The following is a 55,273-nucleotide window of genomic DNA, read 5'->3' as shown; positions in this document are numbered from 1 at the left end:
CGTCGGTCTCGCCCGCCTCGAAGACCGGCACGATGTGCGGATGCTCGATCGCTGCGGCCACGCGCGACTCGTGCGTGAAGCGCTGCCGGAACGTGTCGTTGCGGGCCAGCTCGGGGGCGAGCAGCTTCAGGGCGACGGTCCGGTCGAGCCGCAGGTCCTTGGCCCGATAGACGACGGCCATCCCGCCGCGCCCGATCTCGCTCTCGACCCGGTAGCCCGCGATCTGCTTCCCGACCAGGTCGGAGGGGCGCCCGGAGTGCGGACCGCGGCCCGTCTGCGCGTCGCGCGGCGCGGTCCCCATCAGGCGTCACCGGGCCGGTCGGGCGGGTCGGGATCAACCGTGACGGGCGGGATGCGCCGGGTGGGGTCTTCTCCGTACGGGTCGGGGGTGCCGCCTTCACCGTACGGAGCCTGCGCCGGACCCGCATCGGCGTCCGATACGGCCTCGACCACCTGCGTCGGCTCCGGGCCCCCGGCCTGCCCGCCGTCCGCCGGGGCCCCGCCCGCCCCGTCGCCGTGCGCGCTCGGCACCTGCCCCGCCGCGTACGTGCTGAGCCGTGTCCCGTCGCAGAAGACCCACCGCTCGTGCTCGGCGTCGTAGAGCCACATCGACTCGCCGTCCACGATCATGCCGACCCGCAGTCCACGGGTCCGGCGGTTGAAGGACTCGCCGTCCGCCGTGCCGCTCGCCAGTTCCTCCGCCGCCCGCCGGTAGCGGGCCATGGCGTCCTCGGCGCGGGCCAGGAGCGGGCGCGGGTCCGCCGTGCGGGTCAGGGGGTGGCCCGCGGCCGGTGGATCGTGGGGCACGGCGACCAGGAGGCGGCCGTCGACCCAGGCCGACCAGCCGTTGGCGCAGACGATCCGGCCCCAGTCGCCGAGCCGGTCGACGAGTTGCACGGGCAGCAGCGCGTCGAGCGGCGTCGTCGGCCGGTTCGCGTCCGGCGCCTCCCAGGCGGGCAGCCCGTCCTGGGGGACGACGTGTGTGGGCCGGAAGTCCGCAGTGGTCATCTCGTCCGCTCCCGCTCCTGTTCTCCGTGCCGCTCCCGCGCTGTCCTTGCTCGCCGTTCGCTACTTCCGCATGATCGCGGGTTCGTGCCGCCGCAGCAGCCGGGCGACCGCGTATCCGAAGACGACTGAGAGGGCCACCAGCGCGCCCATGTTCAGCAGCCAGACTCCCGCGGAGTGCCGGAACAGCGGATCGGCCGTCAGCTCCCCCGGGACGATCCTGCCGAGGCCGATGGTCCCGGCCATCGCGCCCAGCGCCCACCGCGAGGGCACGAGCCACGCCAGTTGCTCGACACCGGGCACGCCGTGGAGCTTCAGGAGCGCGCCGCAGAACACCACTTGGACGATGGCGAGGAGGACGAGCAACGGCATCGTCACCTCTTCCTTGCGCACCAGGGCCGAGACGAGAAGGCCGAGCATCATGGCCGTGAAGGCGAGGAGGGCCACCGCCAAGGTGATCTCGACCAGCGGAGGCATCAGGACCCCCTCGCCCGCGGGCGCGTTGAGGTCGACGCCGAGGAGGGCGACCAGGGTCAGGACGACGGCCTGCAGCACGGTGATGGTGCCGAGCACGACGACCTTGGACATCAGGTACGCCGATCTGGAGAGCCCCACGGCTCGTTCGCGCTGGTAGATCACGCGCTCCTTGACCAGCTCCCGCACGGCGTTCGCGGCGCCGGTCAGGACTCCGCCCACGCACAGGATGAGCAGCGCGTTCATCGCCGTCTCCTGCGTCAGCCTGCTCCCGGCGAGGGCGCGGGCCATGGCGCCCATCACGAACGGCAGCGCGATCATGATGGCGAGGAACGTCCGGTCCGCGCCGAGGGCGGCCGCGTACCGCCGCACCAGCGTGCGCAGTTGGGAGCCCCAGCTCTGCGCCTTCGGCGGCGGCGCGAAGGCGACGGCCGCACCCGCGCCGTCCCGGCCCGTGCCGCCCTGCGGCGGGAGATACGGCTGTGCGGAGGAGTTGACGATGTACTGCTGGTGGAGCGGCGACTGCCGGTAGTCCCCCGCCCAGTCCCGGTCGTGGTCCCCCTCGAAGGCCTCGAACGCCTCGGGCCACTGCTCGTAGCCGAAGAACGGGAGTGCGTCCTGGGGCGGCCCGTAGTAGGCGATCCTGCCGCCCGCCGCGAGCACGAGGAGCCGGTCGCACACGTCGAGGCTGAGCACGCTGTGCGTGACGACGATGACGGTCCGGCCGTCGTCGGCGAGGCCGCGCAGCATGTGCATCACCGAGCGGTCCATGCCGGGGTCGAGCCCGGACGTGGGCTCGTCGAGGAAGAGCAGCGACGGCTTGGTGAGCAGTTCGAGGGCGACGCTCACGCGCTTGCGCTGGCCGCCGGAGAGGCTGTGGATGGGCTGGTCGACGCGCTGTTCGAGGCCGAGTTCGCGGATGACCTCGTCGACCCTGGCCCGGCGTTCCGCCTTCTCGGTGTCCTGGGGGAAGCGCAGTTCGGCGGCGTATCCGAGGGCCCTGCGCACGGTGAGCTGGGTGTGCAGGATGTCGTCCTGCGGTACGAGACCGATGCGCTGGCGGAGTTCGGCGTAGTCGCGGTAGAGGTCGCGGCCGTCGTAGAGGACGGTGCCGCCGTCGGCGGGCCGCAGGCCCGTGAGGGCGTTGAGGAGGGTGGACTTCCCCGCGCCGCTGGGTCCGACGACGGCGAGCAGGCACTTCTCGCCGACGGGGAAGGAGATCCGGTCGAGGAGCGTCCTGCGGCCCCGGTCGACGGCGACGGTCAGCTCCTGCACGTCGAGCGACACCTCGCCGGTGTCGACGTACTCCTGCAGTTGGTCCCCGACGAGGCAGTACGCGCGGTGGCCGACGCCGACGACGTCCCCGGGCAGGACCGGGGCGCGGGCGACCGGCTGGCCGTTGAGGTAGGTGCCGTTGTGGCTGCCGAGGTCCACGATCTCGTACGTGCCGTCGGCGAGGTGGCGCAGCTCCGCGTGGCGGCGGGAGACGACGAGGTCGTCGATGACCACGTCGTTGTCGTCGGCGCGGCCGATGCGGACGGTGCGGGTGGGCAGCGGGCGCACGGTCGTCGGCTGCCGGAAGGTGCCGGTGGCCGAGGGCGTGCGGACGGCGGAGGGGCGCTCGGGGGTGGCGGGCGGGGGCGGCTCCCGGCCGACGAGCACCGCGCGCGGGCCGTCCGTGGCGTTGCCGAAGCGCAGGACGCTGCCGGGGCCGACGCTCCACTCCTGGACGCGGTGTCCGTCGGCGTACGTGCCGTTCGTGCTGTGCTCGTCGGCGATCGTCCAGTGGTCCAGCTCGGCGTGCAGGACCGCGTGGTGCCAGGAGACGCGGGCGTCGTCGATGACGACGTCGCTGAGGGGGTCACGGCCGACGTGATAGTCCCGGCTCGGACTCATCAGCGTGGAGCCGGTGTCGGTCTCGAGGACGAGTTCGGGCGCAGTCGGCGTCACAGGCCGCTTCCCCATGCCCGAATTCTACCTATTCACACATGTTCGCGCCCGGTCCCGGGCCCGAGGCCGGGCGCCCCTGGGATCAGACCTCGTCCCGGCCACGCCCCGGGGCGGCCCCGTCAGGCGTCCCCGTACGCCTCGCCCCCGAGCTCGAACGCCGCGCTGCCCGCCGTGGCGTCCGCGAGCCACGCCTTGAAGGCCTCGACGTCGGCGTCGGGAAGGCCGATCTCGATGGTCACCACGTCCCCGTACCGCACGTCGCGCACCTCGCGCCCCGCCGACCGCAGATCGTTCTGGATCTTGCCCGCGCGCTGGTGGTCGACCGTGACGGTGGCGAGCCGGAAGCGCCTGCGGGTCAGGGTGCCGAGCGCGTCGAGCGCCTCGCCGACGGCTCCGCCATAGGCGCGGATCAGGCCGCCCGCGCCGAGCTTGACGCCTCCGTAGTAGCGGGTCACGACGGCGACGACGTACCGCATGTCGCGGCGGAGCAGCATCTGGAGCATGGGGACGCCCGCGGTGCCGCCCGGTTCGCCGTCGTCGCTCGCCTTCTGTACGGAGGCGTCGGCGCCGATGACGTACGCGAAGCAGTTGTGCGTGGCCGTCGGGTGTTCCTTGCGGACGCGGGCGACGAAGTCCTGGGCCTCCTGTTCGGTGGCGGCGGGCGCGAGCGCGCACAGGAAGCGCGAGCGGTTGATCTCGGTCTCGTGCACGCCCTCGCGGGCCACGGTGCGGTACTCGTCCTGCATCAGGCCACCCTATGCGCTCGCCCCGCGGGCCCCCCGCGCACCGGTCGCCGGGCCCGACGCGGAAATCCCGGACCGCGCCGCGCGGGCCGCCGGTACAGTGATCGACTGTGACGTCACCCTCGAAGTCCACCGGCGAAGTAACCGACGAGACCGGCATATTGGGCGCCCTCCTCGCAGAGGAGCCCGTCGTCGTGGTCGAGACCCGCGAGGACCCGGCCGACGCCGTCCTGTTCCCCGAGGAGGTCGCGTACGTGGCGAAGGCGGTGCCGAAGCGGCAGCGCGAGTTCACCACCGCGCGGCACTGCGCCCGCACCGCGCTCGCCCGGATCGACGTGCCGCCCGGGCCCATCCTGCGCGGCGACAAGGGCGCCCCGGTGTGGCCCGACGGCGTCGTCGGCAGCATGACGCACTGCCTGGGCTACCGCGCCGCGGTCGTCGCCCGCGCCGGCGCCGTCACCTCGGTCGGCGTCGACGCCGAACCGGCCGAGCCGCTGTCCGACCCCGGCGTCCTGGAACTGGTCAGCGACGAGAAGGAGCGCGCCGCACTGGCCGCGCTCGCCGTCACGGAGCCCTCCGTCCCCTGGGACCGGCTGCTGTTCAGCGCCAAGGAGTCGGTCTACAAGGCGTGGTTCCCGCTCGCCGGGCGCTGGCTCGGCTTCGAGGACGCGCACCTGGACATCCGCGCGGACGGCACGTTCACCGCCGAGCTCCTGGTGGAGGGTCCTGTGGTCGCGGGCTCGCGCCTGACGGGGTTCTCCGGCACGTGGCTGGTGCGGGACGGGGTCGTCGTGACGGCCATCGTGATGCGGGCGGAGCAGGCGGGCTAGGACAGGCCCCGGGGCCCGTGGGCAGGGATCGGCGAGGTCGCCCCCGCGCTTGCGCGCACCCGGGCGCCCTCACGCGAGTTCTGCCAGCGTCCCCCAGAACATCTCCTCGTAGTCCTGGAGCAGCCGCCCCTGCCGCAGTGCCGTCGCGGGCGTGAGGCGCCCCAGGTCGATGCCCTCCTGGAGCGCGGCGAGGGTCGCGCGGTCGAGGTCGGGCGCGGGTCCGGCGAAGAAGTCGAAGAAGCCGCAGGCCTCGTCGGAGAAGCCGTAGTGCCCGCGCAGCGCGTCCGCGAGCGCGCCGCAATACCCGCCCCACGCCGCGAAGTTGGCGGTCAGGCCGAGCACGGCGTCGGCCGGTTCGGCGTTCAGGGCGAGCCAGGCCACGTACGCGGGATAGGCCTGGCAGCCCGCCGTCGGGACGTACGCCGCCGCCTGGTCCGCGTCCACCCCGCAGGCGGTGAGCAGCGGGCCGAGCCGGTCGAGGGCCACCGCCTCGCCCTCGGCGAGCCCCGCGAAGAAGGCCGCGCAGGCAGGCAGGCCCGCGTCGGCGGAGCGGGCCGCCAGGTGCAGGAAGGAGCGGCGGTCGGCCGGGATGACCCGGCACTGCTCCAGGGCGAGGGCGGCGAGCGCGCGCCGGTCGGCGCCGCCGTCCGCGACGAGGGGCACCAGCGGATTCGCGTGCGGCTTCGGGGCCAGTTCCGCCGTGGCGGCGTCCAGGAGTTCGCGTGCCGTGCCGTGCGGGAGCTCGCGGGGCGTCGGTGTCATCGGGCGGCCTTCCCATGCGTACGGAACTTACGGAACCCATGAAACACAAGGGACGTACATGACTCACACGACCAACCGCACTTTTCGGTACGGCTGCCGCGGATGCTAACTTCTACAGTGCTGTAGAAATTAGCTGGCCACAACCGCCGGCACCAACTGATGGAGTTTTTCCATGGCCCTGTGGGACCGCTTGAAGGAATCCGCGTCGACGATGCAGGCGCAGCTGACGGCGAAGAAGAACGACCTCACGAGCGGGGCCTTCCGCGACTCCAGCATGGCGATGTGCGCGCTGGTCGCCGCCGCCGACGGCACCGTGGACGCCGCCGAGCGCCAGCGCGTCGCGCAGCTGATCGCCACCAACGAGGTGCTGCAGAACTTCGCCGCGGACGACCTGCGGCGCCGCTTCGACGCGTACGTGGACAAGCTCACGGCCGACTTCGCGTTCGGCAAGGTGAGCGTGTTGCAGGAGGTCGCCAAGGCCAAGAAGAAGCCCGCCGAGGCGCGTGCCGTCATCCAGATCGGCATCGTCATCGGCGGCGCCGACGGCGACTTCGACAAGGACGAGCAGGCCGTGGTGCGCGAGGCCTGCTTCGCCCTCGACCTGCCGCCGCACGAGTTCGACCTCTGACGGGCCCTCAGGACCGCGCGTCCAGACCCGCGGGACCCACGCGTCACAGCGGCGTGGCGGCCCGCAGGACGAGCACCATCGTCACGGCCGCGTTCGCCGAGGACATCGCGGACACGGCGGTGCCGCACGCGGCGCCCCAGAGCGCGAGGCCCATCGCCGTGAACAGCGAGGGCCGGGTGCGGGCCGCGGGCGCCGGGCCGAGCAGGGCGGCGACGCGCCGCGGCACCGGGCCCGCCGCGGCAAGGCCCGCGAGTCCCGCGAGGGCGGGCCCGGCCGTGCGGGGGCGCGCGAGCGCGGCCTTGCCGATGGCGCGCGCCACCACACGCCGATCCCGTACGACCGCCGCGGCCTCCTCGTCGGCCCACCGCTCGGCGGTGTACGCGGTGGCCGTGCGCAGCGGCCGCAGGAACGGGTTGGCGCGCGCCGCCAACTGCGTCACCAGCAGGAACCGGTGGTGGCGCGCGGCGAGATGGGCTCGCTCGTGGGCGAACAGGGCGCGCCGTTCGGCGGGTTGGAGCCGGTCGAGCAGCGCGCGGCTGACGACGACGCGCCCGTACGGCGCGCTCCGCCCACGCGGCGCACGGCCCCCGGGCCGACGTCGACGCGGCCAATGCCCCCCGGCCCGCCGCCCCTTCCCGGGCAGCGCGTAGGCGTACGCCTCGGTCGCGTCCGGCAGCACGGCCACCGACGTTCCGGGCAGCCCCGCGAGCGCCCGCCGGCCCCGGCGTCGTACCGTCACATGCCGCCACAGCGTGCGCGCCAGCGCCGCGCAGACGATCGTCAGCGCCGGGATCGCGGCCCGGCCCGCGACCTCGTCGTAGGGCAGCGCGGCGCGGACCTCCGGGTCCGACCAGCCGTCGGGCAGCGGGTTGCCGGGGAGTTGGGCGGTGCCGACGACCATGAGCAGGGCCAGGCAGAGCGTGCTGCACAGGGCCATCACGGCGGCCAGCGCGGTCAGCAGGCGGGTGGCGGTGCGCGGGTGCAGATGCTGGGCGGCGAGCCGGGCGACCGGCCAGGCGCTCAGCGGCAGCACGAGCGGCAGGAAGACGAAGAGCCCCATGCGTCCGGTCAGTCCTCCGCGGTGGCGGCGCCGCCCGCCTCGCCGAGCAGATCGCGCAGCAGCCGCTCGTCGTCGGCGGACAGGGTGGTGACGAAGCTGGCGAGCACCGCCTCCCGGTCGCTCTCGCCGTCGAGGACCTTGCGCATGCGCAGCGCGGCGAGACCGGCCTCGTCGGCGGTGGACCGCCACACGAAGGAGCGGCCCGCGCGTTCACGTGTCACCACGTTCTTGGCGAGCAGGCGCGTGAGGATCGTCATGACCGTCGTGTACGCGAGGTCGCCGCCGATGCGCTCCTGCACCCAGGCCGCGCTCACCGGCCCGCGCGCGCCGTGCAGCGCCGCGAGCACCTGGGCCTCCAGCTCGCCCTGCCCGCGCCTGCGCGGACGCGGCTCCCGCGACCCGTCTGCGTGCTGCGTCATGCCGTGCCCTCGCCTCCCTTCGCGGTGTGCCGCGCCTGCCGCCGCCGCGCGTGCTTCCGTCGTCTCGCGCTCCCTTGCACCACATACATCACGTATGTCGCGTACGTCTCATAGGGAGCGCCACATCGTAACGGCCGGAAGGGGCTGTACCCCCTTCGAACGCTTCTACACTCATGTAGATTCTAAGTCCCGGTCCTGACCACGGCCGGGAGCGAATCTCGGTAGCGGACCACAGGAGGACACGTGGGAGTTTCCCTCTCCAAGGGCGGCAATGTCTCGCTGAGCAAGGAGGCGCCCGGCCTCACGGCCGTGCTGATCGGCCTGGGCTGGGACGTGCGGACCACCACCGGCACGGACTACGACCTCGACGCCAGCGCGCTGCTCTGCGACGACTCCGGCAAGGTCGTCTCCGACCAGCACTTCATCTTCTACAACAACCTCACGAGCCCCGACGGCTCCGTGGAGCACACGGGCGACAACCTCACCGGTGAGGGCGAGGGCGACGACGAGGCCGTGAAGGTCAACCTCGCCGGGGTGCCCCCGCAGATCACGAAGATCGTGTTCCCGGTGTCGATCCACGACGCGGAGAACCGCGGCCAGAGCTTCGGCCAGGTCCGCAACGCCTTCATCCGCGTGGTGAACCAGGCGGACAACCAGGAGATCGCCCGCTACGACCTCTCCGAGGACGCGTCGACGGAGACCGCGATGGTCTTCGGCGAGCTCTACCGCCACGGCGCCGAGTGGAAGTTCCGCGCCGTCGGCCAGGGCTACGCCAGCGGCCTGCGCGGCATCGCATCGGACTTCGGCGTCAACGTCTGACGCCCGCCCGGCGGCGCCGCGGACACGACGGCCGACTGCCCGGACCCGACGGCGGCGCGGCCCGGGAATCCCCCGGCCCGCGCCGCCGTTGGCGTAGTGAGACCGACGACACCCCTGGAGGCCCGACATGTACGGCGACCCCGCCACCGTCCGCAGGATCCTCACCGGACCCGGTGACACCTGGGCCGTCGTCGGCCTGTCGAACAACGAGCGGCGCGCCGCTCACGGCGTCGCCGAGGTGCTGCAGCGCTACGGCAAGCGCATCGTGCCGGTCCACCCGAAGGCGGAGACGGTGCACGGCGAGAAGGGGTACGCCTCGCTGGCCGAGATCCCCTTCGACGTCGACGTCGTGGACGTGTTCGTGAACAGCGACCTCGCGGGCGCCGTCGCCGACGAAGCCGTCGCCATCGGCGCGAAGGCCGTGTGGTTCCAGCTCGACGTCATCGACGAGGCGGCGTACGAACGCACGCGCGCCGCGGGCCTCGACATGGTCATGGACCGGTGCCCCGCCATCGAGATACCGCGGCTCGGACCGGCGGCGTAGGCAGAGTGCCGTAGGCGTAGCGCCGTCGGCGTAGGCGGAGTGCCGTCCGCGCGGCGTCAGAACGGTCGCTGCGGCCAGTCCAGCAGGCGCGCCCCGATCACGGCCGTCTGGAGTGTGTAGCGGTGCAGGGGGTCGGCCGGGTTGGTGCCGGTGAGGCGGTGGATGCGGTCCAGGCGGTACGTCAGGGCGCGCACGCTGAGGTTCAGGCGGCGGGCCGCCTGGGCCGCGACGCAGCCGGTGTCGAAGTAGGCCGACAGGGTCTCGATGAGGGGCTCGGCGCCGCCCCGGGTCCCCCGCAGCGGGCCGAGGGTGTTCAGGACCAGGTCGGCCATGGCCTGCCGGTCGCGGGTCAGGACCGGGTAGACGAGGAGGTCGGCGGCGCGCAGGACGGGCGCGGCCAGCCCCAGCCGCGCGGCGAGGTCCAGGGCGCCCAGCGCCTCCTCGTACGACTGGACGACGCCGCCCGGGCCGGGCTGCGGGCGGCCGATCGCGACGCGGCCGCCCTCGGTGGCGGCGTGCGCCTGCTCCGCGAAGAAGTCGAGGACGTCGTCCTGGTCGCCGGGGGCCACGCACACCAGGCGGCCGTCCTTGGTGGTGACCAGGACGCTGCGGTCGCCGAAGCGGGCCGCGAGCGCCTGCTCGACGGTGCGGGGCGCCCTGTCGCCCTCCTCGTAGGCGCCCTCGCCCTGCGCGACGGCCACGGCGTGGGCCAGGGACAGACGTAAACCGAAGCGTTCGGCGCGCTCGGCGAGCAGGCCGAGGTCACTGCGTCCGTGCAGCAGGTCGTCGATGAACTCGCGTCGCGCGGTCTCCTCCTGACGGATCGCCAGGCGCTGGGCGCGTTCGTACCCCTCCGCGAAGGCGTCCACCGCCTGCTCCACGGCGGCGAGCAGGGACTCGGCGGACACCGGCGCGGCGGGGCCCGTCCCGTACGCCCGCGTCGCCGCGAGGTGCGCGCCGACCAGGGCCCGCAGTCCGTACCCGGCGTCGGCCGCCCGCTCGCCGAGCGCGCGCCGCGACTCCAACTCCTCGCGGGTCAGTCCGCGACCGGCCGCGGACGCGTCGGCGAGTATCCGCGCATAGCCGTCCAGGTAGTCACCCGGTATGTCATGGCTCCCCACCAGCAACCCCCGCACCCCGATCAGTTCCTGACGCCTTTTTAACGCATGGCGGGTGGAGGGAATGGGCGGGGGTGGAGCGCTGATGGGCGTCGGGCCGTCAGGAGCGGCGAGCCTCGGCACCTCGCCGCCCGCGGTCACCGCCCGGCCGCCAAGGGGCGGGCGCGGGCGCGTCGTCATGCGCAGTCGGCGTGCGGCCAGGGCTCGTCCGCGGGGCCGGAGTCCACGGGGCCGGCGGGCGGGGCCTCGGCGGCGCGGGCGGGGCGGGGGCGGGCCCGGCCCGGGGTGAGCGCCACCGAGCAGGGCACCGCCCAGAAGAACCCGCCGGTGGCGTCGTACGCGTGCAGCAGGGCGCTGCTGCCCACCGCCAGCGGCTCCCCCGGCGCGGACGGGTCCTGCCGGACCTCGACGACGGCCACGGTCCCGTCCGGGGCCGCCACTTCCGCGCGGCCCGACTCCAGATCGACCCAGCCGGTGCGGACCGTGCACACGGAGCCGACGAAGTCCCGCGGCGACGGGTCGGCGCGGCCACTCGGGACCCGCGTCAGCGCGTGGACGAGCGCACGCGTCACCCCGTACGCGACGAGCGCGGCCACCACGAGCAGCCCCACGTCCCCCGTCGCGTGCGCGAGCCCCGTCCAACCGGTCCGCGCGAGCGCGACGGTGCCCGCGAGGCTCGCCACCCACCCCGTGCCCACCAGCAGCGACACGGCCACGGACACCGGCACGCCGCCGAGCCCGACGGCGCCCAGGTCGGCGTCCTCGTCGAAGCTGTCGGCCCGGCCCGGGCCCACCGCGACGAGCAGCCAGAAGCACACCACCACCGCCAGCGCGGAGGTGAAGGCCACTCCTGGAAACCCCACCGCCGCGTCGATCAACTCCCCCATGCCCCGCCCCCCTTGACCGGTCACGCACGGGAGCCGCACGCACCCGGGTGCCGGATCTCGTTTCCGTGATCCGGCACCCGGGCCCTCGCCCCCCGTCCCTGCACCCCCATCCTGACGCGACCATGCCCTTCGGCGCACTGCCATTTTCCGGCAATTTTTACGCGCTCTTGATGCCGCACGGGCGCGCGGCTGCCAGCCGTGAGGCAACGGGGCAGGCGGGACGGGCGCGGCAGCCAGCGGGCGGGAAGCGTGCGCAGGGGGTGGGGGCGCGCGAAGTGGGCGGCGGGCGCGGGTGGCACGGGATGCCCCGAGTGGGGGGTTGGCGCCCCTGACGTGCGGGGCGTCGAGCCGGGGCATCCCGTGCCGGTCTCGTATCGCGCGCCGCGCGCGGCCCTGCACGGCCCGCGGCGTCGCCGGAAGACGGAACGCGCCGTGGACGCGGAAATCGTTGTCAGGCAGACTGCCGCTTCCGGCACGCGACTTCGGCGTTCATGACAACCGCATCCATGACAGGCATGACCGTACCGGGGTCCGTGCCCGTGGGAGCGTCGGAGTTCCGCCACTGTCGGCATTCCGACGCCCAGGACAGGGAAGACGGTGGCATGGACGCGACACCGGAGCAGACCCCGCCACCCCCGCCACCCCCGCACGCCCCGGTGCTCACCGGGCTCGGCGTCGACCCCGGCGACGAGCGCGTGTACCGCGCGCTCCTCGCGGCCCCCGGCTCGACGCTCACCGCGCTCGCTGCGGCCACCGGCCTTTCCGAGGAGTCGGTGCGCGGGCATGTGCGTTCGCTGGCCGAGCTGGGGCTCCTGACGGGTGCCGCGGACGGTACGGAGCGGCTCACCCCGGCCCCGCCCGACGTGGCGCTCGAAGTCCTCGCGCTGCGCCGCCAGGAGGAGATCGCGCACGCGCGCCTCGCCGCGGCCGGGCTCGCCGAGGAGTTCCGGGCCGGGCGGCTGCGCGGCGAGGGCTCGCCGGTGCAGGTGCTGCGCGGGCGTGAGGCCATCGCCCAGCAGTTCTTCCAGACCCAGCAGATGGCCAAGAGCGAGATGCTGATCCTGGACAAACCGCCCTATGTGGTGGAGCCGTTGCGGCGTCAGGACACCGTGCAGCGCGAGCGCCTGGACAAGGGCCTGCGCTATCGCGCGATCTACGACCAGGCGGGCCTCGACGGCCCCGGCCGTGTGGAGGCCACCCGGGAGCTCGCCGAGCGCGGCGAGGAGAGCCGGGTCCTCGCGGACGTACCGCTGAAGCTGGTCGTCGCCGACCGCAAAGTGGCGCTGGTGCCGTTCGTGCTGCCCAGCGAGGAGGAGATCCTGGTCCTCCAGCAGTCCGCGCTGCTCGAAGGGCTGATCGCCCTCTTCGAACTCCTCTGGCAACGCGCCACACCCCTGTGGCCCCCGGCCCCGGCCGCCCACGCCGGGCTCTCCCCCGACGACGAACTGCTGCTCGCCCATCTGCGCGCCGGGCTCACCGACAGCGCCATCGCCCGCCGCCTCGGCGTGGCCCAGCGCACGGTGGAGCGCCGGATGAGCCGGATCATGGCGGTGCTCGGGGTGCGGACGCGGTTCCAGGCGGGGGTCCGCACGACCGCGCTGTACGGCCACGGCGACGACGGCCGCCCGGGGCAGGGTCTTACGGAACGGTGACGCGGGGCCCCGGCGCGGGCCCGGCGGGCCGTTCGCTGCCTAGCGTGGGCGGCATGCGGGTACTGGTCACCGGCGGAGCCGGGTTCATCGGAACACACATCGTCGACGCGCTGCTCGCGCGCGGCCACGACGTCGTCTCGTACGACGCGGTGCTCGCCTCCGCGCACAGCGGACCGCCGCGCGCGGCCCGGCCCGGGGAGCGGCTCGTCGTCGGGGACGTGCGCGACCCCGACGGCGTGGAGTCGGCGCTGGCCGGTGTCGACGCGGTGTGCCACCAGGCGGCGATGGTGGGGCTCGGCAAGGACTTCGCGGACGCGCCCGCGTACGTCGGCTGCAACGACCTGGGCACGGCGGTGCTGCTCGCCGCGATGGCGCGGGCCGGACTGCGGGACCTCGTGCTCGCCGGGTCGATGGTCGTCTACGGAGAGGGGCGGTACGTGTGCGCGCGGCACGGCGTGGTGCGGCCCGGGCCGCGCGCCGAGAAGGACCTGGTGGCCGGGCGGTTCGAGCCGCGCTGCCCGTCCTGCGGCGCGGAGTTGGCGCCCGGCCTGGTGACCGAGGACGCGCCCGTCGACCCGCGCAACGTGTACGCCACGACGAAGCTGGCGCAGGAGCACCTGAGCGCCGCGTGGGCCCGCTCGACCGACGGCCGCGCGGTGTCGCTGCGCTACCACAACGTGTACGGCCCCGGCATGCCGCGCGACACTCCCTACGCCGGGGTGGCCGCCCTGTTCCGCTCGGCACTCGCCCGCGGTGAGGCGCCGCGCGTCTTCGAGGACGGCGGCCAGCGGCGGGACTTCGTGCACGTACGGGACGTGGCGGCGGCCGCGGCGACGGCTCTGGAGTCCGTGCGGGACGCGGCGGCGGCCGGGACGTTCACCGCGTACAACACGGGCAGCGGCGACCCGCACACCGTCGGCGAGCTGGCCCGCGCCCTCGCCGCCGCCCACGGCGGCCCCGCGCCCGTGGTCACCGGGGAGTACCGGCTCGGCGACGTGCGCCATGTGACGGCGGACTCGGCGCGGCTGCGGGCGGCGCTCGGATGGCGGCCGGAGGTCGGCTTCGCGGCGGGGATGCGGGAGTTCGCGGGGGCGGGGGTGCGGTGAGGGGGCCTGCGCGGCGGGCGTCATGGCGCGGGGCGCCTGCGCGGCGGACGCTGCGGCGCCGGATGCCTGCGCGGCGGACGCTGCGGCGCCGGATGCCTGCGCGGCGGACGCTGCGGTGGGGCACCTGCGCGGGGCTCGCGGTGAGGGCGCGCCGGGCGGCGGTGCGCTCGGCGTGGCCCGGGGCCGGTCCGGCGGGTCGGCAGGAGCCCGCGCCGGTCTGGCGGCCCTACGCCGGTCCGGCCGGTGGCAGGACCACCTCGAAGCGGCAGCCTCCGGAGACGTTGCGTACCGCCGCGCGGCCCGCGTGGGCCTCGACGATGCCGCGGACGATGGCGAGGCCGAGGCCCGCGCCCGCCGGGGGCGTACGGGCGTGGGTGCCGCGCCAGCCCGTGTCGAAGACCCGGCCCAGGTCCTCCTCGGGGATGCCGCCGCAGCCGTCCGTCACCGACAGCACGACGCCGTCGTCCGAGGACTCCGCCGCGACGGCGACCGTACCGTCGGCCGGAGTTCGCCGGATCGCGTTGACCAGCAGGTTCCCCAGGACCCTGCTCATCTCCTTGCTGTCGACCTCGATCGGCACCGCGTCGATGCGCCGCCCCACGAGCCGCACGCCGTGCTCCCGCGCCAACGGGTCCGCCCCGGCGAGCGCGTCACCCACGAGGTCGTACACGGAGATCCGCGACGGCGACAGGGCGAGCGCGCCCGCGTGGATGCGGGAGAGTTCGAAGAGGTCGCCGACCATGCCGTTCAGGCGCTCCACCTCCGTGCGCATCTGTCGCAGATAACGGTCGGGTTCCGCCGCCACGCCGTCCTCCAAGGCCTCCGCCATGGCCCGCAGGCCCGCGAGCGGCGTCCGCAGGTCGTGCGAGATCCAGGCGACCAGCTCGCGGCGGGAGCTCTCCAGGGCCCGTTCGCGCTCCCGGGACTCGGCGAGCCGCGCGCTGGTCGACTCCAGTTCCCGGGTGAGGGCGGCGAGTTCGGCGGTCGCGGGCTCGTCCGGCGCGGCGAAGCTGCCGCCCGTGCCAAAGTGACGGGCCGCGAGCGTCAGCGCCTTGCTGCGGGCCACCACCCACCGGCCGAGCAGCAGCGCGGTGGCCAGCGACACCGCGGCGGCCATGGCGACGACCACGGTGACCACGGTCAGGTCGTGCCGGGACAGGAACATCTGCCAGGCCACGGCCAGCGTCCCGGCGAGCATCGCGGTCACGGCCACGGCGACGACGACGGTCAGCGACACGACGAGGGAGCGGTGCCGCAGCAGGCGCAGGGCGAGGGCGCCGAGCAGTCCGGCGGCGACGGCGCCGAGGAAGGCGTAGACGGCGATGAGGAGGATGTCGTTCATGGGCGGGGGTGGCTCCCGCCGGGCTGGGTGTGCGGGGCCGCGACCGCGTGGGCCGGGTCTGCGGCCGTCTGCGGGGCCGCGACCGCGCCTGCCCGGTCCGCAGCCGCCTTCGAATCCGTGGCCACGTCCGCCCGGTCCGCAGCCGCCTTCGAGTCCGCGCCCGCAACCGGCTGCGGAGCCGTGCCCGAGCCCCTCTCCGAGGCCGAATCCGCACCCGGCCCCGAGGCCGCATCCGCACCCGGATCCGCCTCCGCACCCCGCTCCGGATCCGCGCCGTCGAGGCGGTACCCGACCCCCCACACCGTCTGGATCAGCCGCGGCGCCGCCGGGTCGTCCTCCACCTTTCCGCGCAGCCTGCGCACATGGACCGTCACCGTGGACAGGTCGCCGAAGTCCCAGCCCCACACCTCGCGCATCAGCTCCTCCCGCCCGAAGGCCCGCCCGGGGTGGCGCAGGAAGAACGCGAGAAGGTCAAACTCCCTTACGGTCAGGGCGAGTTCGGAGCCACCCTTGGTGGCGCGGCGGCCCTCCGGGTCGAGGCTGAGGCCCGCCGCGCGAAGCAGCGAGCCGCCGGGGCGCGGGCGGGGCGCGGACGCCTGGCTGCGGCGCAGCACCGACTCCACCCGCAGCACCAGCTCGCGCGGGCTGAACGGCTTGGTGACGTAGTCGTCGGCGCCTATCTCGAGGCCCAGGATCCGGTCGTCCTCGTCGCCCCGCGCCGTCAGCATGATCACGGGCACGGGCCCCCGCGCCCGGAGCCTGCGGCAGACCTCAAGGCCGTCCATGCCGGGCAGCATCAGGTCGAGTACGACGAGGTCGGGCCAGCGGCCGGCGGCGCGCTCGAGGGCGGCCGGGCCGTCCTCCGCCTGTTCCACCTCGTACCCGGCGCGGACCAGATAGCCGGTGACGACCTCGGCGACGGTGCGGTCGTCGTCCACGACGAGGACATGGGCGCCGGGGCCGGTACCGGTGCCCACGCCAGAGCCGGGCCCGGCGCCAGGGCCGGGGATGGCTCCGGGTCCGCTGCCGGGGATCGCGGGCTCGCGGGCGCCGGGACCCGAGGGTGCTGTGTCCATGCGACAAGCCTCGCACCACACCCCCGCGCGCGAGGACCGGAAGCCGCCGCGGCCTGCGGCCGTCCTCGTTTCGTAAGGACTGGCGGCCGCTCGCGAGCAGGGGCGGACAGCGTCCGCGAGGGCCCGGCGCCGCCCCGGTTCCACGCGGATCCGACGTCCGTGTTTCGTAAGGAAGCGGCGCCCGTTTTGCCCCTTTTCGCTCCGTAGGGTGAATGCCGTGAACCACTCCTCCCCCGCCACCCGCGGCCCTCTCGGCACCTCCGTGTCCCCGGCCCCGACCGCCCCGCCTCCACCCACGCGGGCCGACATCGTCCTCCCCTGCCTCAATGAGGCCGCCGCGCTGCCGTGGGTGCTCGCGCACGTCCCCGTGGGCTGGCGCGCCATCGTCGTGGACAACGGTTCCACGGACGGCTCCGCGGAGTTGGCGCGCTCCCTCGGGGCGACCGTCGTGCGGGAGCCGCGGCGCGGATTCGGCGCCGCCTGCCACGCGGGGCTCGCCGCGGCGGAGGCGGACGTGGTCTGCTTCTGCGACTGCGACGCGTCCATGGATCCGCGTGAGCTCGAACCGTTCGTACGCGAGGTGGCCGCGGGCCGCGCCGATCTCGTCCTCGGCCGTCGGCGCCCCCAGGCACGCGGCGCCTGGCCACCTCACGCACGCGCGGGCAACCTCGCGCTGGCCCGGATGCTGCGCCGCCGCACCGGCCTGCGCCTGCACGACCTCGGCCCGCTGCGGGCGGCTCGTCGCGCGGACCTGCTGGCCCTGGACCTCACGGACCGGCGCAGCGGCTATCCGCTCCAGATGGTGGTGCGGGCCGCGGACGCGGGCTGGCGGGTCGAGGAGCGGGACGTGCCTTATCTGCCGCGCACCGGCACGTCGAAGGTCACCGGTACGTGGCGGGGCACCTGGCAGGCGGTAAGGGACATGCGCGCCGTGCTCGCCGAACCTCCGGGCACGGGGGCGCGACCGACGCGGGAGGACTCGACGCGATGACCTCCGACCTCACCCTCCTGATCATCGCCAAGGCCCCCGTCCCCGGCCGCGTGAAGACCCGGCTCACCCCGCCCTACACGCCCGAGGAAGCCGCTCGGCTCGCCGAGGCCGCGCTCGTCGACACCCTGTGCGCCATGCTCGCCGTGCCCGCGCGACGGCGTGTGCTGGTGCTCGACGGGGCGCCGGGACGCTGGCTCCCGGACGGCGTCGACGTGAGGCCGCAGTGTGCGGGCGGGTTGGACGAGCGGCTCGCCGGGGCGTTCGGTGCCTGCGCGGGGCCGACGCTGCTCGTCGGCATGGATACCCCGCAGGTCACCCCGGCACTGCTCGCGCCCGCGCTCGCCGCGGATGCCCGGCGCGGCGTCGACGCCTGGTTCGGCCCGGCGGCGGACGGCGGGTTCTGGGCGCTGGGCCTGGCCGCGCCCGATCCGGGGCTGCTGCGGGGCGTGCCGATGTCCACGCAGACGACGGGGGCCGTCCAACGCGCCCGCCTCACCGCCGCGGGGCTGCGCGTGCGGGACCTGCCGGTGTTGCGGGACGTCGACACGGCGGCCGACGCGGCGGCGGTCGCGGCGGCCGCGCCGGACACCCGGTTCGCGACGGAACTCGCCCGCCTGGCCGGGGCCGGGCGCCGATGAGCACGGTCGTGCCGCCCCCGGACGCGATCCCCTCGTGGTGCTCGGGGCCGTACGCGGACGCCCTGCGCGCCGGGCGCGGCCCGCTGTTCCTGCGCCGTACCGACGGCTGGCTGCTGCCGCTGGACGTGGAGCGCTGGTGCGCGGCGCCCGACCCGGCCGACCTGTCGGCGCTGCGCCGCTGCACGGGGCCCGTCCTCGACATCGGCTGCGGCCCGGGCCGCCTGGTGGCCGCGCTCGCCGCCCTCGGCCGGCGCGCACTCGGCGTCGACGTGAGCGAGGCGGCGGTCCGGCACACGCTGGGGCTCGGCGGGACGGCGCTGCGCCGGTCGGTGTTCGAGACGCTGCCGGGTAAGGGGCGTTGGGGCACCGCGCTGCTCATGGACGGCAACATCGGCATCGGGGGCGACCCCGCCGCCCTGCTCGCGCGGGTGGCCGAACTCCTGGCGCCGCGCGGTCTTTTGATCGCCGAGACCGCGCCCGTCGACATCGACGAGCGGGTGCGCGTACACCTCGACGACGGCCGGGGGCAGGCCGATCCCGGCGAGGTGTTCCCATGGGCCAGGATCGGCACGCCCGCGCTGCTCGGTCACGCCCGCGCGGCGGGCTGGCAGGTCGCCGATCAGTGGTCGGCGGACGGCCGCCGCTTCGTGGCGCTGCGCCGCCGGGACCCGCGCGAGGGAGCCGACGGGCGCGCGGCGCGGGGCGCACCGGACACGCGCCGCGCGAGCGCCGCACACACCCTCCGCACCGCGCACAGCCCCACCGCACGTCAGCCCCGCCCCGGGCCCGCCTCCCGCCCCGTGCCCGCCTCGCGCCCGGCCCCCGCCTCCCGCCCCGACCGCGACGCCGACCACACGCGCAGCGCGCACCACAGCGCGGACCCGGCGAACAGCGCCGCCGTCACGAGCAGCCAGCGCGTCAGGAACACGTCGGCGGGCAGGGTCGTCGACCTTTCGTAGCGCGGGACCTGACGGGTGATCAGCGGGTACCAGACCAGCAGGAGCAGCAGCGAGAGCGCCGCCGGGGCGCGGACGTACATCGTCCGCGCCCGGCGCCCGCCACCGCGCCCGCCGACCAGCGCCGTCACCGCGCGGTCGGCGGCCGCGTACACCGGCACCAGGACCAGGTCGTGCAGCAGCGCCGCGCCCACGAACCACACCGTGACCATGAGCCAGTCGTCGGCGAGCAGCCGCACGCCCGCGTAGAGCGCGAGCGCGAACGAGGCGAGGAGCAGCAGAAGGTGGAGCGGGCCCTCCCCGTACCAGCGCCGCAGCAGGGAGGGCACCTGCTTCATCACAGTTCTCCGAAGGTCAGCCGGGACACCCATTTGGTGTTCAGGACGCCGGGTGCGGCGGGCACGATGACGCGGGCCGGGTAGCCGTGGTCCGGCGTCAGGTCGGCGCCGTTGACGCGCAGCGCGAGCAGGGAGCGGGCGTCGCGCACCTGGTTGTCGCGCAGGGCGGCCTTGCGGAAGGAGCCCCGGAGTTGGAGGGACTCGACGAGGACGCCGGGTGCGTCGGCGGCGTTCCCGTCGTATCCGGCGAGCGCCGCGAGGTCCCGCAGCCGCACGCCGCTCCACGCCTGGTCGGACGTGGACCAGCCCTCGACGCAGGCGATGGGCAGGTCGGCGGTGTGCTGGGCGAGGTCGAGGAGGTCGGCGCGGGTCAGGCGCAGGGTGCGGCCGGGTCCCGTGACGACGAGCCGCCAGGACTCGCCGGTGCGGTCCGGTCCGACTCCCACGGACCGGGCGGTCTTGTTGATCTGGAAGGCGCCGGGCCCCCGGCCGGGGTCGCCGCCACCGTGCGGGGCGAACAGCGCCGTGGCGCGCGGCCATCCGTCGAAGCTCTGCCCCGCCGTCGTGGCGAACAGCAGCAGCGAGCCCCCGCCGACGAGGCCGAGCGCGCCGCGCCGGGACACGGTGGGCTCGGCGGGCCGGGGTGCGGCAAGCCCGTCCCCGCCCTCGGCACCGGGCCCGGAACCGCCGTCCGCCTCGCGCCCGGCACCCCCGTCCGCCCCACGTCCCTCCCGCGTACGCAGCCGCTCCCGCAGCCCGCCCGCGCGCAGCACCCGCACCGTCAGCGGCAGTTTGATCGCCGCGTGCGCGACGAAGGCGGCGAAGAACACCCACGCGCCGTAGAAGTGCAGCGGGTAGAAGGACCCCGGGAAGACGTACTCCAGTTGGACGTTGAGGACGCCGGTGGCGAACACGAAGAGGGCGCCGCCCACGAGCAGCAGCAGCGAGAGCCGTTCCAGGGCGTGGCCGAGGGACCGCGCGGGCGGCAGCGCGAAGAGCTTGGGCAGCACCGACCACAGCTTGGCGAGGAGCACCGGGATCAGCGTGATCCCGACGGTGACGTGGAGGCCCTGGGTGAGCCGGTACAGCCAGTGCGGGTCGGTGGGCCAGGCGAAGAGGTAGAAGCCGAGCAGGCCCTTGTCGGGTGTCTTGTCGTTGACCGGCGCGAGGCCGGGGTTGTACGCGGCGTACGACAGCAGGCCGGTGACGAACAGGAGGGTCGTCCCGAACAGGAGCACCGTGCCGAGCACGGCGGTGAACCACGTCCCGCGCAGCGGGCTGCGCCAGAAGCCGGGCGCCGACGGTGTGTGGTCCTTGAGTCTCGTCGGCTTCGTCGACGCTTCGCGGAACGAGGTCCGACGAGGGGTCCTGCGGGAAGGTGGGGGTGCGTCGCGCATGCTGCGTCCTCGGCGGTCCACGCGACGTGGGTCCGTCGCCCTGTCCCGACCGTAAGCCGCGCGACCTGCGGTTCGGCGTCCGCGACAGATGACGAAACGCTGACGGGGCGCCCCGGATCCACAAGATCTGACGGTCCGGTGACGCGGCCCCGCGCGCACACCGTCCGAGGCCCCCGGCGGCCTACCGTGCCAAGCGTGAACCACCCCGAACCACGCCCGTTCGCACCGCACCCGTCCAGGTCACGCCGACAAGGCCCCCGCCGCGACCTCGTAGCCGCCGTCCTCGCCGTCCTCCTCGTCACCGCGGCCGTCGTCGTCGGCCGGTACCTGGAGGACCACGACGGCAGCCTGCACGTCAACTGGCCTCCCCTGTACGCCAAGTGGGACCCGCACCTCGGCCCGGGCACCCCGGCCGCGCTCGCCGTGGCCACGGCCGTCGTCGCGTACGGGCCCGCGCTCGCCGCACGCCTGCCCTGGCGGGCGCTGCTTGCGGGCGCGTGGGCGGCCGCCACCGCGTGGATCTGGTCCCTCGCCCTGGTCGACGGCTGGCACCGCGGCGTCGCCGAGCGCCTCACCACGAAGTACGAGTACTTGCGGGTGATCGACCGGTTCGACGACATCCCGGCGGCGCTGCGGGAGTTCACACGGCACATCGTGCAGGTGCCCGGCGAGTACCACTGGCCCGCGCACACCGCGGGCCATCCCCCGGCCGCTCCCCTGACGTTCGTCCTCCTGGACCGGATCGGCCTGGGCGGCGGCGGATGGGCGGGCGCGTTCGTCATCACGGCGGGCGGCACGGCGGTGCTCGCCGTGCTCCTCACGGTGCGGGCCCTCGCGGACGAGGCGACGGCCCGCCGCGCGGCGCCGTTCCTGGTGCTCGCGCCCGCCGCCGTGTGGACGGGGGCGTCGGCGGACGGCTACTTCGCCGCGGTCACGGCCTGGATGACGGCGCTGCTCGCCCTGGCGGCGACGCGCACGACCCGCCACCCCGCCCTCGCCGCCACCGGTGCCGGCCTGCTGTTCGGTCTGGCCTGCTACCTGTCGTACGGTCTGACGCTCTTCGCCCTGATCGCCGCCGGTGTCGTGCTCATCGCCCGGACACCACGCCCGCTGCCGTACTTCGTGGCGGGCGCGGCGGTGGTGCCGCTGGTGTTCACGGCGTTCGGCTTCAACTGGTGGGAGGCGTACCACCTGTTGGTGGACCGCTACTACCAGGGTGCGGCGGGCGTGCGGCCCTACTGGTACTGGGTGTGGGCCAATCCGGCCTGCACGGTGTTCGTCGTCGGGCTCGCGACGGTGGCCGGGCTGCGGCGGACGCTCACGGCGGCGCCCGGCGCGGCGCGCCGCTGGCGCACCCGGGACACCACGGCGGCCGACCGCCTCGTGGGCCTGGTCCTGGTGTCCCTCCTCGCGGTCGCCGCCGCGGACCTGTCCGGCATGAGCAAGGCGGAGACGGAACGCATCTGGCTGCCGTTCGCGCTCTTCCTGCTGCCCGCGGCCGCGCTGCTGCCCCGCCCGTCCGCGCGGACGTGGCTGACGACGCAGGCGGTGCTCGCCCTCGCCGTCAACCACCTCCTGTTCACCGGCTGGTGAGCCGGGCCGGGACCGAAGCCGGGGTCAGACGCGGTCGGTGATCCGCTCCAGCGGTACGTACTTGAAGTTCTGGTTGCCGCTGGAGCCGGGTGCGCCGTTGGAGCCGTCCTGGCAGATGAACACGCCCTTGGGGAAGGCGGAGCCGAGGCCCGTGGCGGTGGCGTCGATGCCGTCGGTGTCCTCGCAGTCGTCGGCGGCGGTGCCGGACGCGACGCCGAAGCGGCCGAGGTAGGCGCCGCTGCGCCGGTCGTACACGGTGAAGTCGTTGCTGCCCTGCGAGGAGACGAACAGACGGTTCCCGGCGGCGGCGATGCCTTCGGTGTCGGCGGTGAGGTGGCCGCCGGAGCCGGTGGAGTCGAGCTTGGTGCGGGCGGTCCCGGCGCCCGGCTCGGCGCCGTACACCCACACGCCGACGTCCTCCTCGCCGAGGTAGAGCTTGCCGGTGCTCTCGTCCGCGTAGCAGCCCTCGACGGCGGACCCGGCGTCGAAGAGCCGCACGGAGGTCGCCGTCACCGTGTCGCCGCTGACGGCGAGTTCCCACTGCTCGACGCGGCCCGAGGTGGAGTTCGGGTAGGCGTAGAGCTTCCCCGACTCCGGGGAGCTGTACAGGCAGACGCCGTGCGCGGTGACCTCGGTCGGGACGTCCTTGAGGTGCTTCAGGCGCCGCGTCGCCGGGTCGATCCGGTACACGTGCAGCGCGCCGTCGCCGCCCGCGGCCTCGTCGTCCGCGGACACGACGATGTTGCCGCGCACGTCGACGTTGTTGCCGTGGTCCCCGTCGATCCGCTGGACGCGGGCGCCCTTGAGGTCGTACACCTCCAGCGCGCCCTTCTTGTCCGTGCCCACCACGACGGACTTCGCCGGGTCGTCCGGGTGCACCCAGATCGCCGGGTCGTCGGCGGCGTCCCCGCTGTGCGACACCGGCGCGGTCTCCACCGTCGCGGTCACGTCGAAGTCCGCGGCGGCCCGCGCGGGCAGCGCGGCCTGGAGGACGAGCGCGGCGGCGCCGGCCACGGCACTCGCGGAGAGCAGGGAGGTACGGAGCTTTCGGGTGACAGGCACCGGTGGTCCTCTTTCGCAGGGGGTGGGATGAGCGGGACGAGCGTGCCAGCGGCGCGCGAGCGCCCCGTGAACACGAGTTGAACGTACGCGGTCACACGCCGTGGCCGCGGGCCCGCCTCAGCCGTGCGCCCCCGCCGACGCCGCGCCCTCCCCCGCGCACACCGCCGCCCACGCCCGCGCCGCGAGCACCTTGCGGTCGTGCCCGTGCAGCGGCTCGTGCGCGGTGACCCGCACCGCGAGCCCCCGCGCGACCGCCACCCGCCGCAGCGACCCCCCGAACCCCTCGTCCGCGAGGAACGCCGCCGCCGTACTGGCCGCACCGCCCTGCCGGTACGCCACCGTCACGGGCCGCACCGGCACGCCCGCGTCCACCGCGGCCTGGAACGCGGCCCGCCGGAACCTCCCGGAGCCGACCGAGCACCACGTGGTGGCCTGCGGGAACACGAGCACCGACCGCCCGGACGCCAGCGTCTTGGCCAACTCGCCGACCATCAGGGGAAGTTCCCGCCGACCGCCCTCACGGTCGATGAACTGCGTGCCCATGCGGCGCGCGAGCGTACCGACCACGGGCCACCGGCCGATCTCCTTCTTGGCCACGAAGGACACCGGCTCGACCGCGAGCAGCGCGACGACGTCCAGCCACGAGATGTGGTTGGCGACGATCAGGGTGCCGGTGTCGGTGCCCGGCACGCTCAGCGGCGCGAGGGCCGCCTCCAGGTCGACACCGAGCGCCCGCAGGACCCGCCGCGCCTGGACGCGCGGCGCCGTGTCCCCCGCGAGGCGTTCGCCCAGGAGCAGGCTGCGCCCGAGCTCCCGGGCGACGGCCGCGTACCGCAGCGCCTCCTCGGCGGGCCCGACCCGGGTCACGGGCCGTACCGCGCAGGCGCGCGGACAGCCCGCGTCCACGGCCCAGGGGTTCACGCCCTCCTCCCCGACGCGGCGGGGCCACGCTCGGCGTCGCCGAGGAAGAACCGGCGGTGCCGGTCGCTCAGCCGCTCGGTGTCGAGCAGCACGAAGAAGTCGGCGGAGTCGAACTCCGGGTCGTGCGCGGGCGCCCCGCACATCCAGGCGCCGAGGCGCAGATAGCCGCGCAGGAGCGGCGGCAGGTCGGCGTAGGTCGGCCGGTGTCCGGCCGGGTCGCCGGGCGTCCACGGGCGGTGCGGGTGCACGCGCAGCTCGGGCGGCGAGACGTGCTTGGCGGTGCCGAGCAGCCAGGCACCGGCGGCCGCGGTGCCGCCGTCGGCGAGCGGCACGGAGGCGCAGCCCGCCAGGTAGCGGTGGCCGGAGAGCAGCACGTAGCGGGCGAGGGCCGACCACATCAGGTTGATCACGGCGCCGGAGCGGTGGTCGGGGTGCACGCAGGAACGCCCGGCCTCGACGGTGGCGGAGCGCAGCGGAAGCAGGGCCGAGAGGTCGAACTCGCCGTCGGAGTAGAGGCGTTCGGTGCGGCCGGGCGGGATCAGGCGGTAGGTGCCGACGACGTCGCCGCTGGTGGTGTCGGTAATGATCAGGTGGTCCGCGAGCGCGTCGAACGCGTCGATGTCGTGCCCGGGTACGGAGGTGTCGAGCGTGGCGCCCATCTCCTCGCCGAAGACCCGGAAGCGGAGCCGCTGGGCGGCCCGGATCTGCTCCTCGGAGTCGGCGATGGAGGGGACGTAGCGGGGGGTGTCGGGGGCGGCCGGGGTGGAGGGCGCGGGGGCGGTGGACGGGGGGACCGGGGCGGCGGGTGCGGCCTGGGCCGCGGGGGCGGGTGCGAGAGCAGGCGTGAGGGGTGTCGCGGGCATGACACGTTCTCCGTTCGATGGGGACGGACGGGGGTCCGCTGAAACCGACGGGCTGGAGTGACAGGAGCGGGGAGGGGGAAGCGGGGCGACACGGGGAAGCGAAGGGAGTGCGGCGATGCGGTGGTGCGGGTGAGCGTGCGGCCGACTGCGGGAAAGGCGCCTGTTCAGCACGGTGACCGCCCTGGCTGAACTGCGCACAAGGTGCGCGAGACCGATCGTGCCGACCCTCGTGAGCATCAGGTGAACGGCGGTGGTCGCGCCCCGGCCCGCGCCCCCGGGTACGGTCGTCGCACGCCGGCGGGCGACCCCGTCCGGCGCGGCCACGGGAGGGGCGTACCGCATGATGGGCAGCAAGCAGCTGAAGATCGGCCTGCGGGTCAAGGATCTCCAGGTCTCCGGCGACCTCTACCTGAAGCTCGGTTTCCGCGAGCTGCCGAACGACGAGCAGCCGCACCTGCGCTATCTCACCTTCGGCCACACCTGGCTGATCCTGACGGCCCGGGAGGCGCACGGGTACTACGACGAGGAGCGCGGCGCGGCGGCCCGCCGGGGCCCGCTCGGCCTCGGCTTCACGCTGGCCGTGCCGACGCCCGACCTCGACGCGGCCCACGCCCTGTGGCGCGCCGAGGGACTGCCGGTGCTCACGGAGCCCGAGGACACGGACTGGGCGCGGATCTTCGTGGGCCTGGACCCGGACGGCTACGAGGTGTCGTTCGAGCAGTTCCACGAGGAGTACCGCGGGACGAGGGGCTGAGGGGCCGTGCCGCACCCCCTGCCGCTCACCGGCATCACGGTTCTCAGCCTGGAGCAGGCCGTCGCCGCGCCCTTCGCGACCCGCCAGCTCGCCGACCTCGGCGCCCGGGTGATCAAGGTGGAGCGCCCCGGCGGGGGCGACTTCGCACGGCGCTACGACACCACCGTGCACGGCGAGGCCAGCTATTTCGTGTGGCTGAACCGCTCCAAGGAATCGCTCACGCTGGATGTGAAGTCGGCGGCCGGGCAGGAGGTCCTGCGCGAACTCCTCGCGGGCGCCGACGTGTTCGTGCAGAACCTCGCGCCGGGCGCGGCGGACCGCCTCGGTCTGGGGGCGGCGGACCTCCAGGCCCGCCACCCGTCCCTGATCACCTGCACGGTCAGCGGCTACGGCACCAGCGGCTCCTGGGCGGACCGCAAGGCGTACGACATGTTGGTGCAGTGCCAGACCGGTCTGCTCTCGCTCACGGGCACACCCGAGGAGGCGGTGCGGGTCGGGATCTCGGTGGCCGACATAGCGGCGGGGATGTACGCCTACAGCGGCATCCTGTCGGCGCTGTTCACGCGCGCGACGACGGGCCGGGCGCCCGCCGTCGAGGTGTCCCTCTTCGACGCGCTGGCCGAGTGGATGAGCCAGCCCGCGTACTACACGCGGTACGGCGGCACGCAGCCCCCGCGCGTCGGCGCCCGGCACGCGACGGTGGCGCCGTACGGCGTGTTCACCGCGGCCGACGGCAAGGAGGTGCTGCTCTCCGTGCAGAACGAGCCGGAGTGGGCGGCGCTCTGCGAGGACTTCCTGGGGCGGCCCGAGCTGGTGGCCGACCCGCGCTTCGCCGACGGTTCCGCGCGGGTGGCGCACCGCGAAGAGCTGGACGCGGCGATCCAGGCCCGGTTCGCGGAGCTGGACGGCGCGGCGGCGACGGCGCTGCTCGACGCCGCGAACATCGCCAACGCGGGCGTCAACACCGTCCCGGACTTCCTCGACCACCCGGCCCTCACCGAGCGCGGCCGCTGGCGCGACGTGGGCCTGCCGGGAGCGGCGCCCGGCATCCAGGCCCTCGTTCCGCCCGCCGACCTGTCCGGGGTGAGTCCGCGCATGGACCCGGTGCCGGGCGTGGGCGAGCACACGGAGCGCATCCTGGCGGAGCTGGGCCGGGAGGTGGCGGACATCGAGCGGCTGCGGGCGGAGGGCGTCATCTCCTAGGGCCCGAAGGGGCGTTGGCTCCCGCCCCCGCGGAGGTCAGGACGCCTGCCCCGGCCCGCGCGCCCCGCCCGGTCAGACGCCGAGCCCTTCGATGACCGTCGCGTTCGGCAGCCCCGCGAACGCCTTGCCCGGCACGATCAGCTTGCCGCGTCGGCTGCCGCTGCCGATCAGGACGTACGGCAGGTCCACCACCGCGGCGTCGACAAGGAGCGGCCAGGCGTCGGGCAGGCCGATGGGGGTGATGCCGCCGTACTCCATGCCGGTCTCGCCGACCGCGGTGTCCATCGGCGCGAACGACGCCTTGCGGGCGCCGAGTTGGCGGCGTACGACGCCGTTGACGTCGACGCGCGCCGCCGACAGGACCAGGCACGCGGCGAGCGTCGTCTCACCCCCGCGCTTGCCCGCGACGACGACGCAGTTCGCGGACCGGGCGAGCAGTTCGGGGCCGTAGTGCTCCACGAACGTGGCGGTGTCGGCCCACTGCGGGTCGGTGTCGACATGGATCAACTCGTCGGCGGGGACGGCCCCGCTCCAGCCGCGGACGGCGGCGGCGACGGGGGCGACAAGGAGGTCGAGGGCTTCGGGGGCGGGGCGGACTACGTCGAAGTCACCGAGAGGAGCACGCATGGCGGCACGGTAACTCAGTACGCTCCCGCGTGAGCGGGCGGGACCGACACGGCCATCGTCATCTCGACCGGCTCCGCACCCTTGTTGTGATATCCGTGCGCCACATTGGCCTCGAACGACGCCGCCGACCCGGCCACCACGAGGTGCTCCTCGCCGTCCACGACCAGTGTCAGCTCGCCGGTCCGCACGTGCAGCAACTCCATCGTCCCCGGCGGGTGCGCGTCGGAGTCACTGCCGTCGCCCGGCATCAACTGCCACGTCCACAGCTCGAAGGGGCCCCTCGACTCGGTCCCGACCAGGAGCGTCGTGCCGCTGCCCGCCTCCGTGGACCACATCCGCACGGCCTGCTCGGGCGGCACAAGGCGCACGTGCGGCCCCTGTTCGTAGTCGAGCAGGGTGGTGATGCTGACGCCGAGCGCGTCCGCGAGCTTGACCGTGATGCCCACGCTGGGGTTCGTACGGGCCTGCTCGATCTGGATGATCATGCCGCGGCTGACGCCCGCGCGGGCCGCGAGCGCGTCGAGCGTGAAGTTCCGTTCGGTGCGCCAGCGCTTGAGGTTGCGCGCGAGCGACTGAGTCAGCTGGTCGAGGTCCGACACATTCCGTCCAATATTTTGGATGACAGAGTTCACTGTACTGAACTACGGTGTGGTGCACCTGATGGTTCCCGAAGGTTCACCACACTGTACTGCGAGGCTTCCCATGACGGGACTGACAGCACTGTTCGCCCTGGCCACCAGCTTGCTGTGGGGCCTCGCCGACTTCGGCGGCGGACTGCTGACCCGGCGCATCCCGGCGCTCACGGTGGTCGTCGCCTCCCAGTGCGTCGCGGTGATCGTCCTCGGCGTGATCGTGGCCTCCACCGGCGCCTGGAGCGAGTGGGGCCCGCAGCTGTGGTTCGCGGTCGGCGCGGGACTCGTCGGCCCGGTCGCGATGCTCGCCTTCTACAAGGCCCTCGCGCTCGGCCCCATGGGCGTCGTCTCACCGCTCGGCTCGCTCGGCGTGGCCGTGCCGGTGGGCGTCGGGCTCATGCTGGGCGAGCGGCCGGGCATCGGGCAGTTCGCGGGCATCGCGGTGGCCGTCGCGGGCATCGTCCTCGCGGGCGGTCCGGAGCTGCGCGGCGCACCGGTGCAGCGGCAGGCGGTGCTCCTGACCCTCCTCGCCGCCTTCGGCTTCGGCGCGGTCATGGCCCTCATCGCGGAGGCGTCGAGCAGCGTCACCGGCCTGTTCCTGGCGCTGTTCGTCCAGCGCGTGACCAACGTGCTCGCGGGCGGCACGGCGCTGTACGTCTCCGTGCGGCGGGGCGCCGTCGCGCTCCCCGAAGGCCAGGGAATGGGCGTCATCTGGAGCGCGCTGCCCGCGCTCGCCTTCGTGGGACTCGCGGACGTCGCCGCCAACGGGACGTACGCGATGGCGGCCCAGCGCGGTCCCGTCACCGTCGCCGCCGTGCTCGCCTCGCTCTACCCGATCGTGACGGCGCTGGCGGCGCGCGGCCTCCTCAAGGAACGGCTGCGCGGGGTGCAAGCCGCGGGGGCGGGCCTTGCGCTGGTGGGCACGGTGCTGCTGGCGACGGGCTGAGCCACGGCAGCGCGCCGCTGGATGTGCCACACCGGGCCGTCGTGCGCCCGCGGGTCCGTCGTGGCTGGTCGCGCCCACGCGGCGGAGCCGCAGATCGACACAGCCCCGCGCCCCTTCAGAGTGCCACCGGAACCGCTCAGACGTTCCCCTCGACCTCGGCCAGCCGCGCCACTTCCAGGTCGGTCAACTCGCCCAGCGCGAGGAGCTGTTCCGGCGTGATCCCCTCGGGTATCGGAACCGGCGCCGGAGTCCGCAGCGGCGGCTCCCAGCCCCGCTCCGCGCACCACGTCCGCACGACCCGGGCGGGCGCCCCGGCCACCACCGCGTGGTCGGGCACCTCGCCCCGCACCACCGCGCCGGCGGCCACCACCACGTTGCGGCCGATCCGGGCCCCGGGCAGGATCACGGCGCCGGTGCCGACCCAGCAGCCGGGCCCGATCTCGACGGGCTCCATCCGCGGCCACTGCTTGCCGATCGGCGTATGGGGGTCGTCGTACGAATGGTTCGTCGAGGTCACGTACACGTACGGACCGAAGTAGCAGTCGTCGCCGATGGTCACCGTCGTGTCCGCGATGACATGGCTGCCGCGGCCGAGCACGACGCCGTCGCCGATGCGCAGGATCGGGTCGGGGCCGAGGTCGAGGTCGGGCATCAACCCGGCGGTCAGCGTGACCTGTTCGCCGACGATGCAGTGCGCGCCGAGCCGGATCCAGGGCGCTCCGAAGACCGTGCCCTGCGGGAAGGCGAGGCGCGTGCCCTCGCCGATCGCGCCGAACCGCAGCCGTCCGGGCCGCCGCGCGGTGACGGCGCCGGTGCGCTGCACCCAGTCCCACCCGGCGTGGACGGCGCGCTGCGCCATACCGCGCCGCCAGGCGGCCAGCGATGAGAACACGTTCTTGTTCCTGGGCACCCGCTCACGTTACTCAGCCGGGCGCGCGCCGAGCACACCGACGACCTGTGATCTTCACCCCACACGGCGGCGGCCGCCCCGCCGTCCCGTACGGTTCGCTCAGGCGCGGCACGGGGACGACGACGCGATGCCGCCACCCGCGGCACGGGAAGCACGGAAAGCACGGGAAAGCACGGGAAAGAGGGAGCGAGCCGATGAGCCAGCAGGCACTCGTCATGGGCTTGGCCGGCAAGGAGCCGAAGGTCGACCAGGATGCCTTCACCGCACCCACGTCGGTGGTGATCGGCGAGGTGACGCTGAGCGCGGGCGCGAGCACCTGGTACGGCGCGGTGCTGCGCGCCGACTGCGGGCCCATCGAGATCGGGGCCGACAGCAACATCCAGGACAACTGCACCCTGCACGTCGACCCGGGCTTCCCGATGTTCATCGGCGAACGCGTCTCGGTGGGCCACAACGCGGTCCTGCACGGCTGCACCGTCGAGGACGACTGCCTCATCGGCATGGGTGCCACGGTCCTCAACGGCGCGGTGATCGGCGCCGGTTCCCTCGTCGCCGCGCAGGCGCTGGTGCCGCAGGGGATGCGGGTGCCGCCCGGCTCGCTGGTCGCGGGCGTCCCCGCGAAGGTCAAGCGCGAGCTGACCGAGGAGGAGCGCGCGGGCATCTCCCTCAACGGCACGCTGTACGTGGAGCTGGCCAAGGCCCACCGCGAGGCGAACGCGGCCCGGGAGGGTTAGGGCCTGTGCCGCCGCCCGCCGGGACCGAGCGGTCCGGCGGACGGCGGGTGTATCAGCCGTCCTGCTTCACGCAGGTCAGGTCCTTGCCCGGCAGCTTGCCGGTGGCCAGGTAGGAGTTGACCCGCGCGTCCACGCACGCGTTGCCGTAATAGCCGTAGATCCCGTGCCGGTTGGCGCCCTTCAGGGTGATCAGCTTGGAGCTGGGCAGCATGCCGTGCAGCGCCACGGTGCCCTGGTAGTCGCTGCGCGGGTCACCGGTCGCGCCCACGAGCAGCGCCGGGGCGTCGTGCCGGACCTGGGTGGGCTGCTCGCGGGGACGGTCCCAGAAGGCGCACGGGTTGATGTTGTTGACCAACGGTCCCATCACCGGGTGCGCGGCGCGGCTGTGCCGGATGTCCCGCCAGTAGCGCTCCGGGTCGCGCGGGGCCGCCGCGTCGCCGCACAGGATGGCCGTCTGCACACTGCCGTAGTGCGAGTCCTTGCCGGTGATGTAGGACCGCAGGGCGCCGGTGAACTCCGGGGAGAGCCGGGTCGGTTGCCCCTTGGCCGCCTTGACCAGCACGGACACCTGCTCGCCGAGGGCCGCGCGGGCGGCGTCGGTGTCGTCGGCGATGCCCATGACCAGCAGGGTCGGCACGATGGTGTCGTCGAGCCGGAAGGTGTCGGGCGCGGTGCCGACGGTCAGGCCGCGCGCGGACGCCTCGATGGTGCGGTCGACGGCGGCGAGCACCTGGGCGCGGGTGCGGCCGAGGCCGTACGTGTCGTGCCGCCGCGCCGCCCACCGCGCCCAGTCGGACAGCGCCTGCTCGTTCTCGGCCTCCGTGCCGCGCAGCAGCCGGGGGGTGTAGCGGCGCGGGTCGAGCGCCCCGTCGAGGACGACGCGGTCGTAGCGGCCGGGGAACATCTGGGTGTAGACGGTGCCGAGGTAGGTGCCGTACGAGTAGCCCAGGTAGGAGATCTTCCGCTCGCCGAGGGCGGCCCGGATGACGTCCATGTCGCGGGCGGTGTCGCGCGTGGTGACGAACGGCAGCACGGACTTGTCGGTGGCGCGGCACTTGGCGGCCAGGTCCTTGTGCAGGGCGACCTGCCGGTCGAAGCCCGCGCGGCCGACCCCGGCGGAGAAGATCGCACTGGAGACGGGCCACTCGCAGTCCAGTGGGGTGCTGCGGCCGACGAAGCGCGGGTCGACGCCGACGATGTCGTAGCGCGCGCCGACGTCCTTCATCGCCTTGCGGATGTCCGGGGCGTCACCGAGCGAAGTGCCCCCGGGGCCACCGCCGTTCAACAGGATCGGGCCGACGCGGTGGCGGGTGTCGGTGGCCTTGATCCGCGATATGGCGACGGTCATGGTACGGCCGCCGGGGTCGGAGTAGTCGATGGGGACGGTGACGTCCGCGCAGCGGGCACCCGCCTTCTCCAGGGCGTGGCCCGTCTCGTCGTCCGGTCCGAGGACGCAGCTGCGCCAGTCGAGGCGCTGGTCGTGGAAGCGGCCGAGACCGGCGGCGGGAGCCGTCGTGCCCGCGCCGCGTTCCGCAGCGGGGTTCGTGATCGCCGAGGCCAGGGGCGGCGTGGCGGTGAGGCAGGCGGCGAGGGCGAGGCCCACGGCCGAGGTGCGGCGCACTGCGGCGCTGGTGCGTGTCACGGGTTCTCCTTGAGGCGCGAGGTGCGGTCGGGCGGACACAGGGCGCTGTCGACGACGGCCCGGAAGTCCTGTTCGGCGTGTTCGGTGGCGGGCACCTGGTTGAGGGCGAGGGCGACGGTGCGGCCGCCGGGGCCGACCGCGCCGAGGGCCCGGTGCCCGCCGGGAACCGTGCCGCCGTGTCCCCACCAGCGGCCGCCGCACGCCAGCGGCGAGGAGATCAGGCCGAGGCCGTACCGGGCGCCGGGCCACAGCCGGTCCGGGTCGGCGGGGACGGTGCGCTTCATCTCGGCGAGCCAGCGCGCGGGCAGCAGCTTCCCGCCGAACAGCGCGCCGAAGAAGCGGTTGACGTCGGCGGGCGTCGAGACCAGGGCACCGCCGACGCCGCCGAAGGTCATGTTCCACTCGGTGCCGTCGACGCGGGTGGGTGGGGCGGCGTCCCGCTCGCCATCGGGGGCGGGGTCGGGGAAGTAACTGCGTGAGTGCGGCCCCCGCATACGAGTGGCGTCGCCCGGCCAGTAGGTGTCCCGCAGCCCGAGCTTCCGGATGACGCGGCGGTTCACCTCCGTCTCGACGCGGTGCCCGGTGACCTTCTCGACGATGAGCCCGGCGACGACGGTGTTGGTCGTCGCGTAGTGCCACTTCTTGTCCGGACGCGGCATCGTGAGGGCGGTGGCGATCTGCTCACGGGGCTCGAAGTGCCGGAAGCGCCACTCGTTCACGGGTCGCTCGGCGAGGGCTTCGACATAGTCGGGAAGTCCGCTGGTGTGCTGGAGGAGTTGGCGCACGGTGATCTCGCGGCCGTCGTATCCGTTGCCCCGGATCAGGCCCGGCAGATAGCGCTCGACGGGCACGTCGAGGCCGATCCGGCCCTCCGCGGCGAGTTGCACGACGACGGTGACGGTGAACGTCTTGCTGACGCTGCCGATCCGCAGCCGGTCCCCCGCGTCCATCCGGCGGCCGCTGCCCAGATCGGCGACGCCCCGTGCGACGGACCAGCGCCCGCAGCTCCGGTCGACCACTTCGGCGGCGGCGCCGGGGATGCCGTGGCGGTCGACGAGGGGTCCCAGGGAGACCTTGACCGCGCCGCGCGCCGCGTCACAGCCGGGCGGCGGAGTGGGAGTCGGAGCCGCAGGACGGGACCCGGTGCCGGGGCGGGCCGCCGCGTCCGCCACGGGGACGAGCAGCGTCAACGCCGCCGTCACCACGGCCAACACGGTCGCCCGCCCGGCACGACGGCGCCCGGGCAAGGACGGTAAGGACGCTCTTTCCTCGGTGTGCTCTACACATGTCATGTCGACCGACGCTAGGGACCTGGCAGCCCGCGCTCACTGGAGCCTGCCCCCGGAAGCGGACGGGGGCAGACCCCCCGGGACCCGAGGAAGAGCAGGCCACACCCCCTGGCGGAGTCGTGGGCTGACCTGGACGGCGCCGGGCGCGCGGAGGCAGGGGCGGGGGCAACGGCGGGCGGGGGGCGCCGGGCGCACATGCGCGTACCCGCTCGCGCGCGACGCACGAGCGGGTACGAAAGGGGGTGCGGGAGTGCGGGCCGGTCCGCGGCGGACCCGGCGCGGCTCAGCCTCCTGCGGAACTCCGGGTGACCGCGAGCGCCACCTCGTCCTCGGCGGCGACCCCGTCGGACTTCGCAGCGGCCGCGCCCTCCGTCAGGCCGACCCCATCGGCCTTCGCGACAGCCCCATCGGCCTCCGCCTGCGCGGGCACCTCGGCCCCGGCCAGCGCCGCGTGCTCCTCTGCCGCCTTCTTGGCCCGCCGCTTCACCAACAGCATCGAGCCGATGCCGATGAGGACGGCGATGCCGAGGCCGACGTACGAGAAGCGCTTGAGCCAGTCCTCCGCGACCACGCCGATGTAGTAGATGACGGCGGTGGTGCCGCCCGCCCACACGATGCCGCCGAGAACGTTGGCGATGGCGAACTTCCAGTACGGCATGCGCAGCACACCGGCGAGCGGTCCGGCGAAGATCCGCAGCAGCGCCACGAAGCGGCCGAAAAAGACCGCCCACATGCCCCACTTCTGGAACGATCGCTCGGCGCTGCCGACGTTCGCCTCACTGAAGTGCTTGGGGAACTTCCGCCCCAGCCAGGCGAGGAGTGGCCGGCCGCCCTTGCGTCCGATCGCGTAGCCGATGGAGTCGCCGATCACCGCGCCCGCGACGGCGCAGGCGCCGAGGATCACCGGGTTCACGTCGCCGTGCTGGGACGAGAGCAGCGCGGCGGAGACGAGGACGATCTCGCCGGGCAGCGGGATGCCCAGTGACTCCAGGCCGATCACGAGGCCCACGAGCAGGTAGACGCTGACGGCCGGTACGTTCTCCAGCCACTCCTGGACGTGCAACCCCGGTTCCTTCCGCTGTGCTGGTGACTCCCCCGGCGTGCGCGTCCTTGTCGATCACGCACGACGGGGAAGCCTACCTGCTCAGCGAGGTGCGGCCGCGTCCCGCAGATCGCGGTGGCGCGCCCGGCGCACGGCCGTGTCGATCATGGTGCCGCTCGCTGATCCGGTACGCGGGGATCGGGTGACGCCGGGGTGAGTCCGCTGGTCGGGAGCCGGCGGAGCGCCGTCCGAACGGGCCACTCCGGAGTGGATGGAGGAGGCTCGGTGCGCGGTCATCTGCCGGGCCAGGGCGCGCTGTTCGGCGTTCAGGGGCGAGCGGAGGCCGAAATGTTGGAACAGATATTGCACTTCGTTTACGTGCGTCGCACCGTTCAGCACCGGCACCTTCACCACCCCGTCGCCTTCACCGCCCCGTACCCGCGCACTCATCACTGCCGCCCCCGCTGCGGCACCCCACTTGCCCCTGCCAGGTGGACGCGGGCGCGGGCCGCTCGCGCTCCCGCTCCTGCTTCCGGTCCGGGTACGCCGGGCCGCAGAGCACCGCCGCGGCGATCAGCACCGCCATGAACCCCTGACTCCACGCGGTCGCCACGGCACGCTTCCGGCAGGCGGCGGCAGCGGCCAGGACGGCGAAGAGCCCGACCGCCCCGGCGGCGATGAGGTAGCCGTCGAGGCGGTCGGGCTCGGCTTCGGTGCCGCCCGCGGGGAAGAAGGAGACCCCCGACAGGAGCCACGCCCCGAACACCACGACGAGGACGGCCCCTTCGAGCAGGAAGAGGCCGACGGCGGCGGTGATGTCGGCGCGCCGGTCGGCGCCGGTGTCGTCGGAGGCGTCGAAGGCGGGCGGCGCGCTCGGCAGGCTCATGCCGCCCATGCTCGACGCCGGGCCCCGCCCGTGCCTGAGTACGGATACTCAGGCGGTCGGCAGGACACGGCCACCGGGCCGTCCGCCCGGGCTACTTCGGGTCGTTGGGGCGCAGCGTCCAGACCACGGTCATCTCGCCGGTCACGGCGCCGTCCTCACGCGTGATGGCGATCGCGACCGGGAACTCCGGCCGCTGCCCCGCGTCCAGTTCGGCGACCACGTCGGCGACCGGGCGACCGAGCGTGGCGGTGGCCGTGACCGTCCCCATCGCGAGCTTCTTGTACGCGATGTCGGCGCGCACCGCGAGCGGCACGGCCCGGGAGAGGTGCGCCCCGAAGGCGGCGAGCACGATGGCGCCGCTCGCGGACTCGCCCAGCGTGAACATGGCTCCGGCGTGCGGTCCGCCCACGTGGTTGTGGTACTCGCTCTGGTCCGGCAGCACGACCACGGCCCGCTCGGGCGTGGTCTCGCCGAACTGGAGGTTCAGGGTCTTGGCCATCGGCACGGTGGCGGCGAGCATCTCGCCGATCGACATCTGGTCTGCGCTCATGCGGGGGATGTTACCCACGAGTAGCCTTCCTTGGCCAGGGGTTCACCGGGCGGCGACCGGGACCACCCGGCACCCCGCCCCGCGCAGAGCCGCCATCCACCACCGCACCCAATCCCCCCGCATCCGGGGCACTCTCGGCAACAGCGAGGGCGCTCGCGGCCGCCGCCACCCCGCACCCGTATCGTGATCCGCCATGAGCCCGCAGGACCAGAACCCGTACCAGCAGCCCGGATACCAGCAGCCCGGATACCAGCAGCCGAACCCCTATCAGCAGCCGGGGTATCAGCAGCCGCAGCAGCCGCCCCAGCAACCTGGTTACCCGCAGCCCGGCGCCTACCAGCAGCCTGCCGCCGCGCCCCAGGGACAGTGGACGGGCGCCCCGACGCACCCGGGCGCGCCGCAGCCGCAGGGCTCGGGCGGGAGCGGGAGCGGTGGCGGCGGGAACAGGACCAAGGTCATCGCGATCGTCGCGGCGGCCGCCGTGGTCGTGGCCGCGGGCGTCACCGGCTTCCTGATACTCGGCGGCGACGACGACAAGTCAGACAAGGCCGGCAAGGCCGACTCCTCGGAGCAGGCGACCGACAAACCGTCCTCGCCGTCGGACGGCGACGACAGCGACCGGGGCACGGACAGCGGCGGGCCGAAGGCGACCGTTCCGGGATGGAACGTCGTCGTGAACCCCAAGTGGGGCACCGCCTTCGACGTACCGCCGGACTGGCAGGTGGAGGGTCCGAACCGGGCCATCAACATGGAGGACCACAAGACGGGCGAGCCGGTGGCGACGATGGGCTCGCCCGCCGTCCTCAAGCCCAAGTGGTGCACCTCCGACGAGGACAAGGACGGCCGGTCCGAGGACACCGAGCTGGCCGCCGCGGGCACCAAGGGCGGGCGCGGCGGCAAGAACACCGACGAGGTCGCGATCAACACCGTCGGCTGGTGGATCTACGGCGGCTACACACAGCCGGACAAGAAGACGATGACGTACGACGAGAAGGCGAAGCCGTACACCACCAAGTCCGGGATCAAGGGCAGCATCGCGTGGGGCAAGTCGACGAACACGCCGCAGCGGGGCAAGTGCGCGTCGGACGGCAAGGCGATCACGTTCGGCTTCAAGAACTCCGAGGGCGAGTTCGTGTCCTGGAGCCTGTACGGCGCCCGGGGCGTCAAGGAGGAGATCCCGGACTCGACGATCATGAAGATCCTCGCCACGGTGCGGCTGCACGGCAAGCCGACGGGCTGACGAAGGCGGCACCCCTGGTCGGCACGGGCATCCCACCCATCACCCACCCCACTTCCCACTTCGTCACTGCTTCGACCGTCCCCCTGACCCGGAGCCCGTCCGGCTGACTACCGGGCGTGGCACCGGGGCCCCGACCCATCTGTGGTTACCGGCCATGCGGCCAGAACAACAGTCGCCGGGGGGTGAGCAGACCCACAGGACCAGAGCGCCAACTCGTACCAGCAGTCGGCGGGAAGTGGCGGAGGCTACAGCAGGACCAAGGTCATAGCCGTCACGCCCGCAGCCGCAGGCTTCACCGGCTTCCAGCTGCTCGGCAGCGACGAGGTGAACAGGGGCGACAAGGCCGGCTCCTCGGAGCAGGCAGCCGACAAGCCGTCGGCCTCGTCGGACGGTGACGAGGCCGAGCACGGCAGGGGCGGCGGGCCGAAGCCGACCGTCCCGGGCTGGCAGGTCGTCGTGAACCCCAAGCGGGGCACAGCCTTCGACGCACCGCCCGACCGGCAGGTGTCGGACCAGGGACGGGCCATCAACATCGAAGACCAAAAGACGGGCGAGCCGATCGCGACAATGGGCCCCCGGCCCTCAAGCCGAAGTAGTACACCTCCGACGACGGCAGAGGCTCTCGAGCCCAGTGCGGGGCCTACGCTTCGAAGACCCCGCACCCAGATTTTCTGCCTACTTCGTTATGTAGTACCCCGCCTGTATGCCCGTGTCAGGCCTACCCTTCACCCAGATGCACTCATACGGGAAGCCGTGGTACTTATCAATGACCGCCTTGTGGCAGATATCCATGGTGCGGTAGGGGCCGCCGTAGTATTTGATGACCTTTGCATTCGCAGTACCAGCGAAGGCCGCACTAGCCATCACCACGGCTCCGAATACCCCAAGAGCCCTCAACTTAATTCCAGTCACGTACCCCTCCACGGCAGGTCGACAGCTCGCCCAGTGCGAACACACGTTCAATATAGCTGCTGTTGATCTAGGTGCCACCCCTCCCCGCACGCCGGTGAGCAAGTGCCTCACGAACGCGCCCCGTCGACACACGGGGATGTACTCGACCAAGCCACCCGTGTTGCAACGAGGTGGCTCGCTCCATGCCGCTCCATGCCGCTTCCTGCTGCGGGCCTCTGGTGGTCGCGTTACAGGTGGCAGCCATGGCACATCACCGGCCACGCCATCTATGGTTACTGGCCATGTGGCCAGAACAGCAGCCGCCCGGGGGCGAGCAGAACCCGCAGGACCAGGGTGCGAACCCGTATCAGCAGCCCGGGTACCAGCAGCCGAATCCGTACCAGCAGCCTGGATACCAGGAGCCCAACCCGTACCAGCAGCCGCCCACGGGTCAGCCTCTTGCGGGCCAGCCCGGCCAGCAAGCGGGTGGGCAGCCGCAGTGGGGCGCGCCCACGTTCCCCATGGGTACGCCCCAGACCAGCGGGCCCGACCCGAGCGGTGGCGGGAACGGCGGCGGCAACAAGACGAAGATCACAGCCATCGTCGCGGCCGCCGCCGTGGTGGTGGCTGCGGGCGTCACCGGCTTCCTGGTCCTCGGTGGTGACGGCGACGATATGGACGGCAAGTCCGACCAGGCTGGCTCCAAGCCGTCCAAATCCGTCTCCAAGGAGCCAAGCCCCAAGCCGTCGGACGACGACAACCCGCGTGGCACAGGAGGCGACCCCAAGCCGACCGTTCCTGGCTGGCAAGTCGTGGTTAATCCCAAGTGGGGCACCGCCTTCGACGTGCCACCTGATTGGCAGGTGAGGTCTCCTGACACGATCATCGGCTTCGAGGACCGCAAAGGCGACGGCGCCAAGTCGCTGATTGTCATGTCTGCCCCCGCCATCTTCAAAGAGAAGTGGTGCTCGTCCGACGACGACAAGGACGGGCGAATGGAGGACACCTCGCTCGCGGCCGTCGGCACCAAGGGCCAGAACGGCGCCAAGAACACCAAGGACGTCGCCCGCAACGACTCGGCGTGGTGGGTCTTCGGCGGCTACACCGGCCAGACGAAGGCCGACAGGAAGAAGATCAAGATCGGCAAGATCAAGTCGTACACCACCAAGTCCGGCATCAAGGGCAGCGTCGCGACGTCCACGACGTCTGGTGCCGCCGGTTCCGACAAGTGCGACTCAGAAGGCAAGGCGACGACCTTCGCGTTCAAGAACGCGTCGGGCGACTACGTGGCGTGGTCCATGTACGGCGCCAAGGGCGTGAAGGAGGAGGTCTCCGACGCCCAGGTGAAGAAGATCCTCTCGACGGTGCGGCTACAGGGCGACCCCGAGGACGCCTCCTGATCCCCGACTCCCGCCGCGCTGGGTTCTGACCCCTGCCGGGCCGCGTCCCGGCGCCCTCGGACCACGCCCCCTCCCGGGCCGGGCCTGACTCCTGAACCGATTCTCCGGTCGCCGTCACGGCGACCGGAGAATCGGTTTGTCAGGGTGGTGGTCCGCCGGGGATAGTCCCGTGGTGACCTCACCCACCGCCTCCCGCCGCCCCTCCTGGGCCGGTCGCAACTACACGCTCCTCACCGCCGCCGCGATCATCACCAACCTCGGTGGCCACGGCGCGCTCATCGCGGCGGCGTTCGCGGTGCTCGACGCCGGGGGCGACGGCGGTGACGTGGGTCTGGTCGCCGCGGCCCGCACGCTGCCGCTCGTGCTGTTCCTGCTCATCGGCGGCGCGGTGGCCGACCGGCTGCCGCGGCACCACGTCATGGTCGCGGCCAACACCCTCAACTGCGTCTCCCAGGCCGCGTTCGCCGCCGTCGTGCTCGCCGGTGACCCGCAGCTGTGGCAGATGATGCTGCTCACCGCGCTCGGCGGCACCGGCCAGGCGTTCTTCGGGCCCGCGTCCGAGGGCATGCTGCTGTCCTCCGTCAGCGGCGAGCAGGCCGGGCGCGCCTTCGCGCTGTACCGGATGGCCATGCAGGGCGCGGGCCTCGGCGGCGCCGCGCTCGGCGGCCTGCTGGTCGCGGTGATCGGGCCCGGCTGGGTGCTCGCCGTGGACGCGGTGGCGTTCGCCGCGGCCGGTGCGCTGCGCGCCTTCCTCGACGTCGGCCACATACCGCGGCGCGAGCCCGGCGGTGGCCTCCTCGCCGATCTGCGGGACGGCTGGCGGGAGGTCGTCGGGCGGCCCTGGCTGTGGTCGATCGTGGCGCAGTTCTCGGTGGTGGTGGCGGTGGTCGGCGCGGCCGAGTCCGTGTTCGGGCCGCTGGTGGCCGAGGACGAGCTGGGCGGCGCGGGGCCCTGGGGGCTCGCGCTCGGGGCGTTCGGCGCGGGCACGGTCGGCGGGGCGCTGCTGATGATGCGCTGGAAGCCGCGGCGGCTGCTGCTCGCCGGTACGTTGTGTGTCTTCCCGCTGGCCGCGCCGTCCGCCGCGCTCGCGGTGCCGCTGCCGGTGGCCGGGCTCGCGGTGGTGATGTTCGTGAGCGGTGTCGCCATCGAGGTGTTCGGCGTCTCGTGGATGACGGCCATGCACCAGGAGATCCCGGAGGACAAGCTGTCGCGCGTCTCGGCGTACGACTGGTTCGGCTCCGTGGCGATGGTGCCGCTGGCGACGGCGCTCGCGGGCCCCGCCGAGCAGACCTTCGGCCGGTCCGCCTCGCTGTGGGGGTGCGCGGTGCTCGTGGTCGTGGTGACGGCGGCGGTGCTGCTCGTTCCGGACGTACGGAACCTGACGCGGCGTACGAAGGCGGTGGTGGCCGCGGAGGGACCAGGGGCCCCGGCTCCGGACGCGGTGTCGTCGGAGAAGCCGCCCGCCTGAGCCGGGGCCGAGGACCGGAGCGGGCCCGACGGGACCGGGTCACGCCCGACACCCCCGCCGGCGTCCGCTCAGCCGACGCTGAACGCCCCGTCCGGCGGCTGCGGCGAGGCCTCGGCGTCCGCGTCCCGTACGACCCGCGCGTCCCCGATGAAGCTCCGCAGCGCCTCCCCCCGCACGACCCGCGCGGGGAACGCGTCCGCGGCGGTGCGCCGGACGAGGGCGTCCACGTCGACCGGTTCGCGGGAGGCAAGCAGCACGGCGTTGCCGAAGCGGCGGCCGCGCAGCACGGCGGGCTCGGCGATCAGCGCCAGCTCCTCGAAGACCGTGGCGAGGGTGGCCAGTTGGGAGCGGAGGAAGGCGAAGGGCGCGCCGTCGGCGAGGTTCGCGGCGTAGCAGCCGTCCACACGCAGCACGCGGCGCACGGCACGGGCGTACGCGTCCGACGTGAGGTGCGCGGGCACCCGGGAGCCGCCGAACACATCGCCCACGAGCACATCGGCGGCTCCCGCAGGCGCGGCCTCCACCCAGGCGCGGGCGTCCGCGCCGTGCACGGTGATCCCGGAGCCCGACGGCAGCGGCAGCTCCTCGACGACGAGTTCGAGCAGCCCCCGGTCCGCGTCCACGACGTCCTGGCGCGACCCCGGCCGGGTCGCGGCGACGTAGCGGGGCAGGGTGAGCGCGCCCCCGCCGAGGTGCACGACGTCGAGCGGGCGGCCCGGCGCGGCGACGATGTCCAGGACGTGCCCGAGCCTGCGGGCGTACTCGAACTCCAGGTACGTGGGCTCGTCCAGGTCGACGTAGGACTGCGGGGCCCCGTCGACGGTCAGGAGCCAGGCCCGTGCACGGTCCACGTCGGGGAGCAGTTTCGCGGTGCCGTGGTCGACGGCACGGGTGACAGGGACCGGCTCGGTCTCGGGGGGTGCGGGGGGCGACGCCTCGGGGGGCGCTTCGGGCGTCGTCCCGGCGGGCGCTTCGGGCGCCGCCTCGGCGAGCTCTGCGGGTATCGCCTCGGGGCCGGATCGCTCGGCGGGCTCGTTCACCGCTCCATTGTGCCCGTGCCCGTCCCTCCTTCCACGCCTCCGGCAGGGGTTGGGCCCGCCCCCCGACCGGAAGCGGGCCCAGCCCACCGCGACGCCCCGCCGCCGTCGGGCGGCGGGGCGTCGTCCCGGACGGGCCGGACGGCACGGCGTCAGCCGACCTCCGTGACCGTGCCCGCCCCCACGGTCCGCCCGCCCTCGCGGATCGCGAAGCCGAGCCCCGGCTCCAGGGGGATCTCGCGGCCCAGTTCGACGGTCATGGTGACCGTGTCGCCGGGCCGGGCGACGGCCGCCTCGCCGAGGTCGATGTCGCCGACCACGTCCGCGGTGCGGATGTAGAACTGCGGACGGTAGCCCGTGGACACCGGGGTGCTGCGGCCGCCCTCGCGGGTGGAGAGGACGTACACCTGCGCGGTGAAGCGGCGGCGCGGACTGAGGCTGCCGGGGGCCGCGACCACGTGGCCGCGGCGGACGCCGTCGCGTGGCATGCCGCGCAGGAGCAGAGCGACGTTGTCCCCGGCCTGCGCGGAGTCCATCGGCTTGCCGAAGGTCTCCAGGCCGGTGACGACCGTCTCCGTGTCACCGTCGGCGCCGAGCACCTGCACCCGGTCGCCGACGCGGACGGTGCCGCGCTCGACGGCGCCGGTGACGACGGTGCCCCTGCCGGTGATCGTGAGGACGTTCTCGACCGGGAGCAGGAAGGGCGCGTCGACGTACCGCTCCGGCATCGGGACGTAGGTGTCCACCGCGTCGAGCAGCGCCTCGATCGACGCCGTCCACCGCGGGTCCCCCGCCAGGGCCTTGAGCCCGGAGACCCGGACCACGGGCACGGCGTCCCCGCCGTACCCGTGCGCGGACAGCAGCTCGCGGACCTCCAGCTCGACGAGGTCGGTCAGCTCCGGGTCGCCCGCGTCCGCCTTGTTCAGGGCCACCACGATGTGGTCGACGCCGACCTGCCGGGCGAGCAGCACGTGCTCGGCGGTCTGCGGCATGACGCCGTCGAGCGCGGACACGACGAGGATCGCGCCGTCGAGCTGTGCGGCGCCCGTGACCATGTTCTTCACGTAGTCGGCGTGGCCGGGCATGTCGACGTGGGCGTAGTGCCGGGTGTCGGTCTCGTACTCGACGTGCGCGATGTTGATGGTGATGCCGCGCCGCGCCTCCTCCGGCGCCCGGTCGATGCGGTCGAAGGGCACGAACGTGCCGGTGCCGCGCTCGCTGAGGACCTTGGTGATGGCGGCGGTCAGGGTGGTCTTGCCGTGGTCGACGTGGCCCATCGTGCCGATGTTGAGGTGGGGCTTGGTGCGGACGTAAGCCGTCTTGGACATGGTGGTTCCTTCTCCGGAACTCGAAAGGTGTGGCCCGCGGCACGGACGGCCTGCGGACGGGGACCCCCGGGGGCCTGGCCGACCCTCCCCCTGCGGGGTCCGCCGGAATGTCCGGGGAGGGTCAGCTTCGGGCGCCGTCGGAAGGAAGCGCGGCGAGTACGGCCGGCGGTGCGGTGACCGCGGGGGCGAGCGGAGGGACGGCAGCCTCGACCGCGTCCGCGACTGCGGACGTGAGCGGGAAGGAGGCGTGCCGGAACATGTCGACGATCATCGCCGACGCACCAGTCCGCGTCGAATCATTTTCCGTGACACACCGGCCACACAGGGCAGTTGTGCCGCGTCAGCCCCCGATGTTCTTCAGCGCCTCACGCACGGACAGGGGCGCGAGGACCGCACGGCGGCGCGCGACGAAGTCCCGTACGGCGTCGGGGTCCGTCTTCGCGTACTCCCGCAGGCACCAGCCGATGGCCTTGCGGATGAAGAAGTCCGGGTGCCGTGCCTGCCGTTCGCAGTACGCGAAGAGGCGGTCGGTGTCCGTGGCGTCCTTGTAGCGCAGCTGGTGCAGCAGCGCGGTCCTGGCCGCCCACAGGTCCTCGTCCTCGATCCAGGCGTCCATGTCGGCCTTCAGCGCCGGGTCGGCGGCGACGAGGCCGCCCACGACGTGCGCGGCGAGCGCGTCGACGGTGTCCCACCAGGGGCGGGTCGTCACCAGATGCCGGACGACGGGCAGGAAGCCGGACGAGCACCGCCGCACGTACCGCCGCAGACAGTCGACGGCGAAGTACTGGTACTCGCGCTCCGGCAGCTCCCAGCAGCGCAGGGCGATCGCGGCGCAGTCCGCCTCGTCGGGGCGCGGCGTCCCGGCGAGGACGTCCCGGCTCAGTGCGCGTCGCACGGGCGAGGTGAGGCCGAGGAACGGCGCGATGTCCTTCATGTACGCCCGCATGTCCGCGGCCCGGACCGGATCGGCTGCCTCCGCATAGTGGGCGACGAGGCGTTCCAGAACGGTGTCGGCCAGGGAACTCGGCGGCACTGTGACGCTCATGAGACGCACCATACGGCGATCAGACACTTGAGCCGGTTAGTCTCTCCGGATGCTCGACACCGCCGCCGCCCCGACGCCGGGCCTCGCCGTGCGCTGCACCCGGGTGCTCCTGTCACCGTGGTCGCGGCTGTCCCTGCTCGTCCTGATGCTGGCCGCGGCCGGCACGGGCGTGCTGCTCTTCGAACCGCAGCGACTGCTGTCGGAGGGCTGGCCGCCGCAGCTGAACGGCGCCGCCGCGGTGTGCGCGTTCGCGGTGGCGTACGGCATGTGCACGGTCGCGTTCGTGCCCCGGCCGCTGCTCAATCTGGCGGCGGGCGCGCTGTTCGGCTCGCAGGCCGGGATTCCCGCGGCGATCGTGGGCACGGTCCTCGGGGCCGGGGTGTCCTTCGGGCTCGGCCGAGTGCTCGGGCAGGACGCGCTGCGGCCGCTGCTCCGGGGCCGCTGGCTGAAGGCGGCCGACGGCCAGCTGAGCAAGCACGGGTTCCGCTCGATGCTCGCGGTGCGGCTCTTCCCCGGCGTGCCGTTCGCCGCAGCCAACTACTGCGCCGCCGTGTCCCGCATGAGCTGGCTGCCGTTCCTGCTCGCCACCGCCCTGGGCTCGATCCCGAACACGGCGGCGTACGTCATAGCGGGCGCCCGCGCGTCGACGCCGACGTCGCCCGCGTTCCTGATCGCGATGGGGTTCATCGCGGTGACGGGTCTCGGGGGCGCGGTGGTTGCGTGGTGCAAGCGGCATCGGCTGCGGGGCGGGCACTGAGACGCCGCGGGCCCCGTCGGCCACCACCCGGACGCCCCGAGCGGCGGCCCTCGCACGTGTGCTTCATCTTGTGCCGCTACGCTGCCCCCGTCGAGGCACGTGATCGCCCTCCCGGCCCCTCGCGCGACCCCGCGCACGCCCGCGTCACGCCTCGCCGCCCCTGGTCCCCCGCCCACGCTTCTGACCGCCACCGCACGGGTCAGCACCCGATCAGTTACTGGACGGCGCAGTTTTCATGTCTTGGCTCGAATCGTTCATCCTCGGACTCGTCCAGGGACTGACCGAGTTCCTTCCGATCTCATCCAGCGCTCATCTGCGACTGACCGCGGCGTTCGCGGGCTGGCACGACCCGGGTGCCGCCTTCACCGCGATCACCCAGATCGGCACGGAGACCGCGGTCCTGATCTACTTCCGCAAGGACATCGGACGGATCATCAGCGCCTGGTTCGGCTCACTGATCGGCAAGGTGCCGCGCTCGGACCACGACGCGCAGATGGGCTGGCTGGTGATCGTCGGCTCGATCCCCATCGGCGTCCTCGGCATCACGCTCAAGGACCAGATCGAGGGGCCGTTCCGCGATCTGCGCCTCATCGCCACGACGCTGATCGTCATGGGCGTCGTCCTCGGCGTCGCCGACCGCCTCGCGGCCCGCGACGAGACCGGCGGCAAGCACCGTGCCGTACGCGAACGCAAGGGCCTCAAGGAACTGGGTGTCAGGGACGGCCTGATCTACGGCGTCTGCCAGGCCATGGCCCTCATCCCCGGCGTCTCCCGCTCCGGCGCGACGATCAGCGGCGGCCTCCTCATGGGCTACACCCGCGAGAGCGCGGCCCGCTACTCCTTCCTCCTCGCCATCCCCGCCGTCCTCGCCTCGGGCGCGTACGAACTCAAGGACGCGGGCGAGGGCCATGTCTCCTGGGGCCCGACGATCTTCGCCACGATCATCGCCTTCGTGGTCGGCTACGCGGTGATCGCGTGGTTCATGAAGTTCATCACCACCAAGAGCTTCATGCCGTTCGTCTACTACCGCATCCTGCTCGGCATCATCCTGTTCATCCTGGTGGGCGCGGGCACCCTGAGCCCGCACGCGGGCGAGTCGGCGGGCTAGCGGGAGCGGGCCTCTCGACGACCGTCAACTGGTCACCGTGTGTAGTCACTTTGGCCTCATGTGTCCCTCTGCTACCTAAAACGGCGATCTGGGCACGTTGTGTAGGCAAGGGGGGCGCTTTTTCCGCCCGATGGGTGCACGCTGGTCGTACGGGCGTATCCCCGAGCGGCCGCCGCCGGCTCGTCGGCGGGGGCGGCGGCCGCGAGGTGCGAGGACGTGGCGGCTCCCCCTCCGCCGTGCGTCCTCGCACCGCTGCCCTCTCCTCGGGGGTGGGCGGAAGCCTCCCCCGAGGAGAGGAGGAGCCGGGACCGCGGTGTCCGCTGCCTGGAGCGCGGCCCCGGCTGCCTCATCCCCTCTTTCGTGCGGCGTCCGTCAGGAACAGCCGCCCGTCAAGGACCGTCGGCCCGAGGGCAGCCGGTCGCCGGAGATCACCGCCCGACCGCGTCCCCCAGGGCAGGGAGAGCGGGTGCGGCCGCATGGCGAGTCCGGGGAAGTCCGTGACAAGTCCCGGGAATTCCATGAGCAGCCCGCGGGACCTCGTGGGAAGTCCGTGGGAGGTCCGTGGGAAATCCAAGGGGATGTTCCTGGGCGATGCCCATGCCTCGGTGGCCGCGTCCTGACCATGCCTGTACCCACGGTAGTCAAACCAGTCCACGCAGTGAAGACCGCTGCCGCAAACGGGAGGCGATTCCTCCGCGCACGGCCGCCCCACGCGGGTTTCTGTCTCCGGTGGCCTCAACTCCCCCAGGAGTCGGCCCGTCGGCGCCGCCGACGGCGAGGGTCTGCCCGCCGGTCCCGCACCTCAGCACATGGTGCTCGCCGCTCAGCACCGGCCCGGTCAGCGTGAGGAACCGGACGTCCACCGTGACGTCCAGGCCCCGCGCCCCCGCGGCATGGCGGCACGCACCCACTTCGTCGGTCGCGACCACCCACCGGGGCCGCCCCAGCGCCGTGACCGCCCGGACCGCACGGCGGACTCCGCCACCGCCGTCATCGTCGCCGTCCGCCTCGTCGGCCTCCAGGACGACCAGTTGACGGGGGGCCACCACGGGCGGCAGCGCCCGCGCGACCGGCCCCGCCTCCGACACCAGCGCCACCGGAGCCCCGTCCCGGACCACCAGGCCGACCAGTTCCACGTACGGACGCCCGCGCCGGGCCACCGCGAGGCGCCCCGTCCAGGCCCGGGCCAGCACCTCACGGCACTCGGCCTCCGTCATGCGGCGCACGGTCCCCACAGTCGACCTCCTTGTGCCGCCGCGGCCCGGGTGGGGCGCGGACGAACAGGGATGACACCCCCGAGAGGGGGCGAGCCGGGGTCCGGGGCACTGTCCGCCGTCGGCCCCCCTGCCCGGAGCGGGCGGGGCCTTGACGCTTTGGTTCCTCGTTCTCTTGGTTCCTCGTTCTCTCGGTTCCTCACTTCCCTTATACGCGGTCCGGCCCCGCTTGGACCCCGCCGGGAGAAGAACGGCGGAGATGTATACGGGCCCGCCGCCCGAAGGCGGCGGGCCCGTACCCAGGCGTACCGGGGTGTGGCGATCAGCAGCTCATGGCCCACGTGTGGGAGTCGCCTTTGTCGTTGGCCGCGTTGTTGGCGTGGACCTCCTGGCCCGGGGTGAGGCTTCCGGTCCCCAGGAGTGCCGCGGCCATGCCGAGGAGAGCCCGCCTGCGGGCCCTCGTCCTCGGGACGGACGCGGATCCCGGCACGGCTTCGAGGGCGGATGCGGCGGTGGCGGAGGCGGAGTGCTTCAGCGGGGCCGCGCGCAGAAGCGCCGACGCCGGGCGCGGACGCCGACGCGGGGGGCTGTCGAGACGATCGCGGGGGCCACGGCGGCGAGCAGGGCGGTGGACAGCGCGAGTCTGCGGAGCATGGCCACCTTCGAGTCGCTGATCGGGGCGCTCATCGGCGCGCTGATCGACGCGCTGATCGGGTCGCTGGGGAGCCCCCGCCCGTGGACCGGGAAGTGGGCACGGCGATGCTGCCCCCGCACGGATTCACGCATTCCGCCTCTCGCCCAAAGGTGGAGAAGTCGGTATCGCCCCTTACGCCACGCGCGGCGACCGGCCGTGCACCTGGCTGCCCCGCCGCCTGCCCCGGGCCGGATGGCGTCCCCGCCTGCTGCCCGCCGTCAGGGCGAGCGCGTCGAGATGGGCCTGGATGTACGGCACGGCCACATGCTCCAACTCGCCCTCGATGAAGGCGGGCTGGACGTTGACCTCGAAGACGACTCCGCCGTTCTCGATGGCCAGGTCGACCCCGGCGAAGGGCAGTCCGACCGACGCGGTGGCGGCGACGGCCAGTTCGGTGAGGCGGCGCGGCAGTTCGCGCGGGGCGATGAAGGTGGCGGTGGCCCCCTGGCAGGTGTTGCAGGGGGTGTCCATCGCGGCCTGTATGTGCTCGCGGGCGTGGATGACACGGCCGCCGAGGACGAACACGCGGAACTGGTGCCGGTGGCCGCCGGCGGTGATGTTCCCCGCGTCCCGCGAGAGCAGCCAGGCGCTGCGCCGACGCGCGTAGTACTCGGCCGCCTCGGCCAGTTGACCCTCGGAGGTGACGTGGAAGGTGTCGCTGCCGCCGGTGCCGACGACCGGCCTGGCCCAGGTGTCACGGCCGAGCTTGTCGAAGGCGGCGACCGCCTCGGGCGCGCTCGGCCGCTCCAGGACGACCGTGTCCATCTGCGCGATGCCGTCCCGCTGGAAGCGGGCAACCGTGCGGTCCTTCTCCGTGGCCGTCCGCCACGCCGTCACCCCGGCGCCGAGCGTCACCGCCCGGTGGTGGGCGAGGAGACGCTGGAACGCGGTGAGGGAGCGGCGCCGGTGCGGCGGGATCTCGTACAGCACGACCACGTCGGGCACCACCTCCAGGCCCTGGTCGGGCACGTCGAGGCGTAACCGGATCCCGTCGCGGTCACGGACCCGGCCGGTGCCGCACGGGGCGAAGTGGCGGGAGTCGATGCGGCAGGGCGGCGCGCCGGTGAGGAGTTCCACGGCGCGGGCCAGGTAGTCCCGGCAGCCCTCGGGGGACGTGGGGTCGGTGATCAGGGCGACGCACGGTCCGGACACGGCTGCCTCCAGCGGCTCTCGGCGCGCACTCGGTCCGCGCGCACGTCGTGGCGCGGGCCCGGGCGGAGGTCACGGCGGGACAGGGCCGGGTCCGCGGCAGCAGGTCGCCGGGTCCCGAACGGCGCCGTGTCCGCGCCCGCCGGCCGTCCCGGCGGTGGCGGGCCGGAGCGACGCCCGGCCGGGGGTTCTGGTGACCACGGGACGGGGCTGCGCCCTCCCCCGATACGTGCCGCGGGGCCGTGGCCCCGTGTGCCGTTTCCGTACTCGGTTCGGTATCCCTGCTCAGTACCGTACTCGGATTCCGTGCTCGGTACCGCAGCGCCATGGGCCCCACACTGTAGGCGCGGGCCGGACCCCCGGCCAGTGCGCAGGCGCGCCGGTCTCCCGCGCCCGGTCTGCGCCTCGTGCGCCCTGTGCGCGCCCCTCCCCGCGCGCGGTCCACGCGGGGCGGCGCACCCTCCTCGACGGTCCGGGCCCGAGCGGCCGCACGGCATCACATCGCCGAGCCTTACGAACCGCCCCCTCCGGTGGGACGCTCGCAGCGACCGCCGTGCGGGGCGTCCGGGCGCACGGCGACGGGACCGCACGTGTACTGGGGGGTTCTGCCATGGATCGTCTGCTCGCCGGTGAACAACTGGACGTCGGGGACGAATTGGCCTCGTCCAACGGTCGGATACGCCTCGTCATGCAGGGGGACGGCAACCTGGTCCTCTACCGCACGGACGACGGCGTCCCGCTGTGGGCCTCCGACACCTGGCAGCAGCCCGTCACCCACGCCGTGATGCAGCACGACGGCAACTTCGTCCTCTACTCGGACGAGGACAAGCCCTACTGGGCGACGAACACCGACGGCAACCCGGGCTCCCGGCTCGTCGCGCAGGACGACGGGAACCTCGTCCTGTACACCGACTCCGGGGCGGCGCTGTGGGCCTCGGACACCGTGCAGCGCTTCGGGCCCGTCGCCGTGCCGGGGTTCCTCCCCTCGACCAGGGCGCCGCTGTTCGGCAACAACCCGTGGCCGCCAGGGACCGCACTCCAGATCGCCGTGTACGGCCTCCCCGTGGCCTCCGTCGACGTCACCGGCATGGGGCTGTGCGGCGGCATGTCGTTCCTGGCCCGTGACATCTTCGAGAGCGGCACCCCGCAACTGCGCGGCCGGTCGTCGCAGGACGTCCCCGTCGAACTGGCCCAGCACATCCTCTCCCGGCTCCTCGACAGCTTCATGGGACCCGGCGTGGTCCAGCGCTGGCTGGGCGACACCCAGGGCCTCAGCCACGACACCCTCATCTGGGGGCACGGCCTCTTCCGCCGCACCCTCGCCCAAGTCCCCGCGATCCTCGACGACATCGACAACGGCGTCCTGAGCCCGCTCGGCCTCGTCCTGGTCCGCTCCTATGCGCCCTGGGACGTCTTCCAGAACCACGTGGTCCTGGCGTGGGGGTACGAGCGGCACGGCGATGTGCTGACGCTGCGTACGTACGACTGCAACCACCCCGGCGAGGACGACATCGTCATCCAGCTCGACATCGGCTCCCCCACCCCCGCCAAGACGATCACCACCAACGGAACCAGCGACGGTGCCACCCCCGGCGAGATCCGCGGCTTCTTCCGCATCCCCTACTCCCACGCCGACCCGGCCCCCGCCTACATCGACGGCGCCACCGTCGGCTCCACCGCGCACCCGCCGGCCCGGATGGCGCCGGGCACCACCGCCCAGGTGACGCTGACGGCGACGAACACCGGCTCGACCAGCTGGGCCGCGCGCGACTCCCACCGCCTCGGCAGCCAGGCCCCGCAGGACAACACCCTCTGGGGAACGGGCCGGGTGAACCTGCCGAAGGCCACGGTGGATCCCGGCGAGCGGGTCCAGTTCCGGTTCACCGCGACGGCTCCGGGCACGCCCGGCCGCTACGCGTTCTGCTGGCAGATGCTCCAGGAAGGGGTCACCTGGTTCGGCCAGGCCAGTCCCCGGATCACGGTGGCCGTCGGCGCGACGTCCGGGGTGTGCGAGCAGTTGCACGCGCGGTACGTGGACCTCGCCGAGCAACTCGACGACGTACGCGGGCAGATACGGCAGATCGACTGGAGCGATCCGTACGAGGCACGGCGGGAGCAGGGCAGGCTCGTCCGGCAGGCCGAGAGCCTGCGCAAGCATCTCGACACGGTGGAACGGGACGAGCGCACGAACGGGTGCGCCCCGAGCTGAGGCCGGGCCCCGCACCCGCGGGCCTCACCCCCGCGTGCCGCGCTGACCTCGTCGCTCACATCGGGAACGACAGCAGCCGCACCTCACCCACCGGCCACGGGGCCGCCTCGCGTCCCTCCCCCAACGGCGTCCACATCGTCCGCAGCGGCATGACCACCGGCCCGTCGGGCTGTTCCACGTGGACGTCGCCCGTCAAGGCCCGCCAGCCGAGCCGGTCGTAGAGGGCGACGAGGGGCGGGCGGCAGAAGAGGAGGGCGTGCCGGGGGCCCATGGTGCGGGCGTGGTCGAGCGCCGCCGTGAGGACGGTCCGCGCAAGGCCCCGGCCCCGCACGTCGGGCGCGACGGCCACACCGCCGACGCCGATCACCTCGGTGGCGCTCCCGTCGATCGCTATCGGCAGCCGCAACAGGCCCGCGTGGGCCACGAGTCGGCCCGCCGCCGACCTGACGCCGAAGTGCTCCTCCTTGGGCAGCCACGTCAGGCCGGTCTCCGCGACCCCGAACGGGTCGGCGCCGTCGCCGAGGATCTCGTTCTGGTCGGCCCGGGAGTACGCGGCGAGCCGGACCGCGGTCAGGTCCCCGAAATCATGATCAACCATCTCCGCATGATGCGTGGCGGGACGGCGTGTGGACAAGTACGGACAAGTGAAGAGCGTGACACGAGGCAACCCCGGTACGCGCGTTGTCATCCTCCAGGTCCGGGGCCCCGTGATCTCTCCAGGGATCCGGGGTGGCTGACGAACAGGATGAAACCGGAGGAATGTCTTGATCCATGTCCCGCGCTCGGTGACCGCCGCCGCGGCGGTCCTCGCGCTGGCGGTGGGGGTGCCGGGCCTCGCGCACGCGCAGCCGTCCGCCGACCGAATACCGCCCGCGTCACCAAGACCCGCCGCGCCGTCAGGCACCCCCGCGTCGCCGGGAGAGGCCGAGGACCAACTGCCCAAGGGGTGGCGGGTCGACGGGTCCGGCGCCCGCAAGGAGCTGGTCTGGCACGCCCCGGAGGAAGTGCCGATGGGCGACTCCCGGGTCGAGTTCTACTCCGGCGACCGCCTCCTCGGCGTCCCGGTGCCCCACGACGACCAGCGGACCTTCCGGCTGCGGCTCGACGACACCCATGTCGGACCGGCCGCGGAGCTGCGGGCGCAGGCCGGCGGCCGCCGTCTGGACGAGGGCGCGAAGGACACGTCCGCGCCGCGGATCTCGCCGCCCGCCGCCTCCGCCGAGGAGTCGGCCCCGCAGCCCGCGAACCGCGTCGACCCGGGCGTGCCGGGCAAGTACCGCACGGTGAGCGGTGAGTACACCCAGAAGTCGGTTCGCCTGCCCGGCTTCCCCGCGCCGGTGGAGATGCGCGGCACCGTGGTCGGACCGGTCGACGCCCCGGGCAAGCGGCCGCTCGCGCTGTTCCTGCACGGCCGCCACTACACCTGCTACAACGCCCGCGGCGACCAGGACGGCGGCTGGCCCTGCAAGGGCAGCATGAAGCCGGTGCCGAGCCACCAGGGCTATCTGCACGACCAGAAGCTCCTGGCCTCGCAGGGCTATGTGACGGTGTCGATCGCCGCCAACGGCATCAACGGCCAGGACGACGTGGCCGAGGACGGCGGTGCCGAGGCCCGTTCGTCGCTCGTACGTCAGCACCTCGGCCGCTGGGCGGACTGGGCCGCGGGCCGCGGCGACGTGCCGAAGGCCGTGCGCGCCACCGCGCCCGCCGACCTGTCCCGCGTGCTGCTCGTCGGCCACTCCCGGGGCGGCGAGGGCGTCAACCGCGCCGCGCTCGACAGTCTGGCGCCGCCGCCCGCCGCCGAGGACGGGGCTCCGGGCCCGGCGCGCTGGAACATCCGCGGCACCGTCCTGATCGGCCCCACGATCTTCGGCCAGAACCCGGTCCCCGACGTGCCGTCGATGACCGTCCTGCCCGGCTGCGACGGCGACGTGTCCGACCTCCAGGGCCAGATCTACGCCGACGGGACGCGCGGCGTCAGCCGCGGCACGGCCCTGCACAGCGCGGTCTACGTGGTCGGCGCCAACCACAACTTCTTCAACAGCGAGTGGACGCCGGGGCAGGCCAAGGCGCCGGCGGACGACGACTTCAGCTCCGGCAGCAGGCCCGACGCGGTGTGCGCCAAGGGCAAGGCAACGCGCCTCACCGCCAAGCAGCAGCAGAAGGCGGGCTCCACGTACATCGCGGCGGCGGCCCGCCTGTTCGTCGGAGGTGACGACCGGGTGCGCCCGCTGCTCGACGGCTCCGGCCGCCGCGCACCCTCGGCGAAGCCCGCGCGCGTGCTCACCCACGCCGTCGGCGGCAACCGCACCCCCGCGTTCGTGCCGAACTCCTCGCTCGCGGTGTCCGGCGGACGACTGTGCGCCCAGGTGGACCGCAAGGCGTCCCGCTCCTGCCTCGCCCCCGACGTGCGCGGCGCCTCGCCGCACTTCGCGGCCTGGGGCCCCTCGCCGGAGCCGGGCCGCCACGCGGTCGCGATGCGCTGGACGCAGGCCGGCACCCCGACGAAGCTCCGGCCGAAGAAGCCCGTCTCCCTCGCGGGCGCCGACAAGCTGGCCCTGCGCGTGATCGTGCCGCCCAACACCACCGGCACCCGCCTCGACGTCGCCGTCACCGACGCCTCGGGCAACCGGGCGAAGCTCGGCCAGGTCCGCGTGAACGGGCTGCCGGGCACTGAGATGACCGCGTCCTACTGGGGGCGCGAGGTACGCGTACCGCTGTCCGCCGCCGCCCGCGCCGGAGTCGACCTCAAGCAGGTCGCCTCGCTGGAGCTGACCCCGGGCAACCGGTCCGGGCGCGCCTGGCTGATGGACGCGTGGGGCTGGCGCCCGGGCACTCCGGACGCCGGGACGGCCGACCTCGCGCGGGTCGACATCGGCCGGCTCAAGGTCGACGAGGGCGACTCCGGGGTGCGCACGTACCAGGTGCCGGTCCAGGTCTCCGGGCACGGCACCGGCAAGGTCCGGCTGTTCGTGACCGACCCGCGTACGCACAAGACCACGAACCGGACCGTGACGGTGCGCCCGGGCGGCGCCGCCGTCGAGGTGCCCGTCACCGTGCGGGGCGACAAGCGCTACGGCACCGACGCCTCCCACGAGGTCATGGCCAAGGCGGTCAGCGGCGCGATGGTCGGCTCCCACCAGGGCGGGGTCCTCGTGCGCAACGACGACCCGATGCCCAAGGTCAGCGTGAAGCCCGTCGCGGACCGGGTCACCGAGGGCAAGCCCCTCAAGTGGCGCGTGACGCTGTCCGAGGCGGCCGACACCGACATCGAGGCCGGACTCGAGCTCCGCCGGGTCACCAGCGGCGCCGAACTGTCCACCAAGGACGTGAGCAGGCGCTGG

51 protein-coding genes and 4 pseudogenes (2 of these 55 running past the window's edge) are annotated in these 55,273 nt (G+C 73.7%); 22 read left to right on the top strand and 33 right to left on the bottom strand.

What is annotated here, in order from left to right; all coding sequences use genetic code 11:
* From ACZ6BG_RS14695 to ACZ6BG_RS14680, 4 genes are all read right to left on the bottom strand, one after another.
* Positions 1 to 301 carry the 5' end (the start) of a serine/threonine-protein kinase gene (locus ACZ6BG_RS14695; protein WP_469000541.1) on the bottom strand. Its footprint begins 722 nt before the window's first position, so only the first 301 of its 1,023 coding nucleotides appear in the window; its start codon is at positions 299 to 301; the stop codon falls past the left edge of the window.
* A complete protein-coding gene (locus tag ACZ6BG_RS14690) occupies positions 301 to 1,008 on the bottom strand; it encodes a hypothetical protein (RefSeq protein ID WP_469000539.1) in 708 nt (235 codons plus the stop codon). The genes ACZ6BG_RS14695 and ACZ6BG_RS14690 overlap by 1 nt, the downstream gene beginning before the upstream one ends.
* Positions 1,009 to 1,068: 60 nt before the next feature.
* Positions 1,069 to 3,444, bottom strand: a complete 2,376-nt coding sequence (locus tag ACZ6BG_RS14685; protein ID WP_469000536.1) for an FHA domain-containing protein — start codon at positions 3,442 to 3,444, stop codon at positions 1,069 to 1,071.
* A 104-nt stretch (positions 3,445 to 3,548) separates the two neighbouring features.
* Positions 3,549 to 4,175 carry a YigZ family protein gene (locus ACZ6BG_RS14680; protein ID WP_468459572.1) on the bottom strand — a complete coding sequence of 209 codons (627 nt, stop codon included), beginning with the start codon at positions 4,173 to 4,175 and terminating at the stop codon, positions 3,549 to 3,551.
* 158 nt (positions 4,176 to 4,333) lie between these two features.
* Between ACZ6BG_RS14680 and ACZ6BG_RS14675 the strand changes: the two genes are divergently transcribed.
* Complete coding sequence (locus tag ACZ6BG_RS14675; RefSeq protein WP_469002893.1) at positions 4,334 to 5,002, top strand: 4'-phosphopantetheinyl transferase family protein; 669 nt, start codon at positions 4,334 to 4,336, stop codon at positions 5,000 to 5,002.
* A gap of 69 nt (positions 5,003 to 5,071) precedes the next feature.
* Here the strand turns inward: ACZ6BG_RS14675 and ACZ6BG_RS14670 are convergent, their stop codons facing one another.
* A complete protein-coding gene (locus ACZ6BG_RS14670) occupies positions 5,072 to 5,764 on the bottom strand; it encodes a transcriptional regulator (RefSeq protein WP_469000533.1) in 693 nt (230 codons plus the stop codon).
* Between the two features lie 172 nt (positions 5,765 to 5,936).
* On the opposite strand from ACZ6BG_RS14670, the gene ACZ6BG_RS14665 reads away from it, so the two are divergent.
* Positions 5,937 to 6,392, top strand: coding sequence for a tellurite resistance TerB family protein (locus ACZ6BG_RS14665; protein ID WP_164326594.1), 456 nt, complete (start codon positions 5,937 to 5,939; stop codon positions 6,390 to 6,392).
* A 43-nt stretch (positions 6,393 to 6,435) separates the two neighbouring features.
* Here ACZ6BG_RS14665 and ACZ6BG_RS14660 read toward each other — a convergent pair whose 3' ends face one another.
* Both ACZ6BG_RS14660 and ACZ6BG_RS14655 read right to left on the bottom strand, forming a co-directional pair.
* Complete coding sequence (locus tag ACZ6BG_RS14660) at positions 6,436 to 7,452, bottom strand: M48 family metalloprotease (protein WP_469000530.1); 1,017 nt, start codon at positions 7,450 to 7,452, stop codon at positions 6,436 to 6,438.
* Positions 7,453 to 7,460: 8 nt separating this feature from the next.
* Positions 7,461 to 7,871: a BlaI/MecI/CopY family transcriptional regulator gene (locus ACZ6BG_RS14655; RefSeq protein ID WP_469000528.1), complete on the bottom strand. Its 411-nt coding sequence runs from the start codon at positions 7,869 to 7,871 to the stop codon at positions 7,461 to 7,463.
* 243 nt (positions 7,872 to 8,114) lie between these two features.
* Between ACZ6BG_RS14655 and ACZ6BG_RS14650 the strand changes: the two genes are divergently transcribed.
* Positions 8,115 to 8,690 carry a TerD family protein gene (locus tag ACZ6BG_RS14650; RefSeq protein WP_030358670.1) on the top strand — a complete coding sequence of 192 codons (576 nt, stop codon included), beginning with the start codon at positions 8,115 to 8,117 and terminating at the stop codon, positions 8,688 to 8,690.
* A 127-nt stretch (positions 8,691 to 8,817) separates the two neighbouring features.
* Positions 8,818 to 9,234: a CoA-binding protein gene (locus ACZ6BG_RS14645; protein ID WP_469000525.1), complete on the top strand. Its 417-nt coding sequence runs from the start codon at positions 8,818 to 8,820 to the stop codon at positions 9,232 to 9,234.
* 56 nt (positions 9,235 to 9,290) lie between these two features.
* Here the strand turns inward: ACZ6BG_RS14645 and ACZ6BG_RS14640 are convergent, their stop codons facing one another.
* Together ACZ6BG_RS14640 and ACZ6BG_RS14635 are read right to left on the bottom strand one after the other, a co-directional pair.
* The gene (locus ACZ6BG_RS14640) at positions 9,291 to 10,355 is read right to left on the bottom strand and encodes a PucR family transcriptional regulator (RefSeq protein WP_469002891.1); all 1,065 of its coding nucleotides are present in this window, start codon (positions 10,353 to 10,355) and stop codon (positions 9,291 to 9,293) included.
* Between the two features lie 173 nt (positions 10,356 to 10,528).
* Entirely contained in the window at positions 10,529 to 11,239 is a 711-nt protein-coding gene (locus tag ACZ6BG_RS14635) for a hypothetical protein (protein ID WP_469000523.1), read from the bottom strand.
* Positions 11,240 to 11,841: 602 nt separating this feature from the next.
* On the opposite strand from ACZ6BG_RS14635, the gene ACZ6BG_RS14630 reads away from it, so the two are divergent.
* Positions 11,842 to 12,891 (top strand): winged helix-turn-helix transcriptional regulator, encoded by a 1,050-nt coding sequence (locus ACZ6BG_RS14630; protein ID WP_469000520.1) that lies wholly within the window; start codon positions 11,842 to 11,844, stop codon positions 12,889 to 12,891.
* Between the two features lie 53 nt (positions 12,892 to 12,944).
* Entirely contained in the window at positions 12,945 to 13,997 is a 1,053-nt protein-coding gene (locus ACZ6BG_RS14625; RefSeq protein WP_469000517.1) for an NAD-dependent epimerase/dehydratase family protein, read from the top strand.
* A gap of 226 nt (positions 13,998 to 14,223) precedes the next feature.
* On the opposite strand, the gene ACZ6BG_RS14620 is transcribed toward ACZ6BG_RS14625, so the two are convergent.
* A complete protein-coding gene (locus ACZ6BG_RS14620; RefSeq protein WP_469000514.1) occupies positions 14,224 to 15,339 on the bottom strand; it encodes a sensor histidine kinase in 1,116 nt (371 codons plus the stop codon).
* Between the two features lie 242 nt (positions 15,340 to 15,581).
* Positions 15,582 to 16,415: pseudogene (locus tag ACZ6BG_RS14615) on the bottom strand (response regulator transcription factor); the annotation flags it as partial.
* 262 nt (positions 16,416 to 16,677) lie between these two features.
* On the opposite strand from ACZ6BG_RS14615, the gene ACZ6BG_RS14610 reads away from it, so the two are divergent.
* The 3 genes and pseudogenes from ACZ6BG_RS14610 to ACZ6BG_RS14600 all read left to right on the top strand — a co-directional run.
* The gene (locus tag ACZ6BG_RS14610; protein ID WP_469002889.1) at positions 16,678 to 17,406 is read left to right on the top strand and encodes a glycosyltransferase family 2 protein; all 729 of its coding nucleotides are present in this window, start codon (positions 16,678 to 16,680) and stop codon (positions 17,404 to 17,406) included.
* A complete protein-coding gene (locus tag ACZ6BG_RS14605; RefSeq protein ID WP_469000512.1) occupies positions 17,403 to 18,044 on the top strand; it encodes a TIGR04282 family arsenosugar biosynthesis glycosyltransferase in 642 nt (213 codons plus the stop codon). Before ACZ6BG_RS14610 ends, ACZ6BG_RS14605 begins: the two co-directional genes overlap by 4 nt.
* Positions 18,041 to 18,736, top strand: a pseudogene (locus ACZ6BG_RS14600) (methyltransferase domain-containing protein); the annotation flags it as partial. The gene ACZ6BG_RS14605 and the pseudogene ACZ6BG_RS14600, both read left to right, overlap by 4 nt.
* Positions 18,737 to 18,813: 77 nt before the next feature.
* On the opposite strand, the gene ACZ6BG_RS14595 reads toward ACZ6BG_RS14600, so the two are convergent.
* Together ACZ6BG_RS14595 and ACZ6BG_RS14590 are read right to left on the bottom strand one after the other, a co-directional pair.
* Complete coding sequence (locus ACZ6BG_RS14595) at positions 18,814 to 19,338, bottom strand: hypothetical protein (RefSeq protein WP_469000510.1); 525 nt, start codon at positions 19,336 to 19,338, stop codon at positions 18,814 to 18,816.
* The gene (locus ACZ6BG_RS14590) at positions 19,338 to 20,735 is read right to left on the bottom strand and encodes a molybdopterin-dependent oxidoreductase (protein WP_469000508.1); all 1,398 of its coding nucleotides are present in this window, start codon (positions 20,733 to 20,735) and stop codon (positions 19,338 to 19,340) included. The genes ACZ6BG_RS14595 and ACZ6BG_RS14590 overlap by 1 nt, the downstream gene beginning before the upstream one ends.
* Before the next feature lie 195 nt (positions 20,736 to 20,930).
* On the opposite strand from ACZ6BG_RS14590, the gene ACZ6BG_RS14585 reads away from it, so the two are divergent.
* On the top strand, positions 20,931 to 22,328 hold the full coding sequence (locus ACZ6BG_RS14585) for a hypothetical protein (RefSeq protein ID WP_469000505.1): 1,398 nt from the start codon (positions 20,931 to 20,933) through the stop codon (positions 22,326 to 22,328).
* Between the two features lie 24 nt (positions 22,329 to 22,352).
* Here the strand turns inward: ACZ6BG_RS14585 and ACZ6BG_RS14580 are convergent, their stop codons facing one another.
* The 3 genes from ACZ6BG_RS14580 to ACZ6BG_RS14570 form a co-directional block, all read right to left on the bottom strand.
* Positions 22,353 to 23,390, bottom strand: coding sequence for a phytase (locus ACZ6BG_RS14580; protein WP_469000502.1), 1,038 nt, complete (start codon positions 23,388 to 23,390; stop codon positions 22,353 to 22,355).
* 117 nt (positions 23,391 to 23,507) lie between these two features.
* Positions 23,508 to 24,311: a lysophospholipid acyltransferase family protein gene (locus tag ACZ6BG_RS14575; protein ID WP_469000500.1), complete on the bottom strand. Its 804-nt coding sequence runs from the start codon at positions 24,309 to 24,311 to the stop codon at positions 23,508 to 23,510.
* On the bottom strand, positions 24,308 to 25,174 hold the full coding sequence (locus ACZ6BG_RS14570; RefSeq protein ID WP_469000498.1) for a GNAT family N-acetyltransferase: 867 nt from the start codon (positions 25,172 to 25,174) through the stop codon (positions 24,308 to 24,310). The genes ACZ6BG_RS14575 and ACZ6BG_RS14570 overlap by 4 nt, the downstream gene beginning before the upstream one ends.
* Positions 25,175 to 25,514: 340 nt before the next feature.
* Here ACZ6BG_RS14570 and ACZ6BG_RS14565 point away from each other — a divergent pair, with 340 nt between their 5' ends.
* Positions 25,515 to 25,928: a VOC family protein gene (locus ACZ6BG_RS14565; protein WP_468482209.1), complete on the top strand. Its 414-nt coding sequence runs from the start codon at positions 25,515 to 25,517 to the stop codon at positions 25,926 to 25,928.
* A 6-nt stretch (positions 25,929 to 25,934) separates the two neighbouring features.
* Positions 25,935 to 27,131 (top strand): CaiB/BaiF CoA transferase family protein, encoded by a 1,197-nt coding sequence (locus tag ACZ6BG_RS14560; protein ID WP_469000495.1) that lies wholly within the window; start codon positions 25,935 to 25,937, stop codon positions 27,129 to 27,131.
* Positions 27,132 to 27,203: 72 nt separating this feature from the next.
* Here the strand turns inward: ACZ6BG_RS14560 and ACZ6BG_RS14555 are convergent, their stop codons facing one another.
* Both ACZ6BG_RS14555 and ACZ6BG_RS14550 read right to left on the bottom strand, forming a co-directional pair.
* On the bottom strand, positions 27,204 to 27,758 hold the full coding sequence (locus ACZ6BG_RS14555) for a YbaK/EbsC family protein (RefSeq protein ID WP_469000493.1): 555 nt from the start codon (positions 27,756 to 27,758) through the stop codon (positions 27,204 to 27,206).
* A 14-nt stretch (positions 27,759 to 27,772) separates the two neighbouring features.
* A complete protein-coding gene (locus tag ACZ6BG_RS14550) occupies positions 27,773 to 28,357 on the bottom strand; it encodes a helix-turn-helix domain-containing protein (protein ID WP_469000490.1) in 585 nt (194 codons plus the stop codon).
* A 112-nt stretch (positions 28,358 to 28,469) separates the two neighbouring features.
* Here ACZ6BG_RS14550 and ACZ6BG_RS14545 point away from each other — a divergent pair, with 112 nt between their 5' ends.
* Positions 28,470 to 29,336 (top strand): EamA family transporter, encoded by an 867-nt coding sequence (locus ACZ6BG_RS14545; protein ID WP_469002886.1) that lies wholly within the window; start codon positions 28,470 to 28,472, stop codon positions 29,334 to 29,336.
* Positions 29,337 to 29,472: 136 nt separating this feature from the next.
* Here the strand turns inward: ACZ6BG_RS14545 and ACZ6BG_RS14540 are convergent, their stop codons facing one another.
* Entirely contained in the window at positions 29,473 to 30,246 is a 774-nt protein-coding gene (locus tag ACZ6BG_RS14540; protein ID WP_469000488.1) for an acyltransferase, read from the bottom strand.
* A 194-nt stretch (positions 30,247 to 30,440) separates the two neighbouring features.
* Between ACZ6BG_RS14540 and ACZ6BG_RS14535 the strand changes: the two genes are divergently transcribed.
* Positions 30,441 to 30,980 (top strand): gamma carbonic anhydrase family protein, encoded by a 540-nt coding sequence (locus tag ACZ6BG_RS14535; protein WP_469000485.1) that lies wholly within the window; start codon positions 30,441 to 30,443, stop codon positions 30,978 to 30,980.
* Positions 30,981 to 31,032: 52 nt separating this feature from the next.
* Here the strand turns inward: ACZ6BG_RS14535 and ACZ6BG_RS14530 are convergent, their stop codons facing one another.
* The 5 genes from ACZ6BG_RS14530 to ACZ6BG_RS14510 all read right to left on the bottom strand — a co-directional run bounded on the left by ACZ6BG_RS14530 (position 31,033) and on the right by ACZ6BG_RS14510 (position 36,389).
* On the bottom strand, positions 31,033 to 32,622 hold the full coding sequence (locus ACZ6BG_RS14530; protein ID WP_469000482.1) for an alpha/beta hydrolase: 1,590 nt from the start codon (positions 32,620 to 32,622) through the stop codon (positions 31,033 to 31,035).
* Positions 32,619 to 33,833, bottom strand: a complete 1,215-nt coding sequence (locus ACZ6BG_RS14525; RefSeq protein WP_469002883.1) for a serine hydrolase domain-containing protein — start codon at positions 33,831 to 33,833, stop codon at positions 32,619 to 32,621. The genes ACZ6BG_RS14530 and ACZ6BG_RS14525 overlap by 4 nt, the downstream gene beginning before the upstream one ends.
* A 361-nt stretch (positions 33,834 to 34,194) precedes the next feature.
* Positions 34,195 to 34,974: a DedA family protein gene (locus ACZ6BG_RS14520; protein WP_469000480.1), complete on the bottom strand. Its 780-nt coding sequence runs from the start codon at positions 34,972 to 34,974 to the stop codon at positions 34,195 to 34,197.
* A 403-nt stretch (positions 34,975 to 35,377) separates the two neighbouring features.
* Complete coding sequence (locus ACZ6BG_RS14515; protein ID WP_469000478.1) at positions 35,378 to 35,839, bottom strand: DUF6234 family protein; 462 nt, start codon at positions 35,837 to 35,839, stop codon at positions 35,378 to 35,380.
* A 91-nt stretch (positions 35,840 to 35,930) separates the two neighbouring features.
* A complete protein-coding gene (locus tag ACZ6BG_RS14510) occupies positions 35,931 to 36,389 on the bottom strand; it encodes a DUF4442 domain-containing protein (RefSeq protein ID WP_468459620.1) in 459 nt (152 codons plus the stop codon).
* Between the two features lie 193 nt (positions 36,390 to 36,582).
* On the opposite strand from ACZ6BG_RS14510, the gene ACZ6BG_RS14505 reads away from it, so the two are divergent.
* Positions 36,583 to 37,629: a DUF8017 domain-containing protein gene (locus ACZ6BG_RS14505; protein ID WP_469000475.1), complete on the top strand. Its 1,047-nt coding sequence runs from the start codon at positions 36,583 to 36,585 to the stop codon at positions 37,627 to 37,629.
* A gap of 324 nt (positions 37,630 to 37,953) precedes the next feature.
* A pseudogene (locus ACZ6BG_RS14500) lies at positions 37,954 to 38,139 on the top strand (DUF8017 domain-containing protein); the annotation flags it as partial.
* 165 nt (positions 38,140 to 38,304) lie between these two features.
* Here the strand turns inward: ACZ6BG_RS14500 and ACZ6BG_RS14495 are convergent.
* A complete protein-coding gene (locus tag ACZ6BG_RS14495) occupies positions 38,305 to 38,541 on the bottom strand; it encodes a hypothetical protein (protein ID WP_469003037.1) in 237 nt (78 codons plus the stop codon).
* A gap of 281 nt (positions 38,542 to 38,822) precedes the next feature.
* Between ACZ6BG_RS14495 and ACZ6BG_RS14490 the strand changes: the two genes are divergently transcribed.
* Positions 38,823 to 39,920, top strand: a complete 1,098-nt coding sequence (locus tag ACZ6BG_RS14490; protein WP_469000473.1) for a DUF8017 domain-containing protein — start codon at positions 38,823 to 38,825, stop codon at positions 39,918 to 39,920.
* 169 nt (positions 39,921 to 40,089) lie between these two features.
* A complete protein-coding gene (locus ACZ6BG_RS14485) occupies positions 40,090 to 41,388 on the top strand; it encodes an MFS transporter (RefSeq protein ID WP_469000470.1) in 1,299 nt (432 codons plus the stop codon).
* A gap of 68 nt (positions 41,389 to 41,456) precedes the next feature.
* Here ACZ6BG_RS14485 and ACZ6BG_RS14480 read toward each other — a convergent pair whose 3' ends face one another.
* From ACZ6BG_RS14480 to ACZ6BG_RS14470, 3 genes are all read right to left on the bottom strand, one after another.
* Entirely contained in the window at positions 41,457 to 42,251 is a 795-nt protein-coding gene (locus tag ACZ6BG_RS14480) for a spermidine synthase (protein WP_469002881.1), read from the bottom strand.
* A 326-nt stretch (positions 42,252 to 42,577) separates the two neighbouring features.
* Positions 42,578 to 43,753, bottom strand: a complete 1,176-nt coding sequence (tuf, locus tag ACZ6BG_RS14475; protein ID WP_469000467.1) for an elongation factor Tu — start codon at positions 43,751 to 43,753, stop codon at positions 42,578 to 42,580.
* Between the two features lie 340 nt (positions 43,754 to 44,093).
* Positions 44,094 to 44,798, bottom strand: a complete 705-nt coding sequence (locus ACZ6BG_RS14470; protein ID WP_469000465.1) for a DNA alkylation repair protein — start codon at positions 44,796 to 44,798, stop codon at positions 44,094 to 44,096.
* Positions 44,799 to 44,847: 49 nt separating this feature from the next.
* Here ACZ6BG_RS14470 and ACZ6BG_RS14465 point away from each other — a divergent pair, with 49 nt between their 5' ends.
* Both ACZ6BG_RS14465 and ACZ6BG_RS14460 read left to right on the top strand, forming a co-directional pair.
* Positions 44,848 to 45,555 (top strand): TVP38/TMEM64 family protein, encoded by a 708-nt coding sequence (locus tag ACZ6BG_RS14465; RefSeq protein ID WP_468482202.1) that lies wholly within the window; start codon positions 44,848 to 44,850, stop codon positions 45,553 to 45,555.
* Between the two features lie 235 nt (positions 45,556 to 45,790).
* A complete protein-coding gene (locus tag ACZ6BG_RS14460; RefSeq protein WP_469000461.1) occupies positions 45,791 to 46,663 on the top strand; it encodes an undecaprenyl-diphosphate phosphatase in 873 nt (290 codons plus the stop codon).
* Positions 46,664 to 47,304: 641 nt separating this feature from the next.
* Here ACZ6BG_RS14460 and ACZ6BG_RS14455 read toward each other — a convergent pair.
* The 4 genes and pseudogenes from ACZ6BG_RS14455 to ACZ6BG_RS14440 form a co-directional block, all read right to left on the bottom strand.
* Positions 47,305 to 47,880: a hypothetical protein gene (locus ACZ6BG_RS14455; RefSeq protein ID WP_469000459.1), complete on the bottom strand. Its 576-nt coding sequence runs from the start codon at positions 47,878 to 47,880 to the stop codon at positions 47,305 to 47,307.
* Between the two features lie 319 nt (positions 47,881 to 48,199).
* Positions 48,200 to 48,280: pseudogene (locus tag ACZ6BG_RS14450) on the bottom strand (peptidase inhibitor family I36 protein); the annotation flags it as partial.
* A 128-nt stretch (positions 48,281 to 48,408) separates the two neighbouring features.
* A complete protein-coding gene (locus tag ACZ6BG_RS14445) occupies positions 48,409 to 48,564 on the bottom strand; it encodes a hypothetical protein (protein WP_469000457.1) in 156 nt (51 codons plus the stop codon).
* Between the two features lie 139 nt (positions 48,565 to 48,703).
* Positions 48,704 to 49,723, bottom strand: coding sequence for an ATP-grasp domain-containing protein (locus ACZ6BG_RS14440; RefSeq protein WP_469000455.1), 1,020 nt, complete (start codon positions 49,721 to 49,723; stop codon positions 48,704 to 48,706).
* Between the two features lie 607 nt (positions 49,724 to 50,330).
* On the opposite strand from ACZ6BG_RS14440, the gene ACZ6BG_RS14435 reads away from it, so the two are divergent.
* Positions 50,331 to 51,929 (top strand): NBR1-Ig-like domain-containing protein, encoded by a 1,599-nt coding sequence (locus ACZ6BG_RS14435; protein ID WP_469000453.1) that lies wholly within the window; start codon positions 50,331 to 50,333, stop codon positions 51,927 to 51,929.
* A 55-nt stretch (positions 51,930 to 51,984) separates the two neighbouring features.
* Here the strand turns inward: ACZ6BG_RS14435 and ACZ6BG_RS14430 are convergent, their stop codons facing one another.
* Positions 51,985 to 52,527: a GNAT family N-acetyltransferase gene (locus tag ACZ6BG_RS14430; protein WP_469000449.1), complete on the bottom strand. Its 543-nt coding sequence runs from the start codon at positions 52,525 to 52,527 to the stop codon at positions 51,985 to 51,987.
* 166 nt (positions 52,528 to 52,693) lie between these two features.
* Here ACZ6BG_RS14430 and ACZ6BG_RS14425 point away from each other — a divergent pair, with 166 nt between their 5' ends.
* Positions 52,694 to 55,273: the 5' portion of an alpha/beta hydrolase family protein gene (locus ACZ6BG_RS14425; protein ID WP_469000445.1), read on the top strand. 243 nt of this gene lie beyond the right edge of the window; 2,580 of the gene's 2,823 nt are visible here — the first part of the coding sequence; its start codon is at positions 52,694 to 52,696; its stop codon lies beyond the right edge, outside the window.

Source organism: Streptomyces sp. NPDC041205, from assembly GCF_055591765.1.
Note: the sequence above shows the minus strand (reverse complement) of the source record. Positions and strands in the feature narration are given on the sequence as shown.

Bases quoted from the DNA above. Each gene is read 5' to 3' on its own strand.
- ACZ6BG_RS14690 (WP_469000539.1), bottom strand. From the start codon at position 1,008: ATGACCACTGCGGACTTCCGGCCCACACACGTCGTCCCCCAGGACGGG.
- ACZ6BG_RS14685 (WP_469000536.1), bottom strand. From the start codon at position 3,444: ATGGGGAAGCGGCCTGTGACGCCGACTGCGCCCGAACTCGTCCTCGAG.
- ACZ6BG_RS14680 (WP_468459572.1), bottom strand. From the start codon at position 4,175: ATGCAGGACGAGTACCGCACCGTGGCCCGCGAGGGCGTGCACGAGACC.
- ACZ6BG_RS14670 (WP_469000533.1), bottom strand. From the start codon at position 5,764: ATGACACCGACGCCCCGCGAGCTCCCGCACGGCACGGCACGCGAACTC.
- ACZ6BG_RS14665 (WP_164326594.1), top strand. From the start codon at position 5,937: ATGGCCCTGTGGGACCGCTTGAAGGAATCCGCGTCGACGATGCAGGCG.
- ACZ6BG_RS14660 (WP_469000530.1), bottom strand. From the start codon at position 7,452: ATGGGGCTCTTCGTCTTCCTGCCGCTCGTGCTGCCGCTGAGCGCCTGG.
- ACZ6BG_RS14655 (WP_469000528.1), bottom strand. From the start codon at position 7,871: ATGACGCAGCACGCAGACGGGTCGCGGGAGCCGCGTCCGCGCAGGCGC.
- ACZ6BG_RS14645 (WP_469000525.1), top strand. From the start codon at position 8,818: ATGTACGGCGACCCCGCCACCGTCCGCAGGATCCTCACCGGACCCGGT.
- ACZ6BG_RS14635 (WP_469000523.1), bottom strand. From the start codon at position 11,239: ATGGGGGAGTTGATCGACGCGGCGGTGGGGTTTCCAGGAGTGGCCTTC.
- ACZ6BG_RS14630 (WP_469000520.1), top strand. From the start codon at position 11,842: ATGGACGCGACACCGGAGCAGACCCCGCCACCCCCGCCACCCCCGCAC.
- ACZ6BG_RS14625 (WP_469000517.1), top strand. From the start codon at position 12,945: ATGCGGGTACTGGTCACCGGCGGAGCCGGGTTCATCGGAACACACATC.
- ACZ6BG_RS14620 (WP_469000514.1), bottom strand. From the start codon at position 15,339: ATGAACGACATCCTCCTCATCGCCGTCTACGCCTTCCTCGGCGCCGTC.
- ACZ6BG_RS14605 (WP_469000512.1), top strand. From the start codon at position 17,403: ATGACCTCCGACCTCACCCTCCTGATCATCGCCAAGGCCCCCGTCCCC.
- ACZ6BG_RS14595 (WP_469000510.1), bottom strand. From the start codon at position 19,338: ATGAAGCAGGTGCCCTCCCTGCTGCGGCGCTGGTACGGGGAGGGCCCG.
- ACZ6BG_RS14590 (WP_469000508.1), bottom strand. From the start codon at position 20,735: ATGCGCGACGCACCCCCACCTTCCCGCAGGACCCCTCGTCGGACCTCG.
- ACZ6BG_RS14570 (WP_469000498.1), bottom strand. From the start codon at position 25,174: ATGCCCGCGACACCCCTCACGCCTGCTCTCGCACCCGCCCCCGCGGCC.
- ACZ6BG_RS14565 (WP_468482209.1), top strand. From the start codon at position 25,515: ATGATGGGCAGCAAGCAGCTGAAGATCGGCCTGCGGGTCAAGGATCTC.
- ACZ6BG_RS14555 (WP_469000493.1), bottom strand. From the start codon at position 27,758: ATGCGTGCTCCTCTCGGTGACTTCGACGTAGTCCGCCCCGCCCCCGAA.
- ACZ6BG_RS14535 (WP_469000485.1), top strand. From the start codon at position 30,441: ATGAGCCAGCAGGCACTCGTCATGGGCTTGGCCGGCAAGGAGCCGAAG.
- ACZ6BG_RS14515 (WP_469000478.1), bottom strand. From the start codon at position 35,839: ATGAGCCTGCCGAGCGCGCCGCCCGCCTTCGACGCCTCCGACGACACC.
- ACZ6BG_RS14510 (WP_468459620.1), bottom strand. From the start codon at position 36,389: ATGAGCGCAGACCAGATGTCGATCGGCGAGATGCTCGCCGCCACCGTG.
- ACZ6BG_RS14505 (WP_469000475.1), top strand. From the start codon at position 36,583: ATGAGCCCGCAGGACCAGAACCCGTACCAGCAGCCCGGATACCAGCAG.
- ACZ6BG_RS14490 (WP_469000473.1), top strand. From the start codon at position 38,823: ATGTGGCCAGAACAGCAGCCGCCCGGGGGCGAGCAGAACCCGCAGGAC.
- tuf (WP_469000467.1), bottom strand. From the start codon at position 43,753: ATGTCCAAGACGGCTTACGTCCGCACCAAGCCCCACCTCAACATCGGC.
- ACZ6BG_RS14470 (WP_469000465.1), bottom strand. From the start codon at position 44,798: ATGAGCGTCACAGTGCCGCCGAGTTCCCTGGCCGACACCGTTCTGGAA.
- ACZ6BG_RS14465 (WP_468482202.1), top strand. From the start codon at position 44,848: ATGCTCGACACCGCCGCCGCCCCGACGCCGGGCCTCGCCGTGCGCTGC.
- ACZ6BG_RS14460 (WP_469000461.1), top strand. From the start codon at position 45,791: ATGTCTTGGCTCGAATCGTTCATCCTCGGACTCGTCCAGGGACTGACC.
- ACZ6BG_RS14455 (WP_469000459.1), bottom strand. From the start codon at position 47,880: ATGACGGAGGCCGAGTGCCGTGAGGTGCTGGCCCGGGCCTGGACGGGG.
- ACZ6BG_RS14445 (WP_469000457.1), bottom strand. From the start codon at position 48,564: ATGAGCGCCCCGATCAGCGACTCGAAGGTGGCCATGCTCCGCAGACTC.
- ACZ6BG_RS14435 (WP_469000453.1), top strand. From the start codon at position 50,331: ATGGATCGTCTGCTCGCCGGTGAACAACTGGACGTCGGGGACGAATTG.
- ACZ6BG_RS14430 (WP_469000449.1), bottom strand. From the start codon at position 52,527: ATGGTTGATCATGATTTCGGGGACCTGACCGCGGTCCGGCTCGCCGCG.